The organism is Dorea sp. 210702-DFI.3.125 (genome assembly GCF_020560945.1).
Taxonomy (GTDB): Bacteria; Bacillota; Clostridia; order Lachnospirales; family Lachnospiraceae; genus Dorea; species Dorea formicigenerans.
The window spans coordinates 1-57671 of record NZ_JAJCNF010000021.1; the positions used below are offsets into that span (position 1 = coordinate 1).

General features: G+C 40.0%; 54 protein-coding genes and 1 pseudogene (1 of these 55 running past the window's edge). 9 read left to right on the forward strand and 46 right to left on the reverse strand.

The genetic code is table 11. The annotated features are described in order from the left end of the window. Positions 1 to 329 precede the first annotated feature (329 nt). The 15 genes from LI164_RS10470 to LI164_RS10540 all read right to left on the reverse strand — a co-directional run bounded on the left by LI164_RS10470 (position 330) and on the right by LI164_RS10540 (position 14914). Positions 330 to 1571 carry a tyrosine-type recombinase/integrase gene (locus LI164_RS10470; protein ID WP_022146408.1) on the reverse strand — a complete coding sequence of 414 codons (1242 nt, stop codon included), beginning with the start codon at positions 1569 to 1571 and terminating at the stop codon, positions 330 to 332. Between the two features lie 11 nt (positions 1572 to 1582). Further along, positions 1583 to 1837, reverse strand: coding sequence for an excisionase (locus LI164_RS10475; RefSeq protein ID WP_227087105.1), 255 nt, complete (start codon positions 1835 to 1837; stop codon positions 1583 to 1585). An 11-nt stretch (positions 1838 to 1848) separates the two neighbouring features. Next, positions 1849 to 2067 (reverse strand): excisionase, encoded by a 219-nt coding sequence (locus LI164_RS10480; RefSeq protein WP_022146406.1) that lies wholly within the window; start codon positions 2065 to 2067, stop codon positions 1849 to 1851. A gap of 12 nt (positions 2068 to 2079) precedes the next feature. After that, a complete protein-coding gene (locus tag LI164_RS10485) occupies positions 2080 to 2298 on the reverse strand; it encodes an excisionase (RefSeq protein WP_022146405.1) in 219 nt (72 codons plus the stop codon). 93 nt (positions 2299 to 2391) lie between these two features. Further along, positions 2392 to 2613 (reverse strand): excisionase, encoded by a 222-nt coding sequence (locus tag LI164_RS10490; protein ID WP_173880322.1) that lies wholly within the window; start codon positions 2611 to 2613, stop codon positions 2392 to 2394. Continuing rightward, a complete protein-coding gene (locus LI164_RS10495; protein ID WP_066559579.1) occupies positions 2606 to 3166 on the reverse strand; it encodes a type II toxin-antitoxin system PemK/MazF family toxin in 561 nt (186 codons plus the stop codon). Before LI164_RS10495 ends, LI164_RS10490 begins: the two co-directional genes overlap by 8 nt. Positions 3167 to 3271: 105 nt before the next feature. Further along, positions 3272 to 3859, reverse strand: coding sequence for a sigma-70 family RNA polymerase sigma factor (locus LI164_RS10500; RefSeq protein ID WP_227087106.1), 588 nt, complete (start codon positions 3857 to 3859; stop codon positions 3272 to 3274). A gap of 314 nt (positions 3860 to 4173) precedes the next feature. Next, entirely contained in the window at positions 4174 to 4419 is a 246-nt protein-coding gene (locus LI164_RS10505) for a hypothetical protein (protein WP_002587852.1), read from the reverse strand. Beyond that, positions 4416 to 5141, reverse strand: coding sequence for an ImmA/IrrE family metallo-endopeptidase (locus tag LI164_RS10510; protein WP_227087107.1), 726 nt, complete (start codon positions 5139 to 5141; stop codon positions 4416 to 4418). The genes LI164_RS10505 and LI164_RS10510 overlap by 4 nt, the downstream gene beginning before the upstream one ends. A gap of 130 nt (positions 5142 to 5271) precedes the next feature. Beyond that, positions 5272 to 5871 carry a transcriptional repressor LexA gene (gene lexA, locus LI164_RS10515; protein ID WP_024853352.1) on the reverse strand — a complete coding sequence of 200 codons (600 nt, stop codon included), beginning with the start codon at positions 5869 to 5871 and terminating at the stop codon, positions 5272 to 5274. Between the two features lie 340 nt (positions 5872 to 6211). Next, a complete protein-coding gene (locus LI164_RS10520; protein ID WP_227087108.1) occupies positions 6212 to 7348 on the reverse strand; it encodes a Fic family protein in 1137 nt (378 codons plus the stop codon). A 79-nt stretch (positions 7349 to 7427) separates the two neighbouring features. Beyond that, entirely contained in the window at positions 7428 to 8411 is a 984-nt protein-coding gene (locus tag LI164_RS10525; RefSeq protein ID WP_227087109.1) for a YafY family protein, read from the reverse strand. Between the two features lie 20 nt (positions 8412 to 8431). Continuing rightward, entirely contained in the window at positions 8432 to 10168 is a 1737-nt protein-coding gene (locus LI164_RS10530; protein WP_227087110.1) for a DUF262 domain-containing protein, read from the reverse strand. Between the two features lie 63 nt (positions 10169 to 10231). After that, complete coding sequence (locus tag LI164_RS10535) at positions 10232 to 13372, reverse strand: type I restriction endonuclease subunit R (protein WP_227087111.1); 3141 nt, start codon at positions 13370 to 13372, stop codon at positions 10232 to 10234. 30 nt (positions 13373 to 13402) lie between these two features. Beyond that, positions 13403 to 14914, reverse strand: a complete 1512-nt coding sequence (locus tag LI164_RS10540) for a DUF3800 domain-containing protein (RefSeq protein ID WP_227087112.1) — start codon at positions 14912 to 14914, stop codon at positions 13403 to 13405. 66 nt (positions 14915 to 14980) lie between these two features. Between LI164_RS10540 and LI164_RS10545 the strand changes: the two genes are divergently transcribed. Next, positions 14981 to 15577: a restriction endonuclease subunit S gene (locus LI164_RS10545; RefSeq protein ID WP_227087113.1), complete on the forward strand. Its 597-nt coding sequence runs from the start codon at positions 14981 to 14983 to the stop codon at positions 15575 to 15577. Here the strand turns inward: LI164_RS10545 and LI164_RS10550 are convergent. From LI164_RS10550 to LI164_RS10575, 6 genes are all read right to left on the reverse strand, one after another. Then, a complete protein-coding gene (locus tag LI164_RS10550; RefSeq protein ID WP_227087114.1) occupies positions 15566 to 16081 on the reverse strand; it encodes a restriction endonuclease subunit S in 516 nt (171 codons plus the stop codon). The genes LI164_RS10545 and LI164_RS10550 overlap by 12 nt on opposite strands. Positions 16082 to 16092: 11 nt before the next feature. Continuing rightward, positions 16093 to 17076, reverse strand: a complete 984-nt coding sequence (gene xerA / locus LI164_RS10555; protein WP_227087115.1) for a site-specific tyrosine recombinase/integron integrase — start codon at positions 17074 to 17076, stop codon at positions 16093 to 16095. Between the two features lie 106 nt (positions 17077 to 17182). Further along, entirely contained in the window at positions 17183 to 18310 is a 1128-nt protein-coding gene (locus tag LI164_RS10560; RefSeq protein ID WP_227087116.1) for a restriction endonuclease subunit S, read from the reverse strand. After that, positions 18294 to 19865, reverse strand: a complete 1572-nt coding sequence (locus tag LI164_RS10565; protein WP_066517880.1) for a class I SAM-dependent DNA methyltransferase — start codon at positions 19863 to 19865, stop codon at positions 18294 to 18296. Before LI164_RS10565 ends, LI164_RS10560 begins: the two co-directional genes overlap by 17 nt. Positions 19866 to 19884: 19 nt before the next feature. Next, a complete protein-coding gene (locus LI164_RS10570) occupies positions 19885 to 20094 on the reverse strand; it encodes a helix-turn-helix transcriptional regulator (RefSeq protein ID WP_002587820.1) in 210 nt (69 codons plus the stop codon). A gap of 186 nt (positions 20095 to 20280) precedes the next feature. Then, entirely contained in the window at positions 20281 to 20496 is a 216-nt protein-coding gene (locus tag LI164_RS10575; RefSeq protein ID WP_227087117.1) for a hypothetical protein, read from the reverse strand. 520 nt (positions 20497 to 21016) lie between these two features. On the opposite strand from LI164_RS10575, the gene LI164_RS10580 reads away from it, so the two are divergent. The 7 genes and pseudogenes from LI164_RS10580 (at position 21017) to LI164_RS10615 (ending at position 28065) form a co-directional block, all read left to right on the forward strand. Beyond that, on the forward strand, positions 21017 to 21772 hold the full coding sequence (locus LI164_RS10580) for a hypothetical protein (RefSeq protein WP_040015611.1): 756 nt from the start codon (positions 21017 to 21019) through the stop codon (positions 21770 to 21772). A gap of 642 nt (positions 21773 to 22414) precedes the next feature. Continuing rightward, positions 22415 to 23383, forward strand: coding sequence for a hypothetical protein (locus LI164_RS10585; RefSeq protein ID WP_055065838.1), 969 nt, complete (start codon positions 22415 to 22417; stop codon positions 23381 to 23383). A 165-nt stretch (positions 23384 to 23548) separates the two neighbouring features. Further along, positions 23549 to 23881, forward strand: a pseudogene (locus LI164_RS16505) (Cro/Cl family transcriptional regulator); the annotation flags it as partial. Beyond that, positions 23864 to 24700: a replication initiation factor domain-containing protein gene (locus LI164_RS15940; protein ID WP_369123548.1), complete on the forward strand. Its 837-nt coding sequence runs from the start codon at positions 23864 to 23866 to the stop codon at positions 24698 to 24700. The pseudogene LI164_RS16505 and the gene LI164_RS15940, both read left to right, overlap by 18 nt. 107 nt (positions 24701 to 24807) lie before the next feature. Next, positions 24808 to 25332 carry a DUF5104 domain-containing protein gene (locus LI164_RS10605; RefSeq protein ID WP_055065934.1) on the forward strand — a complete coding sequence of 175 codons (525 nt, stop codon included), beginning with the start codon at positions 24808 to 24810 and terminating at the stop codon, positions 25330 to 25332. 1266 nt (positions 25333 to 26598) lie between these two features. Next, positions 26599 to 26799: an excisionase gene (locus LI164_RS10610; protein WP_055065933.1), complete on the forward strand. Its 201-nt coding sequence runs from the start codon at positions 26599 to 26601 to the stop codon at positions 26797 to 26799. A 78-nt stretch (positions 26800 to 26877) separates the two neighbouring features. Next, positions 26878 to 28065 (forward strand): site-specific integrase, encoded by a 1188-nt coding sequence (locus tag LI164_RS10615; RefSeq protein WP_117865373.1) that lies wholly within the window; start codon positions 26878 to 26880, stop codon positions 28063 to 28065. A gap of 212 nt (positions 28066 to 28277) precedes the next feature. Here the strand turns inward: LI164_RS10615 and LI164_RS10620 are convergent, their stop codons facing one another. Further along, a complete protein-coding gene (locus LI164_RS10620; protein WP_055215124.1) occupies positions 28278 to 28613 on the reverse strand; it encodes a helix-turn-helix domain-containing protein in 336 nt (111 codons plus the stop codon). Positions 28614 to 28838: 225 nt separating this feature from the next. Here LI164_RS10620 and LI164_RS10625 point away from each other — a divergent pair, with 225 nt between their 5' ends. Beyond that, on the forward strand, positions 28839 to 29291 hold the full coding sequence (locus LI164_RS10625) for a hypothetical protein (RefSeq protein ID WP_008118497.1): 453 nt from the start codon (positions 28839 to 28841) through the stop codon (positions 29289 to 29291). A 64-nt stretch (positions 29292 to 29355) separates the two neighbouring features. On the opposite strand, the gene LI164_RS10630 is transcribed toward LI164_RS10625, so the two are convergent. From LI164_RS10630 to LI164_RS10745, 24 genes are all read right to left on the reverse strand, one after another. Continuing rightward, entirely contained in the window at positions 29356 to 31059 is a 1704-nt protein-coding gene (locus tag LI164_RS10630; RefSeq protein WP_147556571.1) for a lysozyme family protein, read from the reverse strand. 39 nt (positions 31060 to 31098) lie between these two features. Beyond that, positions 31099 to 31866: a class B sortase gene (gene srtB, locus LI164_RS10635; RefSeq protein ID WP_055291071.1), complete on the reverse strand. Its 768-nt coding sequence runs from the start codon at positions 31864 to 31866 to the stop codon at positions 31099 to 31101. A 6-nt stretch (positions 31867 to 31872) separates the two neighbouring features. Further along, positions 31873 to 32274: a DUF6075 family protein gene (locus LI164_RS10640; protein WP_002594682.1), complete on the reverse strand. Its 402-nt coding sequence runs from the start codon at positions 32272 to 32274 to the stop codon at positions 31873 to 31875. Between the two features lie 13 nt (positions 32275 to 32287). Further along, on the reverse strand, positions 32288 to 34618 hold the full coding sequence (locus tag LI164_RS10645) for a VirB4-like conjugal transfer ATPase, CD1110 family (RefSeq protein ID WP_055062744.1): 2331 nt from the start codon (positions 34616 to 34618) through the stop codon (positions 32288 to 32290). After that, positions 34611 to 34976: a PrgI family protein gene (locus LI164_RS10650; protein ID WP_023920514.1), complete on the reverse strand. Its 366-nt coding sequence runs from the start codon at positions 34974 to 34976 to the stop codon at positions 34611 to 34613. The genes LI164_RS10645 and LI164_RS10650 overlap by 8 nt, the downstream gene beginning before the upstream one ends. Before the next feature lie 135 nt (positions 34977 to 35111). Then, positions 35112 to 35948 (reverse strand): hypothetical protein, encoded by an 837-nt coding sequence (locus LI164_RS10655; RefSeq protein ID WP_002594677.1) that lies wholly within the window; start codon positions 35946 to 35948, stop codon positions 35112 to 35114. A gap of 73 nt (positions 35949 to 36021) precedes the next feature. After that, the gene (locus LI164_RS10660) at positions 36022 to 36384 is read right to left on the reverse strand and encodes a glutamyl-tRNA amidotransferase (RefSeq protein ID WP_195956032.1); all 363 of its coding nucleotides are present in this window, start codon (positions 36382 to 36384) and stop codon (positions 36022 to 36024) included. A 19-nt stretch (positions 36385 to 36403) separates the two neighbouring features. Further along, on the reverse strand, positions 36404 to 38212 hold the full coding sequence (locus tag LI164_RS10665) for a VirD4-like conjugal transfer protein, CD1115 family (protein ID WP_227081529.1): 1809 nt from the start codon (positions 38210 to 38212) through the stop codon (positions 36404 to 36406). Further along, positions 38199 to 38402, reverse strand: a complete 204-nt coding sequence (locus LI164_RS10670) for a hypothetical protein (RefSeq protein WP_008789327.1) — start codon at positions 38400 to 38402, stop codon at positions 38199 to 38201. Before LI164_RS10670 ends, LI164_RS10665 begins: the two co-directional genes overlap by 14 nt. A gap of 12 nt (positions 38403 to 38414) precedes the next feature. Then, positions 38415 to 39299, reverse strand: coding sequence for a hypothetical protein (locus LI164_RS10675; protein WP_008789326.1), 885 nt, complete (start codon positions 39297 to 39299; stop codon positions 38415 to 38417). A gap of 6 nt (positions 39300 to 39305) precedes the next feature. Then, the gene (locus LI164_RS10680; protein ID WP_227070173.1) at positions 39306 to 40100 is read right to left on the reverse strand and encodes a PcfB family protein; all 795 of its coding nucleotides are present in this window, start codon (positions 40098 to 40100) and stop codon (positions 39306 to 39308) included. Continuing rightward, entirely contained in the window at positions 40084 to 41469 is a 1386-nt protein-coding gene (locus LI164_RS10685) for a relaxase/mobilization nuclease domain-containing protein (RefSeq protein WP_227081527.1), read from the reverse strand. The genes LI164_RS10680 and LI164_RS10685 overlap by 17 nt, the downstream gene beginning before the upstream one ends. Then, positions 41460 to 41801, reverse strand: coding sequence for a plasmid mobilization relaxosome protein MobC (gene mobC / locus LI164_RS10690; protein WP_002594670.1), 342 nt, complete (start codon positions 41799 to 41801; stop codon positions 41460 to 41462). The genes LI164_RS10685 and mobC overlap by 10 nt, the downstream gene beginning before the upstream one ends. Then, complete coding sequence (locus LI164_RS10695) at positions 41764 to 41922, reverse strand: DUF3789 domain-containing protein (RefSeq protein ID WP_087203228.1); 159 nt, start codon at positions 41920 to 41922, stop codon at positions 41764 to 41766. The genes mobC and LI164_RS10695 overlap by 38 nt, the downstream gene beginning before the upstream one ends. 135 nt (positions 41923 to 42057) lie before the next feature. Next, positions 42058 to 42477: a DUF3846 domain-containing protein gene (locus tag LI164_RS10700; protein ID WP_195371600.1), complete on the reverse strand. Its 420-nt coding sequence runs from the start codon at positions 42475 to 42477 to the stop codon at positions 42058 to 42060. Beyond that, positions 42474 to 43436 (reverse strand): DUF3991 and toprim domain-containing protein, encoded by a 963-nt coding sequence (locus tag LI164_RS10705; protein ID WP_227081526.1) that lies wholly within the window; start codon positions 43434 to 43436, stop codon positions 42474 to 42476. Before LI164_RS10705 ends, LI164_RS10700 begins: the two co-directional genes overlap by 4 nt. Before the next feature lie 20 nt (positions 43437 to 43456). Continuing rightward, the gene (locus LI164_RS10710) at positions 43457 to 49534 is read right to left on the reverse strand and encodes an N-6 DNA methylase (protein ID WP_227081525.1); all 6078 of its coding nucleotides are present in this window, start codon (positions 49532 to 49534) and stop codon (positions 43457 to 43459) included. After that, positions 49462 to 49860, reverse strand: a complete 399-nt coding sequence (locus LI164_RS16345) for a TnpV protein (RefSeq protein WP_306666099.1) — start codon at positions 49858 to 49860, stop codon at positions 49462 to 49464. The genes LI164_RS10710 and LI164_RS16345 overlap by 73 nt, the downstream gene beginning before the upstream one ends. Positions 49861 to 50659: 799 nt before the next feature. Beyond that, entirely contained in the window at positions 50660 to 50959 is a 300-nt protein-coding gene (locus tag LI164_RS10720; RefSeq protein WP_015512771.1) for a hypothetical protein, read from the reverse strand. Beyond that, positions 50940 to 51200 carry a hypothetical protein gene (locus tag LI164_RS10725; protein ID WP_023920501.1) on the reverse strand — a complete coding sequence of 87 codons (261 nt, stop codon included), beginning with the start codon at positions 51198 to 51200 and terminating at the stop codon, positions 50940 to 50942. The genes LI164_RS10720 and LI164_RS10725 overlap by 20 nt, the downstream gene beginning before the upstream one ends. 12 nt (positions 51201 to 51212) lie before the next feature. Beyond that, a complete protein-coding gene (locus LI164_RS10730) occupies positions 51213 to 51509 on the reverse strand; it encodes a hypothetical protein (RefSeq protein ID WP_055062735.1) in 297 nt (98 codons plus the stop codon). Positions 51510 to 51670: 161 nt separating this feature from the next. After that, positions 51671 to 55921: a SpaA isopeptide-forming pilin-related protein gene (locus LI164_RS10735; RefSeq protein ID WP_227081524.1), complete on the reverse strand. Its 4251-nt coding sequence runs from the start codon at positions 55919 to 55921 to the stop codon at positions 51671 to 51673. Between the two features lie 284 nt (positions 55922 to 56205). Beyond that, a complete protein-coding gene (locus LI164_RS10740; protein WP_055290558.1) occupies positions 56206 to 57141 on the reverse strand; it encodes a ParB/RepB/Spo0J family partition protein in 936 nt (311 codons plus the stop codon). Further along, on the reverse strand, positions 57098 to 57671 hold the 3' portion of the coding sequence (locus tag LI164_RS10745) for a ParA family protein (RefSeq protein WP_054754259.1). Its footprint extends 251 nt past the window's final position; the window shows 574 of its 825 coding nt (coding positions 252-825); its start codon lies beyond the right edge, outside the window; its stop codon occupies positions 57098 to 57100. Before LI164_RS10745 ends, LI164_RS10740 begins: the two co-directional genes overlap by 44 nt.

A 57671-nucleotide genomic window follows, 5' to 3' on the forward strand; every position in this document is an offset into this window, starting at 1 on the left:
CTGTATTATTTACATCATTTTTCTTATTTACACCATCTAAGGACTTCATTGTCGGGACTTCCTCCGACGCAGTTCTGAAACCACTCATATCCCTGAGCAACTCCCTACTTTGCTGTTTACAACCAGATAAAAAGCCTTGTTTACCTTTAAAATTAATTGCTTTCCGCATAAGTAGTTGTATTATTTGATGTATTTGATGTAAATCCCGATTGAGAGAATGGATTCTTCAATCGGATTGCTTACTAAATTATAATCTTTATTATTGAATAAGTCAATCAGACCAAAAAAAGCAGCGTACCAATTTTCATTTTAAAGTACGCCACTTTTTCCTACGCTATTGAATTATTAAAATATTTATCCAGTCCATCAAACTCGGTTCTTTTTAGTTCCTTTGTTACATCAGTATAGATATTTAAGGTTGTTGTTATATCCTTATGTCCGAGTGTATCCTGAATAACTTTTATATTTACACCTGCTTCACACATTCTCGTTGTAAATGTATGTCTGAGCGAATGACAACTAAAATGCGGTAAAAGCACTTCTGGATTTTCTGTTTTCAAAAACTGCTCATCGTTGCAATCACGGATTATGCGTCGGATTGCCTTATTCAAAGTCGATTGATGTTGTGGCTGTCCGAAGCGATTGAGAAATATAAAATCTGTATATCCATCTATGGTTGCTTCGCAGTGAACCCCTAGCAGTTCTTGTCTTTCTTTTTCCATAACAAATGCTTCTTTAACAAAATCGAGCATCGGAACTTGTCTATTTCCAGCTTCTGTCTTTGGAGTATTCACATTGAAATAGCAGCCCTTTTTTCCTTCAGAAGTTCTGTGGTCATAATAAACCAACGTGTGATTAACATCTATAATCCCATCTTCCAAATCAATATCACACCATCTGAGTCCGGTAACTTCTCCAACTCTTAACCCCGTTCCTAGCATTACTGCAAACACCGGATACCAATACACTGCTGTATTAGAGTTCTTCAGATAATCCATAAACAATTCCTGCTCAGGTCGAGTAAGTCCCCTGCGTTTCTCTGTCTTGAAGCAATGAGCTTTTTTCAATTCTCTTAAAACATTATTTGTCGGATTGTTTCTGATATAGTTATCATCAACCGCCATATCAAATATCTGATGAAGAATGTTGTGGACACCATCAACCGTTGCTGGCTTCAATCCTCGCTCATCAACCAGATAATTATAAAATCTCTTAATATCTGATTTCAAAAATGTTGAAACTCTCTTAGAACCGATTTGCCGACGTACAAAGGTTTCATAAATATATTTGTAATTCTCAAAAGTGTTGTTTTTCAATCCTCTCTTCAGGTCTTTCCACAACTCATATAAATCATCGAGTGTAACATATCGTGCTTCCGCTTTTATGCCATCACTTTTGTCTTTCTCAATCGCTTCCTCTTTAATCCTGAGTGCTTCAAGCGTTTTTGAATAGACATATCTTCTTTTATGGTTTTCATCAGTCCAACTGTACTGATAACTTCCATCACTTCTTTGAAGTTCTCCCGTGCGAAGAACTGTCCTTGTTTTATCTTTTCGTTTTGGTCTTGCCACGGCTGTTCCTCCTATATTTCATTCCTGCTATTTAAAAAATCCACAAATTTGTCGATGATGACATACACCTGATAACCGTCTGTCGTCATAAAATTGCAGTCTTTCCTTTTCATCAGCTCTCGTATTTTTCCCCTTCCGATACCTGTATAAGCGGCTGTTTCATTTACCGACAAACATTTCTTTTTCCAAAATGGCTGCTCTTTTTTCTTTTCTATAAGGCTTTCCCGATAAGCAATCATTTCTTTATCTGCAAAATCCACATTCATCGTTCCACCTCCTAAATCTCATACATTTTTTCAATGTACTCATCAAACAATTCTCTCTTTATCATTCGGCGTTTTCCCACCCATAACACAAATGGACAGTCAGCAAACCTTGTCATTTCACGAAGTTTTTCTCTGCCAATGCCAGTATAGGCAGTAGCTTCATCAATGGTCAGATACGGCTTATGCCATATCGGTACTTCTAATCTTTCTTTTTTTACTGGATTACTCACAATAATACCTCCTCATATCGAATACTGTTTTTTTATAAATTCAACAAATTCTTCTCTCTTGATAAGTCGCTTTGAGCCATTCCATAAAACGAACGGACATCTTTCATTATCAGTAAGCTGTCTGATTTTCCTGCTTCCAACACCTGTATAAGCAGCGGCTTCATCAATTGTAAGCATTACTTTTTCCCAAAGTGGGACATTATAGATTGTTTCATCTTTTTCGTTGTTCATATGCTGTAACCTCCTTTGCGTGGTTACAGCATACTCAAAAATCTATACTGAGCCAACGATGCGAATTTGTTCATCGCAAATTTGACTTTTCCATTAAATTGAATACTGATTTGCAATATATTCCTCAAAAATTTTTCGCTTTATCATTCGGCGGCTTCCTATCCAAAGTACAAACGGGCAATCTTGCTTTTCCGTCATTTCATAAAGTTTTCCTGTTCCAATATTGGAATATATAGATGCTTCTTCAATCGACAAATTAGGCTTATGCCAAAGCGGTACATTATAACTCTGCTTCTTTACGCTGCTATTAGACATTCTTGCACCTCTTTTCTTTCTTTGATGAATATCTGTCGGTAACAACATAATCCCAACCATCCCCATCACACTTATCACATCTGTCTTTTCGCTTTGCAAATGGGTCGAGTCGCCTTACGATATAGTCCGGATTGTGAATGTAATCATTCAGGCACTTCGGACATAGGCAGCGAATATTTTCTTTTCCCTCCGGCTTGTAAACCCAAAGTCCAAAAGTCTTTTTCAAAGTTGCGTTTATCTGCCTGAAAAGTTTATCATCATCTACCGTACCTATGTATTCACGCAAATCCTCTCTATTGACTGTCCGTATCTGCTCCAGAAGAACCATTGACGGTTTCTTCAGTCCAAACTCCTCGCCGAGAATAATGTGCGATGGCAAATATCTTTTCTTGATTACACTTGTAACCGCTGCAACAATAATCGTCGGAGCATTCTGGTTATAATCGTCCGCCTGAACGACAAGCACCGGACGCTCTCCGCTTTGTACTGAACCACTGTTATCTCCAAAGTCATAGTAGAATAAATCCCCACGACAAATCATTTTTTCTTTCATACACATAACCTCACAAGAATCTAATTTTTAAAGTGTCATTCGTATCCGGAATGAAATAACCCCTTCACTCATTTGGACAAAGGGGTCTGAAATGCACACCCAAAATCAGAGATTTTCATAAAATTTGATAAAGTTTTTCTTTGCCGCAGCAATGGACTTATCCACGGAGCTGTAATATACGCCCTCCTGCTTTGCAATTGCTCTGGAACTCAGACCGCAGCACACATTCTTCATAAGGCGTTCCCTTTGAAGTGGCTGCAACATTGAAAGTGCTATCCTTGCTTTCCTGATTTCACACTGACGCAATTCTTCTCTTTCCAGTTCAAGCCTTTCTTCCTCTGCTCTTTCAAACGGGTCGTCAAACATAATGGCAAGTTCTTTATGGAACTGTGAGGACATTTCATCGTCATATCCATAGCAGTCAAGTGTGCGACTGCTTCTCTTTGCATACTTGTCCTCATTTCGGTTCGCATCGTCAATTACCTCTCCCTGAGCAATGGAAAGATGTACAAACGGAGAATATCTTTCTATAACAAGGGGATACTTCTCCCAAAGCTCTTTTACAGATAATTCCGTAATAATTGCCCATTTCTCATCTCCGGTATAACCGTTATATTCGTATTTAAGGTTTATCAGTTTACAATCCTTTGCAAATAATTCTTCTTGTTCTGCTAATGTAAGTTTGTTTGTCATTTTCGTAATCTCCTTTGAATTTTGAAAAATTGATAAGTTTCAAAATTCGGAGATTACGGGTACTCAGCTATCTGGCACTGCCATGCGTTATAAAACATAAAAGTCCTTTCCCAAGTAAGGGAAAAGACCTAATACTGCACGAAGCATAATCGAATAAAACAGCAACAAAAAAAGCACCGTCGAATCTGGACAGCAAAGAATACTTCTATTCTTCACTTATCCGGCTTCGTACGGTGCTTGGTAGTTTAGCAAATAAATTGCTTATCTCCGCTTACTCGATTAGAAATCGTTACGATATTTACTTGTAATCTTCATCACCTGCAATTCCTGCCATATCCGTTCCTGCGGATTCTGCGGAAGTAAGCGAGATTTAAGATATGGACATTCTTGCATTTCTGACACTTCACACTCAAATGTCCGGTTGCGTCTGAAAAAACTCTCTGTATCCTGAACCCACAAGTCGGGCAGAGAATATCTCGCTCTTTCAGACTTTCTGCTTCTACTCTTGACAGAAGCAATCTCTTTTGTATTTCAGGTGCTACCTGAGTCTGTAACCTCATTGTGAAACACCTCCCAGATTTAGCTCATTGGAAATGTACTCAAGGATATTGTGATACTCAAATAGTCCCATATCTCTCAATCTGATAACCAAGGCTGTATAAGATACTCCGATATAAGCTGCCATTCTACGGATAACTGCTTTATCCTTTGAAGTAATGGTATTATCGCCATAAACTTTTATCGGATTTGACTGATTATATTTCGCCAAGGCATTTTCAATAATTCTTCTCGGCATAAGAAGCGAAGCTCCCATTGTATCTGCCTGCCATTCAACAGACGCAAACATCTGAGCCAGTTCCTCTTTGGAATAACTACGCTCACTGTCATACTCTGCATGAAAGCGTCCTTCACTCGGCATTGCATACATCTTACTCAAGATATGATGTGACGCTTCGTGTGCCATTGTAAACCTGCGACGTCCCTGCTCCTTTTCAGCAAGAAGAAATTTATCAAGTACGATGGTATCTTTCGGGAAAACAAAGGGAATAATTTTTCCGTCCTGATGTACCAGCAGTGGTGTTGCTCCATCTGCCAGAAAGCCAATCCTGCCTGCATCATCTTCTGCGAAAGAAGCGTATTCAATTCGTAACATAAGAAATTCTGTAATGAAATGTTCTATGTCGATAGATTGAATCACTCGATTGCTAAACTTATTAGTATAAGCTGTTATCAAGCCTTCGCTGATTTCTTCCAACTCGGCTCTTGACATATAAATACTCAAGTTGTGTCCACCTCCGACTCCACCTTGTCCGGCGGTGCAACTCCTCCGGCAAAGTTCTGTTGTATTTCCGCACTATCCAAATTGATTAGATAGCGAATTCCTTCAAGTGTTCTCATTCGTCTGTCCTCTGTTATAGTTCTTTGATGATGTGACAAGCCACACCCTGAATGCAGCACTCATCTACAATGATGTCTTTCATCTTCTTGTTTTCCGGATGGAGAATGATTTTCTTATTCTCATCATCTCGGAAGTAGCGTTTCAATGTATTCTGATTATCCACAAGGGCAACTACTATATCGCCCTCTTTGGCTTCTACCTGCTTTTTAACAACCACAAGGTCGCCGTCATCAATCCCTGCTTCAATCATAGACTGACCGCTTGCTCTTAATATGAAGAAATCTCCTTTGCCGAAAATAGCAGTAGGAAGTGATACATATTCTTCAATATTTTCTTCCTCATACTGAGGACTGCCACAAGGAATAGAACCTACAATCGGTGTCTGTGTCTGTTCGCCACTGTACTTACGGGTCACATTGGTACGAATCTCCTGCCCGTCGTACTCAATCATATTCTTCTCAGCCATCTCTACTAAGTATTTGTATGCTGTACCTCTGGCAATGCCAACAGCTTCAGCAATCTTTGTAGTCGATGGGGATTGTCTGTTTTGCAGGTAATAATCCTCGATATACTTTTTTATCTCACTCATAAGTTCAGGACTCTTGCTTCTCATACCTGCACCTCGCTTTCTTTTCTATCGGAAGCAGTTTGCTTTCGATAGTTTTATTATACCTGATACGAAAAATTTTTCAAGTAGGTTTTTCGCAAAAGAAAAGAGGTGTCGCAATTTGCTAACACCTCAGTATCTTTCAATATTTCCATTGAAAATTACAGCCTATAAAGGCTTTTTTATTCTATGAACTTTTATCCTACAATTTGTGCAGACCGTCTGCACAATTTCTATTCTGTTCCTTTTCTCTCTTTTCTTCTGCTGAAAATAAAACATCGGATTGTCTACACGCTGTGTCGACAATTTCAAGAAAAATCTTATAAAACTTCAGATAAGATATACACTACTTCTTGAATTTATATTTTCCTTTTCCGTGACCGGATACTGGCTCAATAATATCTGCCTGCACCAAATTGGAAAGAAGTTTTGAAGCACCTGAACCTTTCAGCTCAAGAAGTTCCATAACTGCACTTCTTCCAAACACCTCATCGAAACCAAACTTTTCAAAAAGTCTATGGATATGAATCGTCGTTTTTACCGAGAAATCACTACCTTTTTCGGAAAGTACACTTTCAATATCCACTTTTTCATCTTGAATGTCCACTTTTTCATTCTCAATATCCACTTTTGTATCCCCAATGTCCACTTTTTCTTCGTTCAAAAGTCCACTTATATGAAGATTTCGATTATGAAGCTCATTTTTCTCGTTCAAAAGCAGATTCCTGAGAAATGCTTCCAGATACTCTGTTGTTTCGTGAATACCTTTTTGCAAGTTCGTATAGTTTGCACGGACAAGTGCATTTCTGAAATACCACGCATTTTCTGCAAAAATATCATTGGTTGCAGAAAACCCAAGCGTCCTTAAATATTTGATGAAGAACACTGCCGTTGTTCTCGTATTGCCTTCCCCGAAAATATGGATTTGCCATAACCTTGAAACAAATACCGCAAGATGATGGATAATCTCATCCATTGAAAGTCCTTTGTAGCTAAAATCTTTCTCCTGCGAAAAATCGTATTCAAGTGTAGCTCTCAGTTCGGACGCACTACCGTACATAACGGTTGCTCCATCAAGCACCCATTCTTTCTTTGTAATGTTGTAATCTCGAATCTTTCCGGCGTGTTTATAAATCCCCTGAAAGAGTTTGCGGTGGATAGAGATATACTCATTCGGAGAAAATGAGAACGCTGTTTCAGAAAGAATTTCAGCAATACGGGAAGAAACCTTATCAGCTTCTTCAGTACGCTCGTCATCAGACAAATGGACAGGTCTTTCCTCATAGTAGCTGTCGATAAGGCTCTGTGCTTCCTTCATCGTGATTTTGCCTTCAATATTCTGAATGGCAGTATCAATCAAATATTTAGATGGTTTGAGTCCGTCCACCGCCTGAAGTCCGATTGCTGTACTCCAAGCATACCCCTTATGAGCTTTATCCGGTTCAGACTCCCTCAAATATTCCTTAAACGGGTCTTTTTCCATATCTACTACCTCGCTTCATAGTCTTATAATTCAATCTTACCTAATTTGTGCAGACCGTCTGCACAAATTCAAATCTGCACTATTCACTTTCCTGCATCCCCTCATCGGCTTGTGCAATCATCTGTCTATACTGTTCCTTCACACTTTCCGGTGCAAGTATCTGTACCTTACCATTGAAACCAAACACCCAACCGAAAAAAGTAGGACTGGCTGATACTTCTGTCTGTACTCTGAAAGAAGTCATATCATACGCAAGAGTTGTCACATCTTCTCCAAAACGGTCAACCATTGTTTTCATCAGACTGTTATCACACCGTAAATCCACAAGAACTTTCTCTCCTGAGAACATAAAGAATACTTTCTTTGTGTAATTCTCAATATCAAAATCATCGGGCATAGGAATAATGTCCTTATCCAGTATCTCGGGTTTTGAAGCAATACGGTCTACTCTGAAATTGATAACCTTACTTTTCTTCTCGGAATATCCGAGAACATAATAATAGTCCCCACACCAGAGAAGTTTATACGGACTCAGCTTATAAATTTCGCCCTTATTCTTCAGAACTTTTTTCTTTAATCCGGTATAATCATAATACTGGAAAGAAATCTGCTTGCCTGCATTGATGGCATCGTTTATAGCGTCAATGATGTAATATATCTGCTCATTATCCGGCTTAATTCGATTGACCACATAGTTATTACGCTTCAGCTTTGCCACCTGCCCCGGACTGGTCATCGTATGTATCTTTTCAATCAGAATTTCGCTTTTCTTCTTTGTAATAAACTTCGATGACTCCACTGCATCTATCAGCAGTTTCAGTTCCGGCAATTCAAACTTACGACTTGCTACAAAGTATTTGCTCTGGGTAGAATGGATAGTAACAATATCCATTCCAAACTCCTGAAGTGCAGCAATATCTTTCGTAACCGTTGTTCTATGTGCAGATATTCCGTATTCATCATTCAATATATTGATTAACTGTGTTGTGGAAAGAGGATTTTCTTCATCGGTTCTTTCCAGTAAAATCTTTTGTAGGTATAAAATTCTTGGCTTTGTTTCCATAGCCCGACCTTTCTAAAATACTATTTAATCAAACTGTTTTTCTGCAAGTAATTGATAAAGCAATCAATCATCTTTTTATATCGGTCAATAATATCTTTCTCGGTAAAATCAGCCGATGTAGCCGTTAGGTCAAGAAGTTCAACAACACCTGTTCCCTCTTTCACCTGACCTTTACTGTTTGTAAATCCCTCATAATACTTCTTCTTATCCGTAAAACGATAATCAGAAGCACGAATGTTGATTCTTTTCTCAAGTAATGCTTTATTGCCCAATGACTCTACATTTCGAGTATCTGTTAATGAATTTTCTTTCTCGTTCCTATTCCGAGCATAAATATGTTCAATCTCAAAAGTAGTTTCAAGTGAAAGTAGTGGCTGTTTATCATTCTGATATGCCCACCAAGCTATCATTGCTTTTGTAATTGGACGTGCATTATTGAAGCTGAAATTATCAAACATACTTCTTATGGTATCCGCATCGAATTTGTATTTTGAAAATTCAACAGGTTTGTCATTTACGATATTTACCATCTCAGCATACACTGGAGTTCTAAGGGCATTTACACCCGGATTTGTAATAGCATACGTCCATATAAATCCAGTTATCTTTTGCAAGAATGTATAGAACTTCTCATCATCAAGCAAATCTTCATCATCTTTATTTTGCATAAAATATACGGATACAAAATATGTCCACATTCCGTTTGGAGCATAGTTCAATACAAAAAATTGCTTCAAAACTCTATTTGAAAATCTATCGGTATCTTGGTTGGAAACATCTTCCCAAAATTCAGCCAATACAATCAATTCGGTTAATGTATTAGTGTCTTTCAAAAGGGCATACGAGTTTTTCTCATAAAACTTTCTTAAAGCTTCTGTTGTAGAAGATACAATTCCCATTTTTGCACGAACAAAATACATATATCTTGTAAACAATTCGTCCATCGGTGTCCCAGAAATCGGGTGGAATATTCTCTCGCAAAGTTCTTCGAGCTTTTTCCATTGAGCAATAAATTCTTCTTTTTTACCCAATTTAGAAAAATGCTTATAAAACTGTGCCTTAAAAATATCCGCATCAGACAGCGGCTTTCCTCTATCATTAAGCGTTGAAAAAATACGCAACGCTGTATCCTGCGACTCAGCTTCAATCGGAAGGAGAATACAGTTATTCATAATACGGGTAGGTAAATAAGCAAAGTAAGTAGGATATTTGGACAAAAATTCATCAATATTATTCTGGAAGAATCTGAAGTTGCAAGCGTATTTGCTTTTCATTTCTTTATTGACAATTCCTGTTCTTAATATTTCAAGAAATTCTTCTTTATCATTATCAGTAGCAACCTCAGAATCTATCTTGAGCTGTGACATATCAGGCTCGCCAAATTCATCAGTTTTCCATAAACACTTTTCAATATTCTGCTTTGTTGATATAGAAGCCTTGTCCTGCATATGACCGAACTTAGAATAGAACGCTCTTAAAAGCAGCATAAGAGTTGTCAATCTCTGCTGTCCATCAATAACCTCTAATTTATCCTCATTTCTAAAAGTTACAATCGGACCGAGAAAATACTCGCTATTACTATCAAATTCTGTCTTCCCTTCATCAGGAATAGCAAAAGAAAATATATCGTCCCAAAGCGTCCTGCATTCAGCTTCGCCCCACGCATAAGGTCTTTGATAATCCGGTATTAAAAAGTCCGATTTTTTACTCTGAAATAAATCTTTTATTGTTTTCTGGTCAACATTTAATTTTGACATAACTCAATTCCTTCCTCTTCTAATTCTATCATCTGAAAACTTTTTCCTACTCCAATCAGTTCTTTAATTCGCATATTTCTTAAAATTCTCTGCCTGTTCAAGAACTTCCTTGTAAACATCATCAATGGTTACTGGCGGATAGCCGAACTCATCAAGCAGCAATATTAAATCCACTTGCAGATTTGCCTTAATATCATCACGGGCAGACCAATCGGTATAGCGTGACTTATCGTCAACAATCAGCTTTATCCTCTTGGATAATTCAATCATTTTATCGTCCGGATATTCAAACTCAAATTTCTTGGAAACTGCTTTCAAAATATCATAGAAAGCCTTTTCTTCATAATCTATACCCATATTCTTGAAGGAGTTCTTTTCTATTTTCAGTTCAGACAACAACTGTGCAAGCTGCTCTGCAACATCATCAAGGACTTCGTTGGCATATGCTTCATCACGACGTCGGTTATTATACTCATCAACAACTTTCTTGAGTCTGTCTGCAAATTCCACACCCATAATCTTATTGACTTTCTTAAACTCGTCAATCGCCTGAGAAAGAAGTCTTTGAAGTATCTTGATTTTCGTATTCGGCAACTGAATAGCATTTATTTTATCCATATATTCATCGCTGAAAATATCAACCGATATATGCTTTCCGGTTTCAAATAATTCCTCAATGCCATCAGACTGAATTGCACCCTCAAGCATTTTGCGGACACGAGCGTTCATCTGCTCAATATCCGGTGCGTCGCCCTTTGTCAACTTGAAAAGGATAGAACGGACAGCACAATAAAAATGAATATAATCCTTATCTTCATCAGAGAATTTCTCACTTGAACTACAGAGGTTAAATGCCTGTTTCATTCTCTTGACTGCTGCCATAAATCTTCTTTCCAGTTCTTCAGATAACTGCACATACTCAACTGCACGGTTCAGACAGGCAAGCTGTTCAGTAGGAGAACCGTTAAAGAAATCACTACTGTTAAAGTTATGGAACATCTGACCAAGGACTTCTAACTGGTCTTTTACAATCGTGATAGACTGCTCCACACCTTCAAATTCTTCGCTCTCAAAATTCGTATATTTCTTGAGGGCGGTATTCATATTTTTCTTAATACCTATGTAATCAACAATCAAACCTTTATCTTTGCCCTCGCATACACGATTTACACGGGAAATCGTCTGAATAAGGGTATGTTGCTGAATAGGCTTATCAATGTAAATCGTATCAAGCTCCGGCACATCAAAACCAGTCAGCCACATATCTACAACAATGGCAATCTTAAAGTTTGATTTCGGATTCTTGAACTGACGGTCAAATTCTTTCCTATCCTCTTTTGTACCAAGCATATCAAAGAGGTCTTTTTCATCATCTTTATTACGAGTCATAACCAATTTGATTTTTTCCATTGGCTTCAACTCTTTTTTATCTTTTTCACTCAGAACAACACCGTCATCACAAATTTTCTTTTCTGTCCATTCCGGTCTGAGTTCCTTTACTATCTTATAGAAATCGTATGCTATATTTCGGTTGGAACATACAAACATTGCTTTTCCTGCTACGGTTGCACCTTCTGCCACACGGGTTTCATAATGCTTGATAAAGTCCTCCGCAACAGCACGAAGTCTGTCAGGGTCGCCAATAATAACTTCCATTTTGGCAACTGCTTTCTGACTTTCTTCTACTTGATGTTCATTTGCCCCCTCAAGTTCACACTGAGCATAATATTCTTCAATCTGTCTTACCTTGTCCTGATTGAGCATAACTTTAGCTGCACGACCATCGTAAACAAGATTAACTGTAATACCGTCCTTAACAGCTTCCGTCATTGTATATGCGTCTACAACACCGCCAAAGACTTCGATTGTTCCATCAACCGGAGTTCCGGTAAATCCAACATAAGTCGCATTTGGTAAAGAATCGTGCAGATACTTGGCAAAGCCATAGGTTTTCTGAACACCTGACTCTGTAATCTTAACCTTTTGGTCGAGATTGATTTGGCTTCTGTGTGCTTCATCAGAAATACAAATAACGTTCGTTCTGTCTGTAAGAAGCTGCAAATCCTCTGTAAATTTCTGAATGGTAGTCAGATAAACACCGCCACTCTCTCGTCCCTGAAGCTCCTCACGAAGTTTCTCACGAGACTCAATGCTTACAACAGTTTCATCTCCGATATATTTCTTTGAACCGACAAACTGCTTGGAAAGCTGGTCGTCAAGGTCTGTTCTGTCTGTAATAATGAGAATAGTCGGGGAAGAAAAGTATTTGCTTTTCATCAGCATACGGGTAAGGAAAAGCATTGTATAACTCTTGCCGCAGCCTGTCGCTCCAAAGTATGTACCACCTTTACCATCTCCTTCAGGGCGAAGATGAGCCTTGATATTCTCATACAACTTATTTGCCGCAAAGAACTGTGGATAACGGCACACTATCTTCAAATCCTTATCTGAGTTATCCGGAAAATAAATAAAATCTTTGATAACTTCAAGCAAACGGTCTTTTCGGAAAAGTCCCTTTACCATTGTTACAAGAGAATTGATACCGTCCAGTTCTTTATCGTCTGAGTTTATCTTTCTCCACGCATAGAAGAAATCATACGGGCTGAAGAAAGAACCGTATTTATTATTTGCTCCGTCACTGATAACAACAAACGCATTGTATTTAAAAATCTCCGGAATATCTCTACGGTAACGGATTGTAAGCTGCTTATATGCGTCCATTATGGTCGTATTCTCTTGTACCGCACTCTTAAATTCAAGAACAACAACAGGAATACCATTTACAAACACTATGCCATCAGGAATACGCAACTGATTATTTACGCCTTCAATTTCAAACTGATTAACCACTTTAAAAATATTGTTTTCAGGAGTGTCGAAATCAATAAGTTCAATGTAGAGGTCTTTCTGCGTTCTATCCTCACGATTAAGAATAAAACCATCGCAGAGCAACTTAAATACAGCCTTGTTTGCTTCATAAATCGTACCGGAAATATTACGCAGCATTAGAATGACACTATCCACCTCACTCGGTGTGATACCGTCTTTCGCATAGCGATTATAGAGGTATTGCTTTAGGTCGTTCGTAAGCAGAACCTCTGTCCTTTCTCTGTGTATTTGGTCGCCACTGACATAGGTGTACCCCTCGTCTTTGAACAACTCCATTATTGACATTTCCAATGCGTGTTCATTAAAATTTGCCATTGCGTTCACTCCTTTTATACGCTCTGTGTTTTATAAAATATCAGCAAAATACCTTTTCTTCTCTTTAGTAAATACAACTTGTGACGGGAATAAATTTTCTCCCATATTTGCCATTCCAATAGCCGTATATGCCCAATCACTCAATTCTTCCGGCAAGCGATAACAAACCGGATTGTTCTCATTTGAAATCGTAATCAACGGAATGCCCGATTTATTCATTCCAACAGATAAAACCATTTCCGTTTGACTGCCTTCGGCAATTTGAAGAATAGGCTGCTTCGTAATATCATAATAAACTTTTGCTCCACGGTTATTTAGAAAATAATCCTTATCATTTTCATCAATAAAGTCTATCGGTAATTTACTTTGTCTGCGGTTAAAATAATCGGATAACTGCCGACAAACATATCCATTAAAGTATTCGCTTTGCATTTCAAGCTTTTCGTTGATAATCTGTTCTGTATTCTCAAAATGAGCCATATAGCCAAGCAGTCCTATAAAACATACCAAGTCATCAGAATAAATTCCCGCATACGACTTATACCAAGCATTATCCCATTCACAAATTATCTTGTATAACTTTTTATATAAGTTCAGTTGAGCTTCATTAAGCTGAAACCATTTTGTATCTAACAGTTTTTTCTCCGGTCCCTCTGCAATGGAATGATAGTGCAATTCATCACACAAGGCTTTTAGCAGCTTTGAAATGATACCCGCCATCATATCAGCCATACGCAAGCCGCAACTGTCTTTTGAATTTTCCTCTGTTACATTAGACAGTCCCACTTCACACGTAGCCTGCATTGTTCTACTGGCTTCGTTCTGTTCTCCCTCTTTATCTAAAACTAAGGCATAATTCTTAATTTGTTCTTCCTGCAAGTATTTCGTAAAACCACTAAACGGCATACGATAATCCCATTGCAGTTCCGGAATAGCTGAAATATCGTCCAAAATATACAGTATATTTTCAAAAGCTTCATTCTCCTGCTCTTTCAGACTCATATTTGAACGGTTACATTCAATTCGTTCTCTAAAAAATCTTTTCAATTCCTCTACAAATTCTTCCGGATTATCATAAATACTTTTGATAACATTCTGCGGACGATATGCAACAAGAGCCTTTGTAATGGAATACTTAACCGCATCTGCATCTATAATGAAGTTGTTCTGATAACCTATAAAAAGCTGCAAAACTAAATATTCTATCTTACTTGCAACAGAAAAATACAACTTGGTACTTTCATCAAAAATAGATAAAAAGTCCATTATAAACTGTGTGTTGGCTTTATCGAGCGAAGCAAATCCACATTCAAACTTCCTTTGCTTCAAGGTTGTACTTTTTAATTCTCCGTTTCTATCCTTACGGTCAGCATATTTATTTTCAAAGTCCTCATATTTCTTGAAAACTTCTCTTTCCTTTTCTTTCGCCCAACCAACTACAACCGTAACAAAATTATCGTAATAATTTGGAGCAGTTACGGTATTATAGTTGATTTTTCTACTGTGTTCTGACTCATCATAATAAAATTTATATGTATCCATAACTGTTCCATCTCCTTTCGGTTAAATGATAATTTAGCGGCAACCTTAGACGCTTTATTCTCTGAGTTGTATGGGCAGCTAAATGATGACGATAGTGTTTCATTAGATACCGTTTGTTCTTTAGCTTCAAGTAAGCGTGTATTTGCCGATGATTATTCTGATATGGGCGTTCCTTTTTATAGAGGTAAGGAAATAACCTTGAAACAAGCAGGACAGCCAATTATAGAGCCTTTATATATTGAAAAAGAACATTTTACTTCTTTGAAGGAGAAATATGGTATCCCGATGAAAGGCGATATTCTTATTACCGCTGTCGGAACAATCGGTAACAGTTACCTTGTTCGAGATGAGGAATTCTATTTCAAAGATGGAAATATCATTTGGCTAAAAGATTTCAAGGAAAATCTAAACTACTATGTTTACGACTTTATGCAAACAAAGATTTTCAAGCAAATGCTTGATGGTATTTGTATTGGCTCAACTCAAACTGCTTTAACCATTGTGGCTTTATCAAATCTTCAAATTAAGATACCTGATAGCCGCCTTTTGAATGAATACACGAAACAAAGTATGGTAGTGAGAACTCAAATTGAACTGAATACGGATGAAATTTCACATCTGTATGAGCTTCAAGCTATTTTGCTTGCAGAATTAAGCCGCTAAATTATCATTTATCCTCTGCTTCAATGCAATTCTGTCTGTAACAATCTTATATGCATTCACAATCTTTTGCTGTTTTTCGATAGGCGGTACTGGCAATTTCATTTTTGCAAATTCTTCCCACGGCATACTACCACGCACACCGCCAACTGCAATAAAAGCAGCTTCTCTATCAAATTCTGGTCTTTTGAACCACATTTCCAAATACTCCGGCAAAATAATATTCTTATCTTTTACTCTAAAAATAGGATATGCAGGTGACATTATTGCTTCTTCATATTCCTCTAATCTTGCAATCGGTATTTTCCCGTCACGACTGACCTGCATTAAACTTACCGCAAAGTCATTTCTACGGATAATCTTATACTTTGAAAGGTCTGTTCCATTTGTATTCGCAACAGATTTAATGAAACATTTATCAATACTTACACCTATCAGTTCTGAAATTGTGCCATCACTATTTCTTTCATCTACCTTTGTTACAAGTTCCTCAATGGTTTTATACATATTTTTCCGCCTTATCCTATATATTTTCTATGAGCAATTTTCACATTGCTCTGCTTAACCATTGCATACTGCAATGTCGTATCTATTCTTCTATGCCCTAAGAGTTGCTGAAGCTGCTCAATGGGCATTCCTTTATCTATTGCCATTGTCGCAAGAGTACGCCTAAACTTATGTGGATGTACCTTATTCAGTCCCAAACATTTTCCGAGTTGTCGCAATCGAACCTCTATGCCACCGATTTTCATTCGATTATGTGGTGCTTGCAGAGACACAAAAAGTGCCGGATTACTGTCCTTTCTGCTTTGCAGATAGTTTTGCAAATGTATTTTTGTCCTTGCGTCAAAATAAACTATTCGTTCCTTATCGCCTTTACCAAAAACAACACATTCTCTTTCATTAAAATCTATATCTTCACGGTTCAGCAGTACCATTTCCCCTACACGCATACCCGTTGAAGCAAGCATATCAATCATTGCCAAGTCCCGAAGTTCTGTGCAGCTATCTCTCATCAACTCAAGAGCTTCATCTGAGTAAGTTTCTTTGATATTCGTTCCGGTCTTGACCTTATGTATTCGTCTAACCGGACTTTTCAAAATATAATCCTCATCCTCAAGCCAAGAAAAGAAACTTGAAAGTATTCGCCTTATATTGTCTATCGTAACTTTACTTGATTTTCTTGTAGCTTGATATTCTGTCAAATAACAGCGAATATCGTCCGTCGTTATATATTTAATTTCCTTTCCAATACCATCAAACATTGCTTGTATTGTGGCATTGTAGTAATTTAAGGTTTTCTCAGAGCATCCTTCAATACGCTTTGCCGATAAGAAAGACTCTACCAAATTCTGCTCTGAAATTTCCTTGTTCACTTCTTTCTTTGTTACCTCATACTCAAAGAGCGTATGCTGTAATACCTCTTGCAAGTGTTCCATCTGTGCATTATTCAAATACGGTAACATTCCTTGAATAACATCTGTGATTAGGTTCTGTTTCATAGTCAATTCTCCTTTTGTATTTTTAAGAGAACGACTACCAGTGGCAGTCCCTTGTTTTAACTCCCGCCACTGATGGGAGTTCTATTGTAAATGATAATTTAGCGGCTTAAATCGTCAATTTAGACAATAAGGTTCTTTGTAAACCTACAAGTACATCTATTTCTTTAGCATTGTTGCTTATCATACTGAAAATAGAATGACCTTTTACACCAAATTCTCGTAAAGAATTGTCATCAGGAATTATAACCTGAAAGCCGTTTAACAAATCTTTACCTACATTTGGAAATGTAGAACCTGTTGCAGCTGAAAGAATTTCTTGAAGGCTGTTATCTATCATAGCCTTTACAAACCAATTTAAGGTGCAATCGCTTTTATGATGAATTGCTGCTAATCCTCGCCCAATAGCATATGATTGATTAGCCCAATTCATACGTCCGGTTGTTGAGCCACGAACACAAAACAATAAATCGCCCTCAACACAATGTTTTTTACCATTTGTTGTCCATTGCATGGGAGATGGCGAATAAAAGCCAAACTCTGTTGGTCCGTTTAACAAAGGTTCTCCTACTCCGTTATTATTACAATCATCGCCTTGGGGTGACTGTCCCATTGTTATGGCTGCAATATCTGAAAAAGGTGCAACTCTCCAACCAAAAGGTAATTCGTCAGAAGATGTTATAGTAAAAAACTCTTTATATAAAGCAGATAAAGTTGCTTCTAAATTATCATTTATCTTCTGCTTTAAAGCAATTCTCTCCGTAATTGCCTTATAACTGTTCACTATTTCAAGCTGTTTTTCAATAGGTGGGATAGGCAATTCCAGTCTGCAAATATCGTCCCAAGTAATCCCACCACGAACACTTCCGTCAGTATGTAACCAACAAATACGGTCAAATTCCGGTCTGCGAAACCACATCATCAAATAATCTTCGTTGAGAAGTGAATCGTCAATCACTTCAAACATAAAATATGCCGGAGATACAAGTGCAGGTGTATCTTCATCATACAAAGCGACAGGCAAACGCTCATCACGACCGACGTGCATTGGATTACACGCAAACTTTCCTTTTGTTATCAGTTTATATTTACTCAAATCCGTACCAATGACATTTGCAACCGACGGCATAAAGAACTTGTCTATGTTAATTCCCAAAACTCTGTCTGTTATGCTTTCTCTGTTCCGAGTATCAATCAGCCGGATATGGTTTCCTAAAATATCATAATTCGATTTCATATCCCAACTCCTTAAATACAGCAAGCAAATCTGATTTGGATTTTTCCTCTTGAACAAGAAGTTCTTTGAGTTCTCCCTGCAATGACTTCATTTTTGTGTCAAAGTCGATGTTCTCATCACGGTTGACAAACTCAATATATCTGCTCGGTACAAGAGTAAATCCTTTTTCCTTTACTTCATCAAAAGAAGCAGAATAGCAAAACTCCGGCACATTCTCATAAGTTTCCTCATAGCCTTCCTGCTGCCAGTTATGATATACACTTGTAACTTTGGCTCTATCTTCCTCTGTCAATTCAATGTACTTCTTCTCATAAGGACTGCCCATCTGTCGTAAATCCATAAAGAGTATTTCATCTTCTCGGTCACGATAGCGTTTGAGCTTTCCGTTCTGTTCCACAACACGAGCCTTTTTATTCTTATTGAGTACCCAAAGGGTAACGCTGATGTCAGTGGTATAGAAAAGGTTTCTCGGAAGAATAATAATCGCTTCTACCAAGTGATTTTCTATAAGCTGCTGTCTGATTTTCAACTCTGTACCATCATCAGATAATGCACCATTGGCAAGCAGGAAACCTGCCACACCGTTTTGAGAGAGTTTGGAAACAATATTCAGTATCCAACCATAGTTTGCGTTGCTTGTTGGCGGAACTTCATATCCGTTCCAACGAGGGTCGTCTACAAGCTCATTTTCGGCTCTCCACTGCTTCTGATTGAAAGGTGGGTTTGCCATAATGAAATCTGCTTTAAGGTCTTTGTGCTGGTCGTTGGTAAATGTATTGGCTGCCATCTCTCCAAGATTTGCAGAAATACCACGGATAGCCAAATTCATTTTTGCCAGTTTGAAAGTGGTATTTGTATATTCCTGACCGTAAATAGACACTTTCTTTTTATTACCGCTATGTGCTTCTACGAACTTGATGGACTGCACAAACATACCGCCCGAACCGCAACAAGGGTCATAAAGTATTCCATCGTAAGGCTCAAGCATTTCGGCAATCAGGTTTACAATACACTTTGGTGTGTAGAACTCTCCTTTACCTTTTCCTTCTGCAAGAGCGAACTTACTAAGAAAATACTCATATACACGACCTATAATGTCGTTCTCTTTATCATCAGTGTTGATACGATTGATTTCATCAAGCAAAGAAGCCAACTTTGCCGTATCAATATGTAAGCGGGAGTAATAGTTATCCGGCAAAGCACCTTTCAGTGCCGGGTTGTTCTTCTCAATCGTATAAAGTGCTGTATCTATCTTCAGGGCAATATCATCCTGCTTTGCATTTTCAATAATGTACTTCCAACGGCTTTCTTCAGGAAGATAGAATACATTTTCCTGAGTATAAAACGGCTTCATATCCGCATACTTTTCGCCGTGTGTAGCAATAATCTTATTACGGCATTCCTCAAACTTGTCACTGGCAAATTTAAGGAAGAATAAACTCAGAACAACGTGCTTATACTCCGCAGGCTCAACAGAACCTCTCAGTTTATCAGCACTTTTCCAAAGTGCTTCTTCCATTGATATTTCTTTCTTTGGTTTAGCAGCCCTTGCCATCTATAATTACCTCCGTGTTTTAATCTTCGTCTAAAATAACTTCGCATATATCTCCGATGTCACAATGAAACACCTGACATATCCTCATCAGTACTTCAAGAGATACTGGCTCATTCTTATTTATCTTCGTTGCAGCGTATGATGTAATTTCGGCTGCACGCATTAAATCCTGTCTTTTCATTTGATTGTCAATCATAAGTTTTTGAAGTTTGTTATAGCATATCTTCATCAGTAACACCTCTTCATCTTATAATTCTTCTTCGTTACAGTTAACCATTTAACATTATATATTAAATTTTCAGGCATTTCAAGATTTCGAACAGAAATGTAACCTTTCAGACACTAAGGTGTCGCTTTTTACAAACACCTAATACGACTCTTTTAAAGAATAATAAAAAAGAGATGCCGAAGCACCTCAATTATACATTCTATTATTAACATTCAATGCAATCATTGCTATGACCTTTTCTATCGGCGGCTCTTTTCCGTCCGGTGCAACTGCTTTCCAAAAAGCGATTGCTTCCGGTTCATCACTTTTCATTGCTTCCCGAATGGCAAACTGCATTTCCTCTTTTACTGCTTTTTCGGTTGTTCCATTTTCTTTCGCTATTTTTCTGAAAATGTCGTTCACTTCTACTTCCTCCTATGTCTATTAGTATGTGTCTATCACTGATAGTTGTTGTTATAGCATATTCTCTCTGTCGAAGTCCCGAAAAATTTGTCGATAGCAGAAATTTTTTATACTGAAAAAGAGTAAAAATCGAATTATCCGCATAAACACAGGGATTTTAAGCAATATGAAACAAAAAATAAAAGAATTTTACCACTAATTTACTACGAATGAAAGAACCTTGATACGACAGAGAAAACAGCATAAATAAAGGCAAAATTGGCATTTCATACAGAATATGAGATGTCTTTTTTGTTGCTGTAATACAGTATAACTATTCTTTTTCTGCTTGATTATTAATCATTTTTTAGGACATGAATTGTCAAGAGCTTGTTGCGTAGCAATGTTTACACTCTTGATAATTTATGGAATAAAAAATATTCTGACAGATACTAGAAAAGTGATGACTACTCAATTTTCTAATGATATAATATGATAAATAATAATAGATAAACTTGAAGTGATTAAGGAAGTGTATGCCATGAAAAAATTTTTGAAAATAATGTTAATCATAATTGGAGCGATTTCTTTGATTTTTGTAGCTCTGATAGGGATTGGGTTATTTGTTGATGTTGAATATGATGACCATATTGAAAATGGTCGTTATACTTATGTTCCGGAAGAAGAAAATAAAGATAATGAATACGTGGAATTTACGATAAATGATTATGATAAAAATAATGCCAAGCTTGTATATTATGACACGATTGAAGAAGCTATTCAACTTTCCACTTTGAATGCTGAAAATGAGGAACTTTCGGTTCCTGCTGATTTTCTTAATCATGTTGATGAAACCTTGCATATATGGCAAGGCAAAAAATATGATACGATTTTCTATCGGGCTGGAAATGATAACGATGATATTCAAGGCTTAGTAATGGCTCGTTGTAAAAAGCAGATACAGAATGGGCATACACAATACGCATTTATAAATGCTACACCGGTTACAACGAAACGAGATAGAATTTTGTTAGATGATATTACAGAGCTTATTCACTCTTCTTTGAAATTAAGTGATTTCCAACAAGACTTAAACCCCGATTATCCAAGCAAGCGTTTTGTTTACGGCTATGCACATGATAAAGAAATCTATTCATTGGAAGTAGAAGGACAAAAACCGGACGGTGTAATTGAAATCAATGTATATGACAGAGTCATGTATCTATGGTATTACAATGACTTACAAAGTAACAAAAGAGGTGACTGTTTAAGCTATTCGGTAGATGTACCTAAATAAAATGACATTTTTACATAATACTATATTATTAGTTAGGCAGACGGAGTGATCCAGACACGGTGGCAGGAAAATCTTTCAGATTTTTCTGCCATGTCTTGCAAGTGGCTGGTTTACTTCGTCTGTGAGCGAGCCTGTGGCGAGCGAAGATTAAGCCCCCGTTATCTAACAAGGGGGGCACAAAAAACAAAAGACACTATACACTAACAGGCGGAAAACGCTGTATTTACAAGGCAAAACCGCATTTTATAAGATGTGATATAAAAAGTATCTATTTCACAAAAGAAAAACAATAAATTTAAACATTATAATATTTTAATTTTTGTGGTAATGATATGCAAACTTTTTAGGAGGGAAGATATGGATTGTAAAATGACTGATATTATTGCTATTATTTCAAGTATCATTGCTATTGGTTATTCAATTTATTCCATAATTACTAAAAGTTATATTCGTCAATACAACCTTGAAAAATTTGAACATTTTTCTTTAAATCAGAAGAAAGTTTGTATTGTTTTCAATTTTATTATGACACTTATAATTGGGATAAGTGGGGTGTATATATTGCTATTATACTTATTCTAATGGGATTGAAAGCATTTATGTAGCAAATAGCAAAATTTTATAAGTGAAACGAGGTACTCTATGGAAAAAAAGGAACTTATCAAACTATATTTACAAAATGTGGATAAAATGTTTGGATATGCCAACATGAACGCATATATTGATGAGCGATTAAAGAAGTATACGAAATACTGTCAAAGTAAAAAGCCAGAAGAACAGATTATTATATGGCTGAAATTATTGCATGAAAATTTCGGAAAAAAGATTGTTTATTTAGGAAGTTACTTAGCATTACAAGAAAAGGATATGAGCTATTTAAATAATGCGTTCAATTCGGCAGTAACATGGGGACAACTCACAATAACAAACAGCGGTTGCGACCATTCCATTCACGCTTGGAATATTTTACCACATATATTCTGTGCAAACCGCTTTCGTGACATTGAAAAAATATTTCCAAAAGAAAACGGACTTAGTAAGAATGGGTTAAAGTCTGCATGCAGTATCACAAATTTAGTGATGTATCTGTATTATCAAGAACCTATGTGGAAACAATATGTGATTGATGAAAGTAAAGAATTTCTTCAAAATAAACATACAGCAGAAGAAAAAGCTGTGATAAACGGTTTCCTTGCACTAATAGAAAAAAATTGGGAAAAATTCTCATTGGAATTGGCTAATCTCTGTAAAGCACATAGAAAATCAAAAGATTATGGAGAAAATCCATTTACAAGAAAAATTTCCTTTTTTGCATTTGGATTGTATAACTTTGCAAGATACTTGTATAGAGAAGAAGTTAAAAATATTACACTTCCTCAAAATGAATTTTTATTTGAGGATTTTAGAATTTATCAAGAAAGCACTAGTTGTCAAATAGGACAACCGTTTTGCATTTTTGAAGAACCGTTATTATTGTTGAATGATTTTGAAAAAATTGATTTACCGATTATGTATTTAACAGCAGGTAAAAAAAGAGTTTTGGATATTGAAAATTATAGGCAAGAAGTGGTAAAGAAAATACAAGCACTTCATAGCAATCAGAGCAGTTAGTCTTAGGATTGACTGCTTTTTCTATACGGATTTTTAATGATAGGCAATTATCAGTAAATGGTAGTTGCCTTTTTTGATTGGAGGAATTAAAGAATGAATGATAAAAACTTTATTGAAGAATTAAGACAAAAGCGTGAGGAATACGGAGTAACACAAACAAGGCTTGCTGTTGCTTGTGGTATCAGCCGTGAATATTACAACCGCATTGAAAAAGGGAAACAGCCATTGAATGACGAATTAAAAGGAGTCATAGAAAAACAGATTGAGCGTTTCAATCCACAAGAACCACTATTCCTGTTGATTGATTACTTCCGTGTTCGCTTTCCTACTACGGACGCATTGGCGATTATCCGTGATGTATTACAACTAAAACCCGATTATATGCTTTATGAAGATTATGGAAAATACGGATATGAAAGCAAATATGTTTTAGGCGACATCAATGTCATGTGTTCCATGCAAGAGCATTTAGGTGTTTTATTGGAACTGAAAGGCAGAGGCTGTCGTCAAATGGAAAGTTATCTATTGGCACAGGAACGCTCATGGTATGACTTCATGCTTGATTGTTTAACGGCAGGTGGTAAGATGAAACGGCTTGACTTGGCAATCAATGATAAAGCAGGAATATTGGATATTCCAAAGTTAAAGGAAAAATACAAGGCTGGCGAATGTATCTCCTACTTTCGTATGCAGAAAGATTACAGCGGTACGGAAAAATGTGGTAGCGATTTACCAAAGAATACAGGAGAAACCTTATATCTCGGTTCAACAAGCAGTGAATTATATATGTGTGCTTATCAGAAAAATTATGAGCAGTATGTCAAGAATAGCATAGAAGTTGAAGATACGGAGATTAAGAACCGCTTTGAAATACGCATGAAGAATGAACGAGCCTATTATGCGGTTGTAGATTTACTGACTTATCGGGACGCTGAACGCACTGCTTTTTCTATCATCAATCATTATGTCCGCTTTGTTGACAGAGAGGACGACAAGCCAAAAAATCAATGGAAAACAAATGATGATTGGGCATGGTTTGTAGGGGAAAACAGAGAACCGATACGCTTAACTACAAAGCCAGAACCTTATACTTTACAAAAAGCGTTGCATTGGTTACAAAGACAGGTTGCACCAACCATAAAAATGGTACAGGCATTAGACAGAGAAAATCATACAACGATACTAAAAGATATGATTGAACAGGCAGAACTTAAAGACAAGCATAAACACTTATTACAATTAGAAAAATCAACCATAGAAGAACGAATAGATACCGCTATTCCACAAGAGAATGACGATGTTTTAGAAAAGCAATAATTTATTTTATGGAGAAAGTTAAAGACAAGTTTAAAGCTAAATGCTACAATGTAAATATAGGTTATATAGATATAAAATATTTAAGTATTAAATGAGGTATAAATAATATGAAACAAATAATATTTATTTTTTGTATGATATTGATGTTAAGTTTCTGTGGGTGTACGAATGTTGGCTCAAATAGAAATGAGTATATGTCTAATTGGTTTAAATCGGAACAAGAAATATCAGATAATATGATGAAACAAATTATAGATTTATACAATGAAGGCAATGTAAAAGAATTTGAAAAATTGTTTTCACAAAACAGTAAAAAAGACATAGAGGATATAAATAAACAAATTTCTTCTTTCTTCGAATTTATTGATGGAGATATACAAGAATATTCTGGTGATTGTGCATCATCTAGTGAAAATAATAATGGAAATAAACGAATTGAATTAGACGGAATGTATCATATATCAACTTCTAAAAATGAATATTATTTGAATTTTTATATGGTCTATAAAGCTGATGATGTTCCCTCAGATATAGGACTATCCAAAATTGAAATTGCGACTGAACAAACTGTAAACAGGGAAAACTTTATGTGGGATACATCAGAAAACGGAATATTTGTCGTGCGGGAATAAACATAGAATGATATGTTTGAAAGATAAACCAAAACAAAGTTGTGACACATACTTCCTCCTACTTTTTGTTTTTTAGCCATTTAGTTTAATCTGTTTTAATGAGTTATAAATAGAGATACCGTTATTTAAAAGAAAGAATAACGGTATTTTTTAATGCAATGGAAATTTTCAGATTTAGTCAACAAAGAGCTTTTTTCATTCCCTATGTTTATTAAAAGAAGAAAAACAAATTTTTTACAGAAATCTGCAACAAAACAGCTACTTGCGTACAGATATGGTGCGAGAAAAGGAAATCTAACTATTTTTGAAATGGGGTCATAAAATTTTTACTCGGTGTACAGACACGAAGATTAAAAAGAAATTGAAATTATTTTGAAAAATCTGCAACAAAACAAGGTTTCTATTCCTTATATGGAGTGAAGTTGAGGAAATCTAAACTTTTTTTGAAAATAGGTCATTAAATTTTGGCTTGCTGTCCCTATATGAAGTGAAAGACGAAAAAAGTTTTGAAAAAAATGTCGGAAAATCGAGTTAAGCGGACAGTATTATGCAGAAAGAGGAAATCACACTTTATTTCTTGATTTGTATTCAAACAGGCATTAGCTGTTGAGTGTTGATGCGGAAAGAGAAAATTATTTTATCCTCAACTTAACAATTTAAGGTTTCCGTTCCCTATATGGCGTAGAAAGAAAAAAGTTTAAGAAATGTGATACAAATAACGCTATTCTGTCCTGATATGGAGTGAAGAAAATATTTCATTCTATTGTTGGCAGTAACAGTATGGTTTGGGTAGTTAGGGTGTGAAAAGAAAAATAATCTTTTTTCATCACCAGCTTAACAAATGGACGTTTGCTATACAGATAGTAGTGAAAAAAGAAAAAATGTTTGAATTTTGGTTACATTTCCTCTCTTTTCCAACGCGGTATATAGGAGAGATGATTTTCTTCTTTCGTGTTCTTTGACAACTGAATAAAGCAGTCTGATACATTAGACAGACAGCGAGCCGTTGGAGCTGATACGCCATGACCTTTTCCCTTTAAAGCGAGCGGAAACTGTCAGCGTCCATGTAAAAGATTTATCCTCTTTTATCGCCATGACCTGTCCTGTCTGATAATGATACTCCCGTACAGCCACAGCTTGAGCGTTCAGAGCGTCGCACGCAATGGGTACGGCTACATAAGAACTATGCAGAGGTGGAACTCCTGTGGGCTATGATAAAAGCCGTCAGACTGTTTAAAAATCAAAAAAGAAAGGAGGTGCAGTTTTATGTATGATTTAAATACACCATTATGGGAACGCTACCTTATGACGATTGAGGAAGCGTCCAGTTATTTCCGTATCGGAGAGAACAAACTCCGCCGTATTGCAAGTGAATATAAAGACGAGTGTGTTGTGATGAACGGAAACCGTATGCTGATTAAGAAAAAGAAATTTGAACATATGATTGATAAATTGGAAGAAATCTAATGCAAAAGAGCTTTGTGCATGATATGATACTTATATGTCGTAACAAGGCTCTTTCAGTTTTGAAAGGAGTTTTGAAAGATGTCAGAAAAAAGACGGGATAACAAAGGTCGCATTTTAAGGACTGGAGAGAGCCAAAGGGCAGACGGCAGATATATGTATAAATATGTTAATCGTGCAGGCGAAACAAAGGTTGTGTATTCATGGAAACTGGTGGCTACGGACAGAGTACCGAAAGGAAAGCGTGATGATTTATCTCTTAGGGAAAAGGAACGGGAGATACAGCGTGATTTAGAGGACGGAATAGACACCAAAGGAAAGAAAATGACATTGTGTGAACTATATGCCAAAAAGACGGCACAGAGAATCAATGTCAAGAAGAATACACTAGCAGGGCGAAAATATCTCATGGACGCATTGAAACAGGACAAGCTGGGTTCACGAAGCATAGACAGCATTAAACCGTCAGACGCAAAAGAATGGGCGGTCAGAATGAAAGAAAAGGGCTACGGCTTCAAAACCATTAGTAACTATAAGCGTTCCTTAAAGGCTTCTTTCTATATGGCAATCGAGGACGATTATGTAAGGAAGAACCCTTTTGATTTTCAGTTAAGCGAGGTTATTGATGATGACAGCGAAAGCAGACAGGCATTGAGTGAGGAACAGGAAGAAAAACTGCTGTCCTTTCTCCAGTATGATACGGTGTATCAGAAATATTATGATGATGTGCTGATACTGTTAAAAACAGGCTTACGAATATCTGAATTGTGTGGACTTACTGTACAGGACTTAGATTTTGAAAATCATACACTCAATATCAACCACCAGTTATTACGCAATCAAGAGGGATATTATATAGAAACGCCAAAAACAAAGTGTGGCATACGAAAAGTTCCTATGAGCGAAGAAGCAGGAAAAGCATTTCAAAGAGTGTTGAAACGCAAAAAAACTGGAAAAGGGATTGTAATTGACGGTTACCGCAATTTCCTGTTTCTTAATCAGAAAGGTATGCCTATGACAGCTTGTTACTATACTTCTACATTGAGAAATATAGTAAAGAAATACAATAAGTACCATGATGAACCCTTACCGAAGATAACCCCGCATATATTAAGACATACGTTTTGTACACGATTAGCACAGAAAAACATGAACCCAAAGAACCTGCAATACATTATGGGACATTCCAGCATAATGATAACGCTGAACCTGTACGCCCATGCTTCACAGACAGGAGCAAACATGGAAATGCGAAGTCTGATAGCCTAGTAATTTACTACGAAATTTACTACGATAAAAAGACAAGATATGCAGATTTATGAGTGGTTATAAGAAGTATCTGCCAAAAAGAAAACACCGATAAAGCCTGTAAAATAGGGATATATCGGTGTTATAAGAACTTATGAAAAGATAATTAGAAATTTATTTTATGTTTAATGATAAAAAAAGAAAGCTCGTCGATTAGGACGAACTTCTGTGTTTTATGGAAGTATTTGCTTTGACTGCTTCACAAGTGTATCTATGACTTCATAAATTCTGTTTCTATCTTCAGGAACAAGTTTTTCAAGCTTCTCATTCAGCATTGAGTTCTTGACTGTATATCCCGTTTCCAGAACATCTGTAAGAACCATATCCGATGATACACCTAAAGCATTTACTATCTTTATGAAAGTTTCGAGTGACGGAATTTTCTCTCCACGCTCAACCATACCAATATAATTTGTTGTCAAATCTGTTTTCTCAGCCAAATCTTCTTGGCGTAATTTCCTCGCAAGTCGGAACTTTCTTATATTCTTGCCGATTGTATCGAGCTTCATCACATCACCTCCCTTAGTGTGTTTCCATAACTAATAGTATAGGTTAAGTCGATTTCAAATCACACGCACCCAAAGGAAGTCAAACCAACTATTAGTGATGATTCCCAACTATTTTTATGTTATACTATAAAAGTAGTAATTCACGATTGTTAATGGCGAAAGACAAATCACAACCCAAGAGCCAAGTTAAACAATCTCCATAGAATAAACTTAGGGGTAAAAGGAATGGACGAACAAAAGATAATATTCAGTAATCGGTTTGAAAAAGAGAAATTTGAGGATTACAAAACAGATTTGGGAACTGGCAACACAATCACTCCTGACTTTACGGAAGCTGATGATTTTTTAAAATTTATACAGAAGAACCGCAGAAGTGTTCCAAGTAAAGAGCGAATTGCTGACAAGGATAAATTTATCAAAACCGTTTACGAACTATCCAATAGCTTTGAAATTGACGCTGACCTGATAGAATTTGCCGAGGGATATATCGCCAACATCTATGTAGATTATGCCTGCTACACTGGATATATCAAGAAGCTGTTAGCAATTCTTTTTATCCTTGCCGATGATATTTCCTTTTTAGACGGCAGTAAAGAAAATGCCGATATGCTTTTTAGCTTCACTTATCACACACACCATATTTTCCTGAATAACAGAGAAACAACTGATTTCTCATAATGTACCCGATGGCTACTCAACTGAGCAGCCATCTTTTCAATTTTCCAGACACCGTCTGGAATTTTTAATATGCCGGAATACCGTATCCATAGATATTGCTGCTTCCGACTGCGTACTGTCTTTGCTTGCAGGCGTCGCCTGAGTTGCCCTCTACGGTATAAACTGTGCCATTCTCACACTTCTCTACGATACCAACGTGGTCTGTTGTACCGTCACCTTCCCAATCAAAGAAGATAATATCTCCTACCTTTGGTTCATAAGTGCGGTCTTGCCATTTTCCATTTGACTTAAACCAGTTTGCACCATCCACGCAACCTGCAAATTTCGGAACAAGTCCGCTTTCAATATACCCGCATTGGTCAGCACACCAAGATACGAAGCAGGCACACCATTCCACTCGACTATTAAAGCCGTACCAGCTCCAGTAAGGTTGTCCGCCCTGATTGCCTAACTGTGTCAAGGCAACCTCAACAATCGCCTGATTACCTCCGGCAGTAAAGGCTCGCCCATACGGATAGTATCTCAGAACGTGAGCCGGATATTGGGTATCTCCATAACTGTCCCAACCAAGCCTTTGTGCCTGCTGAGTGGAAAACTCCACTGCATTGGCATAAGAATAACCGCCGTAATTCGTTTTTGCCCAAGAAATATACCCATTACCGAAGTTGTAGCCTTGCAAGGCAAGTTTGATATGCTCCATATCTATCGGACTTTCCACTTCTGCCGAAGTAAGAGCCGCTTTCAATTCCTGAACTCCACACTGGATAGAATATTCAGGGTCTTTAATTCCATTAGGTTCGTGCGGATACCTTGTATTGAAACTTCCCTCTGCTGCCTGCATAGGGTCAAGTCCTCTGCCGCCGCTTTCCTGCATCATAACCGCCTTGATAAGTTCTACATACTCAGGAATGCCGTACTCTTTGGCATACTTCTGTATGATGGGTTCATAGGCTTCTACCTCTGCACTTACCGGAGTATAGGAATTACTGTCACTTCCTCCTCCAAACATTGCTACGGCAGCACCAAACAGCACGACAATCATAATAATCAGAACCGCTATCCAACCGCCTGCGGCGATTGCTGCTACAAGTGCTTTTGTCCCTGCAATAATCGCTTTGACTGTCGCAACAGTAGCTTTCGCTGTGGCTTTAACGGTATCTGCTGTGGCTTTCGCCGCTTTCTTTGCCGTCTGAGCCGCTTTCTGTGTTGCTTTGGCTGTTGTTTTTGCTGTTTTCTGTGCTATAATGGCAGCTTCTTTGGTGGTCTTAATAGAAGTCTTTGCCGTTTGTTCTGCGGTCTTGACCGACCTCTGAACAGTATTGGTTGCACCTTTCGATACGGTCTTGACTGTCGTATTTCCTGCCGACCTTGCAGACTGTTTAATTGTTTTCTCCGTACGCTCCAGAGTTCGGATGCTCTGTTTTCCGACAGGATTGACCGATTGTTTCTGAAGCTGTTTCTCTGCACGCTTGGTCTTGAAATTCTCAATTCCCGTTTTGGCTTTCTGATAATTCTGCCTTGTTTCACGCACACCCCATCTGCCGACTTTATCCGCACGGTATGCAGTTTCGTGAACAGCCCTATCCGTTGCCGCTTCGATTTTATCGGAAGCATATTCCTCTGCGGAATTTTCCGAAGCATTGGTGGAATGTTCTGCCTTATCTTTCGTCATCACATAGGCTTTCTTCATTCGCTCCGTGGCAACTGCTGCCTTATTTATGGTCTTGATTGTACCTTTGCTTGTATCTCTTGTTTTTATATCAGCCATCGGTTTCCTCCTTTCTCGAAAAATAATAGAGAGTGGGGTTTAATCCACTCTCTTAGCGACAACAACAAGCCTGCCATTGTTTCTTGAATATTCACAAGTAGAAAGAGAAATCAGCTTGTCGCCATATTCTGCCGATACTCCGGTATCATACAAAGAAAGTTCCTTGCACTTAGCAACATACGCATCAAACTCTGCCGCATTTTCTGCGTCCGTAAACTCATAATACTTAAAGCTATCGGAGCTGTCTGTATAAACGACTGTCTTAAAGACTGCAATCACTTCATACTGGTGTCTGTCCGTCAGTGTATCAAAGGTAATCGTCTTATGACCTTCCCAAAAGCTCTTGTTTCTGTACTTCATCAGTCCCGTAAACATCGAGCCGTCATTCATATGGTGTCCGTATATAATGATGTTGTCTGAAGGTTTCTGCACATCACAATTTTCCTGCACATATGGACAGCCATAAGCGGAATAGGTCTTATCAAACTTGTGCTTCAGGTAGAAGTTCGGCTCATTTACAGACTGCACGACCGGATAGTTGATATTGGTATCCTCAACCTTTATCCAACCCACCATATCCTCATTCTGCCGATAGAGTTCAAGATATTCCGCAAGATAGTCCTTATCTTCCGAAAACGTCACGCCCTCATTTTCCTTTGGCGGCTCGTCCTCCACAATCTCCGCAAGGTTATCATAGACTTCATTCTGCTTGGCAGAGTCAATGTGATTACGGATAATAAAGAAGGTGCTTACAGACAACACTACCGTAAACACCATCGCAATAATAATATAGATTTTTCTGCTCATTTTCTCTTACCTTTCCATATCATTTCTCTTAGGTGGAGTCAAATCTCTGCAATACTCCGGATACCTCAACTTGATACCCTCCATAAAATATGGAGCATATCCGCAACAGAACAGTTCCTCCGGTGTATAGAGATTTTCCCTGCCTTCTTCCGTAAATCCATTCCAGAGATTAAAGGCAAGGTGGCAGACCTTGACTGTGCCACTTGTCTGCCAACCGCCGTGCATACCTTCCGGTATGATGCAATCCCTCTTAAAATCAAACATCTTTCCGATGTTCATTCTTGTTTCTTCTGAAATACCCATCACATAGAAAAATGCTCTGTGATAGCAGTCGTTGACTTTGCACTTATCCAGATTTTCCAATACAAAATCTCTGTGTGCAGCATTGCGAAATTGAATCTTAGACATTGTAAATCCCTCCTTATGCTTCGCCTGGTTTGGTTGTCATCAGTTTATAAAGTTTCGTGTTCTTAGGGAATTTGTTTGCAAACGGTACAAGCGAACTTCCCACCTTGATAAGTCCGTGTCCTGCTTCCACATTCGTGATATAGGACATCTGGAGGTCAGAAATATTCAGAAGTTTTGCAAGCTCAAGCCTGTCTGTGGAAGCCTGATTCAGCATAATGATGAACTCTGAGTTTGCAAGCATTGTTCTCGCTGTGTGGCTCTGCAAAAGGTCATCGACATTCTGAGTGATTCCACTTGCGTATGCACCGTATTTTCTCACACGCTTCCACAAGGTAAAGAGGAAGTTTGCAGAGTATTCGTGCTGGAACAGAAGATAAATCTCATCAATGAAGATAAAGGTGTTCTTACCCTTTGCACGGTTCTGTGTGATACGGTTCAGGATAGAGTCAAGGACAACAAGCATACCAATCGGCATAAGCTGTTTACCCAAATCAAGAATGTCATAGCAGATAAGGCGATTATTGGTATCCACATTCGTCTGCTTTGCAAAGGTATTCAGAGAACCGTGTGTGAAAAGTTCAATGGCAAGTGCCAGTTCCTTTGCTTCCGGTTCGTCCTGCTGCAAAAGTTCTGCCCTGAAATCCTGCAAGGTCGGTATATGTCCCTGATAGTCATTCTGCTGATAACTGCGATACACGCTTGCCGTGCAACGGTCAATGATAGACTTCTGCTTCGCTCCGAGATTTGTTCCTCCGATAAGCTGTTCACAAAGGGACATAATAAACTCGGATTTCAAAATGACAGGGTTTGCACCGTCGCCGTAATCCTTATTCATATCCATTGCATTGATGTGATTGTCGGAAGTAGCAGAAATATTGATTACTTCTCCGCCCATCGCATTGACAAGCTGTGAATACTCTCGTTCAGGGTCGATGATGATAATATCCGCATCTGAAGAAAGCACCTGATTGATGATTTCTCCCTTTGCCGCAAATGACTTACCGCCACCAGATACACCGAGAATAAAGGAGTTACCATTCAAAAGTTGCTTACGGTCTGCGATAATCATATTTTTGCTGATAACATTCTGACCGTAATAGATACCGTTCTCGTGGAAAATATCCTGCACCCTGAATGGGATAAATACCGAAAGGCTCTCTGTTGTAAGTGTTCTGAACGCATCAATCTTTCTTGTTCCAAACGGCATTACCGTGTTGAGTCCATCTACTTGCTGAAATCTCAGTGTTGCAAACTGGCAAAGATGTTTTCTTGCCGTGGTAAGCAATGCTTCCGTATCATTCTCAAGCTGTTCCTTACTGTCTGCTGTAATAACCATCGTGATAACAGCGAACATCATTCTCTGGTCACGGGTCGTAAGGTCATCGAGGAACTCTTTCATTTCTTTCTTCTGCTGCTCCATATCATACGGAACAGTTGCAGAGAAGTTATTATTGGCATTCTGCCTACGCTGCCAGTTTGTAATATTGGTTTCCACCCCAAGCAGACGGTTCTCTGCTTCCTTTACTGCTTCATCAGTCGGAACGGGAACAATATCAATGGACATCATCAGATTTCTGTTCATATCCGTAAGTTCCGCCACCATACTGTCTTTGATATAGGACGCATATTCACGAAGAAAAAGGACTCTTCCATAACGGTTTCCCATCTTGAAATAGTCCTTTTCAAATTCCATTGTGTCAGGGCAGATATAATCCTTAAAATCGTGTCCCTTTTTTCTTGTTTCCTTAATATCAAAGTGGAAAGAGCTTTCCTCTCCCACACGATAAAAGTCGTGGAAAATACGAAGTCTCTCGTCTGTTTCCAGTTCCACGCACTTACTTCCAAGTCTGCCGAAGTGAGCAATCAAATCTGCACCGACACGGGCAAAATAAGTTCTTGCGTCCTCTACACTCTTTTTATTGATGGAAATGGTAATATACTTATCCTGAACAATGGAGTTTGCACCCGTTGCCTTATCAAGAAGCATTTTGTTATATTCCTCTCGATACTCGTCCAGATTATCTCCGGTTGTCGGAATAAGGATTGTCTGTTCAAAATCCAGTCTGTTGAGCCGACGGTTATTGATTGTGATTTTTGTCGTTGCACCACTGTCAAGAGAGTTCAGAAGTTCGGAATATTCAAGGAACATCGCTTCCTTATCCTCACGGCTCGCCACTGCATAGTTAATATCCGTAAAGCGGTAGGTCTTTGAATATTTATCCTTTCCCACTTTGAAAATGCCATCATCAAAGATAGCTGCCACGGGAATCACGTCCTGCACCCCTTTCGGTACAACAAATTTTTCTTTATCCTGCTTAAACAAATTTGTAAGAGTCTTAATCATTTGACTTCAATACCTCCTTCTGCTTCTGTTCAATGCTTGGCTTCATCAGTTCGTAATAAACATTGGTGGAGTGAAATACCAGCTTCTTCGGCATTAAAAACTCCGATTTTATCCACGCATAGATTGCTTTCTCTGCGGTCATACCGTTGTACTTCACAAAGCCAAGTGCCGCAAACGGAGCAGCACCCAAAATGCACACCCACGATACGGTTTCCGTGCCAACATACGGTCTGAGCAAGAAATACAGTCCTACCGCAACGCCACAAGCGAGAACAGAAAAAATGAACTGTCTGAGCGACAGCCCAAAAAACATTGACTCTGTATAATTTCTGATTTCTCGGTTAATTTTTACTTCCATATCTGTTTCCTTTCCTGCGGTTTCGGTCTTTCTCCCTCACGCATTTATCATTCAGGCAAAAGACTTTGCCTTTTCGTTTACCGCCATAGTAAACGCATTTCTTACAATCTCTTTGGTTCATCTCAAAATCTCTCCTTAAAGTCCCATCATCTCTCGGATAATACGGTCAGACATTTTTACTGCACCGACAAGAACAAGCATATTAAATACCAATTCCCCGATATATGCCCACACCTGCGTAACTGCTGCTGCATCAGGATTCACTACTGGTGGCGATGAAGCAAATACGGAGAAAATAATACAAGCAAGTACAATGACTGCTCCCTCAAGCAGAACTGCACAATAGCTCTTGATAAAACTCTTGCCGACATTCTGTGTCGGTTCTCCTGCAAATGTGGAAAGCGGTATCGGTGCAAGTGCTGTGTACATATACAACTTGAAAAATCTTCCGTACACCGTCATTATCAGAATGAACGACAGCACCGTGATAAATAATCCTCCGATAAGCGTTACCGCCCACAAGGGAATACTCTCGAAAAATCCGCAGTCCTCTATGGTCGTTACCATCTCTGCGGGCAAGGTCGTCTGTTCCGGAGTTCCAAATCCGGCAGCATTCATAATGGTTGAAATTGTCCCTTGCACGATATTAAATAGTGCAAGCATAAGCTCCATTCCGTATGTGATAACACCTTTCGCCAATGCAAAACGGACAAAGAGTTTTAAAGCGTGTTCCGGTTTCTTCACATCTGTAAAACTTCCGCAGGTCTTTACCATACCTATCACAAAAAACAATACAAGTAAGGCAAGCCCGATAGCCTGAACCGCACCATTGATGTCAACGATAACCTTCCAGATATTCCCGCCCTTAAAGTTCTGCGGTGTAGTTGTGATGAGTGTCCATATTTCCGACAGTTTTTCATTCCAAGTTTCAAGGGCATTTTCAAGATTTTGAACTACCCAGTTATCACTCATTCAAAGCACCTCCTTACAATTAAGGGGTGTACCTTAACTTGGCACACCCCTCGATAACTGTGTAACTCTTATCTTAGCCTGTGATAAGAGTAAGGATTTCTTTCGCAAAAGTGATAATGACACCGCCCGCAAGAGTCAGGAATCCATTGGCTCTCTGAGAAGGGTCGTGAGATTTGAGCGAAAGACCGACCTGCACGATACCAAAGCCAAGCAAAATCATACCGATGGCACGGATAAGTCCGAAGATAAAGTCAGACAGATTGTTGACTACGGTAAGCGGGTCATTCGCTGCAAATGCAGTCGTTGTCATTCCAAGTGCCAACGCACCGACAATGACCATTGTGCAATAAGCACGGAAGCCTTTCCTAATCTTTCCGGTCATAGGCAGTTTCTTTGTTTCCTGAGTGTCAGTTGCTTTTTTCTTAAAAATAGTCATAGTTGAATACCTCCAAAATTTAATTTGTTTGATTGTTTATGAACAGAGCTTCCATCTCCTCATCGGAAAGAAGTTCCCAGTTCGTTTCTTCCATTTCCTTTTCAGGAAGTGTTGCAGGGTCAATGTCCCAAATAGCAATCGAAGCAATATCTTTTGTGACTTCTCCGTGCTTATAAGGACTTGCCTTTCCGTCTGTGGTAAGTGCCACATTCGGGTGTTTCATAATGTCATATTTGAAATCCATAATGGGTCTTTCCCCACGGATAAATAAAATAGCGTACTGATTATCGAGCATACGCACCTCATCAGGGGTAAGTAACTCTCTGCCGCTAATCTGATAGTTGGTGGAATAATTACCGCTTCTTCCGGTACTCTTTCCGAACGTGTTGGTATCAATGGTTTCCTTGCCCAACAGCTCCGACACATATTTATGGGTTGACTGCTCATTTCCACCGAGGTAAAGAAATTCATCGCAGTTACCCACAATGCTCTCCCACTGTTTTTCAAACAAGGCTTTAAGCTGTGCCAAGTTCTGCAAGATGATACTTACCGATACCCCACGGGAACGCATAACCGACAGTATCTTGTCGAAGTCGTCCGGCAGTGAAACATTGGCAAATTCGTCCATCATAAAATGAACGGGCATAGGCAGACAGCCGCCGTGGATATGGTCGGCTGCATAAAACAACTTTTGAAAGAGCTGTGTGTAAAGAATGGATACCAAAAAGTTGAAACTGGAGTCGTTATCCGGTATCAGTGCAAACAGTGCCACCTTTTTCTCTCCGAGTGACTGCAAATCCAGTTCATCGGCAGAAGTAAGAGCAGCAAGACTCTCCAAGTTAAACTTTTCAAGCCTTGCTGCAAGGGTTATCTGTATGGATTTTAATGTTTTGGAAGAACCAGAATGGTAAGAGTGGTAATACTTCAAAGCAATGTGGTCAGGATTATCTATCATCAAATCTGAAAACAGATTATCAAGCGGAGAAGGACTTGGGTCGTCCTCGTCCTCAATCGCCCCGGCTCTGAGCATTTCCATTACCATTGCAAAATTCTGTTCTTCCGGTGGTGCTTCATAATGCAGATAAAATACAAGTGCAAGCAGAAGCATTGACGCTGCCGTATCCCAAAACGGGTCATTGCTCTGTGAACCTTTTGGAGTGGTACTCTTGAAAAGATTTGTTACGAGCTTCTGCACATCATTATCGTTCTGCAAATATACAAACGGATTGTAACAATGGCTTTTCTCCATTGAAATCAAATCAAGCACACGCACTTCGTAACCTTTCTTCTCAAGAAGATGTCCCGTATCTCGCAGGATTTCCCCTTTCGGGTCTAATATCACATAGCTGTTTCTGGCAGCGTTCATAATATTAGGCTTTGCGTAAAACCTTGTCTTACCTGCACCGGAGCCACCGCACACAAGCGTATTCAGATTTCGTCTGTGCTTCTTGGCATTAAGTCCAATGCACACATTCTGAGTCATCAGCTTATTTTCTGACAGCGGCTTTTGTCGGTACTTTTTATCAATTGCTCTGACATTGCCCCATTTAGCAGAACCGTGTTCCTCTCGTCTGCGGTAATTCTTTCTTGTCGAGAAATAAATCCCGATACCCATTCCATAGCATAAAAGCAAAATGAGGACAGTTTTCAGGCTGTCCCCACATAATTTTATGGAAAATGGATTATCAAAGAGTGTCGCAAGATTGGCTGCTATCTCCGGCAGTCCTCCGCTTATGGAAGGTGCAATCAGAAGTGCCAGCCATATGACCGGAACGATACCGACAATAGATAAAATAATGGCAGTCTGCCTGTCATTATCTCGCTTCATCTGAGCGTTTCCTTTCAATTACTTTGAACTTTTTCAATGGGGCATTTCCGACTTTTACAAGCAGGTCGTCTACTGCATCTGCGGACTTGCCTTCCTCCATCAACTTTGTTTTCTCATCGTTTAAGGAGCGAATGACAACACCGTGTTCGTAATCGTCCAAAGCAATGTGGTAGAGTTTTTCTTTTTCCATATCTGCCCTCCATTATCTCTCATAGTCCTTTGAACGCTCCTGCTTCTTGCGGAACATTTCATCAGAGATATGACTGTGAATTTCTGCCATTGCATTTCGAGTCTTGGAAAGCTCCGCACGGATTTCTTTCGGCTCTTTGGAAGCCAGTCCCTCCGGAATGCGGTTAATTGCAAAATTCTGTGTATCTACGCCATACTTCTTGCAAAGCATATATCCGATACACACTGCCTGAAAGCCCATATCCCTGCGGCTGTAACTTTCGCTGTTAATGGAAAGCTGTGCGTGTCCAAGTTCCTGAGCGACACACTGAGCAACTGCTACGCTGTCGCCCACATTACGCTTCACATACAAGGTCTGCTTTTCATTATTATAGAAAGCTGCCATATTCGGATACGGAAGTTCATCGGTTGACGCAACCTCCACCGGAGATACATCAAGCATTGTCGTGATAAGTGCTTTCGGGTCACGGTTTGCTGATACTGCCGGAGCTTTTCTTCCATTTGTCTGCGTAACATCAAATACCTTTTTGACATTGTAGGAAATACCCGGAGAGCCATCTGCTCTTGTATATTCCACTGGTTCAAGAATAGAAATACTCTTTGCCCCTTTGGTAATCTTCACATTGTCCTTACCCCAATCATCAAAATCTTTAAGCTGTGTTGCCTGCGGATACTGACTGTAAATAAGGAGAGCATTTGCTGCGGAATATCTGTCCATTCGACTCTGCGTATCAAGAAAGCTCTTGAACTTCTCAGGGTCACTCACAATCTCACGGGCAGCGTCATCAATCATCTGATAGACCTTTTCTTTTTCTGCTCGCTTCTTTTCCGCATACTCCTCTTTGGATAATCTTGGCTGATTACCGCCAGCCTTTGCGGGTTTGAAATCATTTGTCATAGTGAATTACCTCTCTTTTGCTTTGGGTTTCTTCTTCGGCTGACGGTGTACCGTCTGACCGTTTTTCTGCTGCGGCTTCTTGCCGTCTTTCTTAATCTCCGGTTCTTTACGCTCTGCTTCTTTTTGCTGTTTTGCCTGTGCCTTGTAACGGTCAAGTTTCTCTTTGACCGATGGTTTTTCCACTGGCTTTGCAACACCCTTATCAGATTGCGTTTCTACCGGCTCTGAGTTTTGCCTTGACAGAGGGCTTTTGTCTGTTTTGGCGACTGAGGGGTTTGCGTTTGCTCGCTCCTCTTTCTGCATTGGATTTCTGACCGCTTCTTCCATAATGATTTCACTCTTGGATTTAGTCGGCTTTTCTTTTTCAACCGCTTCACGGTCTGCGATAGCTTTCTCTGCTTCACTGACAATCGAAGCCTTATCCACTTTGCCAAGTTCAAATCTTTCAACGATACGCTGAATTTTAGAAGCGTCCTCTGCTCTTGCGATAATATCTACCGGAGCATTCTCTCCCTTTGTGTTCTTATCTCTGAGGACACAATAAAGAACGCCATAGCGTTTTGCCTGTTCGGTAAACTTCTTCAAATCCTTTTGCGGAATGGAAAAGACTTTCAGCTCCTTGCCTGACTTAATCATATTGGTAAGCCTTGCTTTGCCCTTTGTCTTTTGTTCCTGCTTCAGAACCGATACCAAAAGCAATGCGATATTCTTCGCCGCCGAACCGCTTAATCTTGCAGCAACTTCAAATCCTTCAAGCGAAAGCCTAACGACCTGCTCTGCTGCGTCACCACCGTTGTTCATAGCGTGATTTCTCCTTTCTCTGCTGTTTTTCTTCCTCTGTTTCGATATGCTCAAGGTTTTCTTCCATAACCTTTGACCTCTCCGCAATATCCTCGCAGAGTTTTACTTCCCGTCGGAGTTTTTTCAATTCTCCGTTGATAGAAGCGATTTCATCTTTTGCCGCCTGAAGCTGACCATCATCAATATTTGTTCTTATCTTTTTTCGGAGATGTGTTCTTCCGGCAACAAGATTTTCCATCTGCTCCTCTAAGGAAGTTTTATATAAAAAAAGCTGTTCGTCCGTGGAAATATTTTCTCGTCCGAGCAGCCTTACTTCATCAGTAATCTTATCGAGCTTCATTAAATCATCTTTCAAGAGATAATGAAGCCTTGCGTTATTCTGTTTCTTATACTTGGGCAGATAACCGAGTCTGTAACAGTAATACAGATACAGCCCATAAAGTCCGCCTTTCTTTTTCAGCTTCTGCCCTCTGGTCTGCATACGGTACTGTCTTGGCTTATAAGTCGCCCTCTGGAACGGCTCAATCTCTGCCCATCTGTTACGATTTTCTTTGATACGCTCTACAATCCGGTCATTGGTATAATCTGCTCCGAGATTTTTCAGTCGTATCGGCTTATCGTATCCCTTTGGAATGACCGTCCAGTATTTTCGGCTTGGACTCAGGTTATAGGCATATCCCATTTCCTTGAGAGCAAACTGAAATTCTTTCAGGGTCTTGCTGTGGTCGATAGCATAGTCAATGGCTTCTTTTGCAACCGAGTAGCGTGTCGGCATACCTGCCTTTTCCTTCATCGTCAGATACTCCGACTGCTTACTGCGGTTCGGATTCGGGTCATAGTAAAGTCCGTACTTCTCACAAATCCTGTCTGCAACCTTTCGGAATTTGAACCACGCTTTTTCCTCGCCCCACAAATGTTTGCCATCGACAAAAGAAATAGAGTTGATGACAAAATGGCAGTGCAGGTGCTTTGTGTTCAGGTGGGTTGTCACAACGACCTGAAATCTTTTGCCCCACACTTCATTTGCAAACTCCATTCCGATTTTCTGTGCCATCTCAGGAGATATATCCGTTTCCTTGAAGCTCAAATATCCGTGATAGGCTTGGATACCGTCTGTCTTTTGGTACTGTTCCTTAACCGTTATGAACTGGTCACGGGCAATCGCCACATTACAGTTGATACCCTCAACATAGAACTCTCGCTCTGTTTTTTCTTCGTCCTTTGCATAAGCAATGACATCTGCAAGAGCCTGATACTGTTCCTGTGAAAACTCCCTTTTGATTTTGGCAGAAGTCTTTTCGGGATTGGTCGCATAGTCAATGACCTGACCGAGCCTTTCTGTTACCGACCACAACTTTGTTACTGCCATTTCATTTCGCTCTGATTTGGACGAAGATATGTCCTTTCAATCTCTGACTGGAACTTATTCCACTTCGCAGCTTCATTCTTCAGCATAGGTGCGTCAATGAAACCAAGCGTATTAGCTTTAGCTGCAAGCTGATTGATGTTATTACCGATAGAGGAAAGTTCCCTCATCACATCATAGAAGCGGTCATCGGGTTTCTCTTTCGGCTCGTAACCTCTGATAAGCAAACGGATAAGTCCTGCTTCGGAAAGACAAGCCTTCTTTGCCTTTGCTGCCAAATCCTGTGCTTCCTTGCGGTTAAAGCGTACAATCTTCTGAATGTTTCTCTTTCTCATAATCGGTATCTTCCTTTCTCTTTACTCTGCAATCTTTGTTAATCTGGAATAAGCACATCATCGTAACGCCAAGACAACTGCCGAGCAGTGTCCCAGCGGCGATAAGTAATAACTCTCTCAAATCAAGTTCTCCTTTCTCACGGGGTATTAGGGGCAACCCCTAACGAGCCTTTTACCGTTTGGGAAACTATGTTTATCCAAATGGTCTGCTCGCTAAGATTAAACATCTCCTCTGGGTTGCCCCGTTCTCAGGCTACTATCTCTCATAATCCTTTGATTTCGGCTTAAAAGGTTCAGCCACGATATTGCCGCCCACTTCCTTAGAAAAGCGTTCAGGATACTTGAACTGTTCCTTATACTTCTTCATCATATCGTCCGGCAAGCTCTGAAAGCTCTCACTCTCAGGCGGTGCATAACAGATAAAGAACTTGCCGCAGATAATATCTACCATCTCTTTCTTATCATTGTCCTGCACATAAACTGCACGGTTAAGCGGAAGTCCTCTCATCTTTCCTTCCTCATTACAGATGATTGCAACGTCATCGTCATAGGGCATATATTCCTCAATATCCCCGCCGACAACCTCCTGCATTGCTTCCAGACTGTCGTCGATTATAATTTCCTTCGGGTACTTTTCCGGTTCTACCAAGAGAACTTTAATCTTAGAATCATTCATCGTTCTTCATTCCTTTCGTGTATTTTTTTATTGTAAATTCCCATCCGCATACAAAGAAAATCGTTGAAGTCCTTACCTGCTTTTGGTGGCTCATCAACGATTTCATACTTATCCGGCAGAATAGTTTTTAAGGTCTGTGCTGCCTTTCTGCCCGCTATATCATTGTCAAAATGGATACGGATTTTCCTGACAGATGGGTTACTGCCAAGATACTTTTCCAGTGCAATCGGCACTTTACTGTCCTCAATTTTCTTTGCCGGAGAATACACCCCGGACAGCGAAACAAAGCTCATTTCTTTCCAGTCCTGCCCGTTCAGTTTTGCAAGCGTGGCATAGGATAACAAGTCAATGGCACACTCAAAGAGGTGTACTTCCTCCAAGTTTTCCTTACCAAGCCGAAAAGAATAATCTTTTTTACTGCCACTGCAATCGCCCATAATCCTACGCTTATTCGTGGAACGGTAGGCTGCATATTTGGGTTCTTTCTTCTCGTCATAGCCTACAAACACAACATTGTGATACGGCAGGCTCTCAAAGATAAGGTCATTAGAGATACAGTAATTGATGATTTCAAAATCTATTCCTCTCCCGAAAAGATACTCTGTAATCACTATATTGGAAGCACATTTTTCAGGGAGAAGAAGCGGTTTATTTTCCTCTTTTGGCTGTGGTTTTTCATAGTCCGGAGCCTGAATCGCTGTGTGTCCGATAATGGTTTCCACCGCTTCAAGGAAGCTGTAACCTTTGACCTTAATCAGATAATCCAAAGCACTCCTGCCACCGATACCTCTCGACCACCATATCCATTTCCCGTTTGAAATCTTCAAACTGTCGTGGGTTCTGGTGCAATAGGTGTTACCTGAAAACTTAACCAGCTCATACGGTTCATAATTTTTCAGGTAGGTTAATAAGTCCATCTGCTTCGCCTGAATGATTAACTCAGGTGCGATAAATGGCATATCGACCACCGCCTTCCTGTTTATCTCTCATACGATTTCTCCTTTCTGCCGCCGACTGGCTCGCCCTCATCAGGCTCTCCGCCGACAATCTCATTTTCCTTTTTATCCATATTGAGCAGGATATTCAGCTCATCAAGTCGGGCAGTTTTTGCCCTCAATTCTTCCTCCTTTGCAAACGGCTTTTCGATTTCCTGCTTCGCTGTTTCAAACTGCTTCTCCGTATTTTCAAGGCTGTTTTTCGTATCAGCAAGTGCTTCCTCAAAGCGTTCTATGCCGTTATCTATTCTCACGATATTACCATGAGCATCATCGCCAAGCGGTACATCTCTGCTCGTTTCGCCTTTCAGTTTCACAACATAATTACGCTGCACCGTATCAAAATACAGCTCCATTTGAAAGCCACGGTACTCGCCAAGTGGTATCGCATCAGGACTGTTCATTGACTTGCAGGCATTGATGATTGCCTGACCTGCTTCGGCTTTTTCGGAATAAGAAACACCCAATACCATCATTCCAAGCGGCTGCTCGTCTGTCGGTTTCGGGTGTGATTTTGCTGTTTCAACATCTTTTGTAAGTCCCTCTACACGGGATTTTAAGTAAGCAATCTGTTGTGGATAGAACTTGATGACCTTATCCTCCAGTCCGTATTTCTCCGATAAGAAATTGGATTTTAACATCTTCAGCTTCTGCACCTGAATGTCTAAGTCCATCTTTTCTTTGATATACGGATTGCCTGTTGCAAGCATTTTTATCTCCGCATAGGACAGTGCAGTTTCATCAATATCCTCTGCTGACCTGACCGGAGATTTGCTCGTCATAATCTGACTTGCGAACTTCTGCTTACCTTCCACGAGCTGATAGAGGTATGCATCAAAGGTCTGCTCTGTTACATAGCGGTAAATATCTACCTGCGGATTTTCATTGCCCTGACGGACAATTCTACCGGAACGCTGCTCCAAATCTGAAGGTCGCCACGGACAATCCACATCGTGAAGTGCGATAAGTTTATCCTGCACATTCGTTCCTGCTCCCATCTTCTGAGTAGAGCCAAGAAGCACCCTGACTTCTCCCTTGCGGGTCTTTTGGAACAGTTCCTTTTTCTTCATATCCGTGTCGGCTTCGTGTATAAATTTTACTTCACTTTCAGGAATACCTCTCTCAATCAACTTCTTCCTGATGTCGTTATAGACGGAAAATGTGCCATCATTCTTCGGCGTGGAAAGGTCACAAAACACAAGCTGTGCTGATTTCTTGTCGGCATTTTCTTTCCATATCCGATAGATGTTATCGACGCAGGCATTGATTTTACTGCCCTCAAAATCAGGCAGCATATCGTTTAGCATACGCTGGTCAAGAGCCAGTTTTCTTCCGTCATTCGTGATTTTCAGCATATTATCTACGCTTGAATCCACACCGCCGCCACGCACCTGCTCGGCTCTCTCTGCAAGGGAAGCAACCATTTCTTTCTGCATTTCTGACGGCTTTACTGCAATGTTATGGTACTTTGCTTCCGGTACTGGCAGGTTCAACATATCCGCTGTCTTAATGTCCGCTATCTCCTTGAACATCGCCATTAGTTCAGGCAAGTTATAGAATTTTGCGAACCTTGTCTTTGCTCTGTATCCTGTTCCTTCCGGTGTAAGTTCCACTGCCGTAATGGTTTCTCCGAAAGTGGAAGCCCAGGCATCAAAGTGCTGCAACCCATTTTTCACAAGCGTGCTGTACTGCAAATATCGCTGTATCGTATAAAGTTCCACCATACTGTTTGAGATAGGTGTACCCGTTGCGAACACGGTTCCTCGCCCTCCGGTAATCTCGTCAAGGTAACGGCACTTCATAAAGAGGTCGGAAGATTTCTGTGCTTCCGTCTGTGCGATACCGCCCACATTACGCATTTTTGTATAAAGATAAAGGTTCTTGTAATAATGGCTTTCATCAACAAAAAGCCTGTCTACACCAAGTTCCTCAAAGGTTACAACATCATCTTTTTTCGTCTGGTCATTGAGTTTATCAAGTTTCTGCTTGATAGATTTCTTTGACTTTTCAAGCTGCTTTATGGAGAAGTTTTCCCCTCGGTTTCGCTTAAGTTCCGCAATTCCTCCGGTTATCTCCTCAAGCTGCTGTTCTAAGATTGCCCTCTGTCTTTCAATGGACATCGGGATTTTCTCAAACTGTGAATGTCCGATGATAACTGCGTCATAATCTCCGGTTGCAATCCTGCCGCAGAACTTTTTACGGTTCTTGGTTTCAAAATCTTTCTTTGTTGCGACAAGGATATTCGCCGCCGGATAGAGCTGCAAATACTCAGCCGCCCATTGTTCGGTCAAGTGATTTGGTACAACAAACAGTGACTTGTTACAAAGCCCAAGCCTTTTCGACTCCTGTGCTGCCGCCACCATTTCAAAAGTTTTTCCTGCTCCGACTGCGTGTGCAAGAAGCGTATTTCCTCCGTAAAGGATATGAGCAACCGCATTTTTCTGATGTTCCCTGAGTTCAATTTCAGGGTTCATACCATTGAAAATGATATGACTTCCATCATACTCACGAGGTCTGACGCTATTGAATTTCTCATTGTAGGATTTGCAAAGCCTTTCCCTTCGTTCAGGGTCAGACCATATCCAGTCCTGAAATTCCTGCTTAATCATTTCCTGCTTCGACTGAGCAATCGCTGTTTCCTTTTTATTCAGGACAGCTTTTTTCTTTCCCTCATCATCTTCGATATAATCAAAGATACGCACATCTTTTAAGTTCAGCGTTTCCTCGATAATCTTATAGGCATTGATGCGGGAAGTTCCGTAAGTGTTATATGCCCTTACATTTCCTTTGTCATAGGATTTGCCCTCAATATTCCACTCACTCGTAAATGGAGAGAAGTGAACTTTGATATTCCACTGTGCGTAGCGTGGTGTTTCAAGCAAATGAAAGATAAACTCCTGCACATCGTCCGGTGGCAGCCAAGTTGCACCAAGTCGCACGGAAATTTCACTTGCAGTCAGGTCTTTCGGCTGCACCTTTTGAAGTGCTTCCACATTGACCTTATAATCTTCCGGATAGAGTTCTGCCGAGTTCTTTGCAATTCTCAGCTTCTCCCTGACATTACCCGAAAGGTATTCATCAGCCATCAGATACTTCGGTTCGTAAGAATTTCCATACTCATAAAGCGGGTTTAGGAAGATAACACCCTTTAAGTCCTCAAAGATTTCATTCTCCGATTTACCGGAAAGCTCCATCATATAGTCCATATCAATCGTGGCTTTTTCTCCAAGAGATACCGCCAACGCTTCGCTTGCCGTATCAACAGAAGTAACCGGAGTATGCGGCTTAATTGTCCTCTTAGAAAACATATCAGCCTTACGTTCCAGTTCTCCGTCCTCTCCGATTATCTCCAATGCAGAAAGCAAAGAGAATGAACTGTCCTGCGAAAAAGCAGAGGTATTTGCACGGCTGTTAATGAGTCCGTACTTACCTGAAAAGGTATCATAAAGTCTGTTTAATCTCTCCTGCTCCGCTTTTATTTCGCTGTCAGGGTAATCTTCTGTCTGCAATTCAATCAGCGTTCTGACGGAATTTCTAATGGCAATCATACCCTTAATTCGGTTCTCTGCGGTTGCCGACACCTCCACCGGAGTCATACGGGAATTTTCTCGATAGTAGATTTTATCGTCCACCACCGTATAGGAAAAGTTTCTCACTGTTGGGTCTGCCGGAATAGAATTATCTTCCTCCTCCAGTTCTTCCTCGGCTTCATATTCCGTGATTTCTCCGTGAATATTTGCTACCGCTTCATCAAGCTGTGCTGCAAGGTCTGCATTTTCATACGGCACACAAGTTGCTTCCATACCAAAACGCCCCGATACCATTTTCATTTCTCCAAGTATCATTTCGGGGTGCTGCACAAAATAAGAGTTCATCTTAATTCCGTTCTCATCGGTATCAAGATGAACCCAATCCGGCTCAATATCTATCAGTCTGTCACGCTTTTGCAGGATAAGAATATCCGAAACGACTTCCGTTCCTGCATTACCCTTAAAGGTATTATTCGGCAATCGGATTGCTCCAAGAAGCTCTGCTCTCTGTGCAATATACTTTCGTACTGCTAAAGTTTCCTTATCCATTGTGCCTTTGCTCGTTACAAGAGCCATCACACCGCCGGGTCTTAACTTATCAAGGGACTTGGCAAAAAAGTAATCGTGTATCAGGAACTTATGCTTGTCATACCTTTTATCCGATACCTTAAAATCTCCAAAAGGTACATTTCCAACCACTCCATCAAAGAAGCTGTCCGGCAGATTGGTTTCTTCAAATCCTTGTGCCGCAATGGTTGTTTTCTGATAAAGCTGCTGTGCAATCCCTGCGGAAATCGTATCAAGTTCCACACCGTAAATCTTACTGTCCTGCATTGTGTCCGGCAGCATACCGATGAAATTACCGATACCGCAGGACGGCTCTAACAAGTTGCCTTCCTTAAAACCCATCTGCTCCATTGCCTTATAAATGGCTGTGATAACTTCGGGCGGCGTGTAGAACGCAGTCAATGTGCTTTCTCTTGCCGAAGCATATTCTTCCGGTGTTAATACCGAAGAAAGTTCCAGATACTCCGTTGCCCACGCTGAATTATTTTCATCAAAAGCTTCTGAAAGTCCACCCCAACCGACATACTTTGATAAGATAATTTGTTCTTCAGGAGTGGCAAATCTGTTTTCTTCCTGACACTTTTTAAGAAGCTGTATCGCCATAATATTTCTGCGGAAGCGTTCCTTTTTACCTACCGTTTCAACCTCATTTTCTCTGAGATTAAAGGTATGACGGTCTGCCATAGGCACATCAGGGTGCAGGTCAAAGCCCTTGACCTTTTTCTTCTGCTCCCAAGCAGGAACTACCGGCTCAGGCTCTTTTTCATTTCTTTCTTCGGCAGGTTCTTCCTTCACAATCAAATGCTCATTCATCGGGTTCTCACGCACTTTTCTGTCAAACTCTGTGCGTGAAAATTCCTTATTGAGCAGTGGCATATCATAGTCATAGAGCATTACTCTCTCATCATCAACAGATAAGATTTCATACTCAGAAGCACCGATATACACCTTATCGCCAAGATGATATTCATACTGCATATCTTGCGGCTGTTCTGCTTCTTCAGGTTCTTTTTCGGTTGGTTCAACCTCCTGCTCCGGTGGTGCATTAGAGAGTATCTCACGATTTCTTTTCGTTTCCTCGATTTTGGCTCTGCGTTCCTCTTGGCTTTCAAGCCACTGAGGATAGTGTTCTTTTTCCTTTGGATTTAAGTATCTGTCCGTTCGGATAAGTTCCCCGATACGCTTCTCCACCTGCGACCACGAAAGTGTGATATGTGGATTTTCTTTACCGATGCCTTTCGTAATCGTAATACCTTTTCCATCGTGGCTCTCATCAATGCCTGCCCCGATTATGACGGGATAAGAACCGCCCCAACCGTATTCATTTTTCAAGAAGTCGGCATTTTCTTTTGCAGAAAGGCTTTTTTCAAACTGCTCATAAATACGCATTTTACCCTCAGAAAATCCGCTTCCGTTCGCAAGAACAGCGTCGATAATCTCCTGAGAAAAAGTAAAGGCAGAGGTTTTCTTTTCCTCTGCCCGACCGTCTAATATGAATGTCATCTGACCGTCCATTGACGGTAATGGTTTTATGCTGTCACTTAATTCTCCCAATAATCGCATAGCTTCAAAATGTCGGGCAATAACAGCCCAATCATAATAGCTCTGTGCGGTTCTGCTGTCGTATTTGCCCTCCCACAAATGCAGAACGTTTTCAAAGGTCTTGTACCCTACTGTCCTGCCGTCCTCTAAAGTAAGTTCGGTATAATCATTATTGAAAATACTCTTTATATACTCTGTGCGGTCTTTGTTATCAGGATTACGTTCATAATAATCTTTGATTTCTTCCAGACTTGCTGACAAATGTGGTGTCGTTCTGAGAATTTCATTGATTACTTCATCACGTCCAAAGAACGGAAGGCTTTTATCCTCGTGCGTTCTGTCGTAATACTCTAAGCGAATATCACTTCCGCTTTCACGATTTCCTGTGCCGAATTGCGAAGGGAGTTCATCAGACGAACCCATTTCATCATATCCTCCGCTTTCATCTGTTCGGTCACTCCCTCTTTCTGTGCCATCTGGCTCAGAATTGTTTCCTCCATCTTGCTGGCTCTCTGTTCCACTTCCGCCAAGTGCTGTGTCAGTTCGCCCCTCGTCAGGAGATTGTAGTAAAGGACTCTGTGATGTTCCTTCAGAAACTCTCTCCTCATCTGAGCGTATCTGCCCAGCGTCACTTCCGGCTGCTGTGGAAGTTTCAGGTTCGGAAGGCTGTAATCGCCCACCATCGTGTAGGTCAGTTCGTTCATTGTCCAAACTCCTTTCGTCGTTATTTTCAACCTTATTGTATTCATTTCTGTCCTGACCGACAATTATGCGATTTTGACGGTTGAGTGCAGTAATTGTTTTAGATATTTCCGTCAATCCCATTTCTGCAATATCACTGGTAGCAAATCCAAGTGCATTGAGTGTTTCCTGCGTATTGAAGTTGGTAACATCTCTGAAATCATCAAGTTCAAAATAACCGTCCGTATCAACGCCGAGCCTTGACATCATCATATATGCCACACTGTTTGTCACGACATTTTTATAAATGAAAGCCACAATATCCTCTTCCACTTCCTCAAAGGAACTGCCCTCGGTTGCATAGTAAAGGTCTTGCAGATAATCAGGGATATTATCCTCTGCCGCATTTCTTGCTGCTCCCATAATTGCTTCGGCAAGACTGCTCTTATTCTCAATCTCTCCGAAAGTGCTTTCCAATGTTTCAATCACATCAGCTTCGTATTCCTGACGCATATCCCAAATCGGGACTGTTCTTGAATATCTGCTTTCGTGAGTATCTGAAATATCAAAGTAATGTGTCAGTCTTTGCCGTGAACGGTTTTCATCAGCAAAAACAGCAATACCTCTTGCACCTCGGTTGACCCATCTGCCAAAAATTTTGTTCCACTGCTCTATCTCAAGAACCGCTGTTGCATCAGGTCGCTGTGCATATACAAGTAGCTGTTCGTCATAACGTAACTTATAATTTCGGCAAGCCGAAGCCAAGAATGCCTGCCAGTTCTGAGGATTTGACACAACCGTTTTGCAGGTGCGGTTGTAAAGCTCAGAAATAAGGTCATATTTTCGTGCCATTACTCTTGCACCTCCTTATCGCTGTTTTTCTCTGTTTCTGGTCTTGTTTTTTGACGGTTCGGATTGATTGACAGGTTCAACTTTACTTCCACTAAGCTCCATTTTTTCAGCAAACTCGCATATATGATAGCAGCAATTTCCGACATACAAATGGTAGTCATCAATATACTTGCACACTCTGTCTGCTGTGTGTCCATCACGAAAAGTAATCCTGATTTTCCCTCCATCGGGAATATAGAATTTCAAATTGTAATGACTGTCTATAAATCGAATTTGCTTTTCCTGCGGCTCTGCTCTATTCTCCTGTTGCTTCATTTTCCTTACCTCTCATTTTTGTTGCTTCATCAGAACCGCCGCCCAAATACGAAAAGAGTTTACCGGACTTTGTATTCTTCTGAAGCTCCATAATCACACCCATATCAGGAATCGTGATATTCGGGATTTTCAGGATTGCTTCCATATCAAGCTGCTGCAACTTTTTCTCCGTATCACAACCGGAGTCAAAGAGTTTATTCAGCACCTTGACCTTATTCTGAAAAGTTGCTTTGTCTTTCACGAAAATACCTCCTTAGCTAATGTTGATTACAATAGAAATACTGCCGCTCTGTTCTTCTTTCTGCGGATTACGTGAATACTCAGGAAAAAGGGACTGTACTCTCTGCCTTGCCCTGCGTATGGTTTCAAAACAAGGAAGTCCGTATGCTCGGTAATTAAATACAATATCCTCAAGCGGAAGATTTCCGGCAGGTATATATCCGTACCGATTGTAATAATGCAGAATAAGAAGCATATCATCATACCTCGACATCGGGCATTCCTTTAAGATTTCAAGCACTCGGCTCTCCACCGTTTTCTGTTGTTTCATAATGTTCCTCCAAAAATTAAAGGGACAGAGTTTTTTACGCTCTGCCCCGACTGATTAATGTTCGCTTGTTACTTACTTCTTACGGTTTTTAACCTGAAGAAAGATAAAGCCGCCGACAATAACGGCGACTAATGCGATAGCGATAATTGTCTTTGCTTCCATTACTCGTTACCCTCCTTTTTCTTCTTTTTGTATGCAACAACAGAAGTTACGGCGATACCGACAGCAGAAAGTCCGGCAAGGACATACCAAAGTTTCATATTGGTATCATCTCCTGTTTTCGGAGTATCCCTCAACTCATTGTGCATTTTTACAACGGCTGTTTCATCAAGTTTGATAGTAACATTCTGGTCGGCAGGTGTGATATATGCGGCAGAGGCATTGTTTGCCACTTCGGATACGGTATATTCGCCAATACGAAGTCCCTCAATCACAATTTCGCCGTTCTTATCTGTTTCAAATGTCATATCATAACCGTTTGCTCCGGTTACTCTGAACGCAAAACCTTTAACCTTACCATCTGAAGATGTCTTGACGATTTTCAGTGTTCCACGCATAGCTTCATTGATAAATCCAACACCAGCCTTATTCTCAACGGAATAAGTTGTTTCGTCTTTCTCAATGAAAACAGAGTATTCTCCCTTATCAAGCAGGAAGCCCTCTGGTGCTTTTGTTTCACGGACAATATATTTTCCGTAAAGCAGCTCTTTCATCTCATAAATTCCGGTTTCGGTTTCTTCAAGATTTCCGATAAGTTCATCGCCATCATCAATCTTTCCGTTCTCATTGGTGTCCTTATATACCTCAAAGGTTGCACCCGTAAGTTTGTTATCTGGATATTCAGCGTCCACCTTCGTGAGTCTGATATTGCCGTGAACATACTCATTGACAATCTCAATTTCAACTACCTGCTCGGCTTTGCTGATATTGACCTCATACGCCTTTTCATCAAGAACAAATCCCTTTGGCTGCTCGATTTCTCTTACAATCCATTTGCCATAAGGAACTTTTGCAAAAGAAAAACTACCGTCTTTTGCAGAGGTAGTCGTCATAAGTGCAGTATCCTTTGTAAATTCTGTTTCTTCGGCTTTGAAGATACCGATAACAGCACCCTCAAGTGCTTCTCCGTTCTCGTCAATCTTCTTACCTGATACAGAACCATAGATAAGTTCATTCTTGATTTCTTTTCCATCATTCACTTTGATTTCAACTGTTGCGGTATCCTGACCTGCATATTCAAACATAACCGGATATTTCGTATCAGAGAGAACATAATGCTCATCGGTTGCAATCTCCTTGACATAGTATTTGCCAAACGGAAGGTCTGACTTCATAACAGCAGTTCCATTTTCATTTACGCTGACAATCTCAATCAGTCCATCAGCCGGAATAACTGTACCGCTTGCAGATACAATATCTTCTGCGGCATAAAGACCAAAGCTGATGTTTTTGATTTCTCCGTTGTCGCCAATACCAAATGTCTTATCCTTTTCAATGGCTTTTACAAGGCTTACCTGCACTTTCTGTCTTTCGTTATAGAATGATGTGGAAGTTTCGGTAACAGAGATATTCTGACCTGCATAAGTAAGCTCAACCGTATGGGTTTCGCCACTGACTACCATTCCGTAAGGTGCTGTAATTTCCTTGACCTCGTATTTTCCGAGATAAAGTTCTTTGCTCTTCACAAATCCATCGGAGCTTGTTGTGATAGTATCTACCACTTCGCCCTTTGAACAGCGGAGCGTACCGTCCGGTGTGCTAATATCTTCCGCAGCACGGACTTCATAAACTGCTCCCTCAAGTCCTGTCACTTCATAAACAGGCTGATAAATAACATCACTGTCCTCAGAACCACTTACATTGACACCACTAAATACTTCTCCGGTTTTTTCAACCGTGATAGTACCTTTCTGTGCCATATTCGGCTTATTGACTTTCACAACAGTTACGCCGCCTTCCTCTGTGGAATTTTCTTCGGTAATATCAAAATATACCGGAGTATCATCAAGTACATATCCGTATGGAGCTTGTACCTCTACGATAGAATACCCCTTGCCGTAATCCAGTTTCTCAGGTGTGACAAGAGAACCATTTGCATCGGTATAGAACACATCAATCGTGGTCGGTGTCGGATAAGTAAAGGTCATTTTGACCTGATTACCCTGCGGGTCGTAAATCTTAAATCCTGCTCCTGCATACGGAATACTCTTTCCGCTTTCTGCGTCCACCTTAACTACATTGACAAAGCTCTCGAAGTTACGGTTATTGATGAGATAACGATAAGTCTGTGCGTTCTGTGAAATGAACACATCAAAATCATCCATCATCTCTCTGCCTTCCCAACCAGAAGTCTGGTGTACGGTATAAATACCATACGGCATATCTTTTGTCTGACCGAAGCCATTTTCATCGCAAACAATGGTATCTCTCTCGTCTTTATTGGCTGCGTCATAGCTTCCGGCAGATTTCAAATAAATCTCAAAGGAAGCACCCTTTTCAGGTGTTTCAATCTTTGTTTCTCCGTCATCGGTATGTTTGATGATAGCCACATTGCCTTTGATTACCTGCTCGGTTACATCATTGGAAGTAAGGTTGTGTTCCACCTCATAAAGTTTCGGGTCTGCACCTACTTCATGGATAGTCTTATCAAGCAAATATCCCTCTGACGGTGTGATTTCTCGGATTGTCCAGTCGGTATCACAAACATATTCTTTGGTAGTGAACTGACCGTTTTCATCAGTAACATACTTATCTACAAGCGTTTCTCCCTTATAGATACCGTAAATTGCTCCCGAAAGTTTGGCATTGCCCTGTGCTTCGCCTTTCTCAGCGTCGCTCTTTGTTACTGTTACAGTAAACTTCTTCAAAATATTATTGAAGTTTCTTGTGGTTACTTCTTTCCACTTCACTGGTGCAATCTGATTTTTCGGCACAACATAACGGATAGCCGTGTCTACTTCCTCAAGGGTATATGGTTCAGAACCACTGATAAGCACATCTTTGAAAGTTGCCACACCGTTTTGATCTGTAACTGCATACTGGTCAACAGCAGCACCGGAAAGAGAAGTACCGAAAAGATGGAACTTCATACCTTCAACAAGATTATCTTCTGAGGACTTCACTACCTGAAGGTCGCCACGCTTCAATTTGTTATTAAAATTGACCTTTGCAACCTGTCCTGCTACAACAGTAACTCTATGTGTTTCCTGCGGCTCGTACTTATCGTATGCCTGCTCGGTTACAGTATAGATACCCGGCATAAGGTTATCAATCTGGAACTTACCGCCATTAGCTGTTGTAACCGTCTGATTGATACCGTTTCCGGTAATCGTGAAGTTAATACCGTCAACCCTGCCGTCCTCACTGGTCTTTACAATCTGACAAGAACCATAGCTGACTTTCATCTTCACATAACCGTTGATACTGTCGCTTACTTCCTGAGCATAGCTGACAACATCCTGCACACTGGAATTCTGACCGTGTTTGCCCTCTGACCATACAACCACACCTCTGCGGACTGCATTTTTCTTGGTTGCGGTAATGGTAAATTCCTTACTCGGTGCTGTATCCATAGAAACCGTAAGTTTGTTACCATTCACTGAAAAGCTCACTCCACTGATGCTTGCCTTGAAATTATATTTGGACAGCACATTGTTTGAGTCTGTCAGGGTAGTTGTGTACTTACTTCCATTCCACTCAAGTTCTATTGTCTTTGCCGAACCGGATGATTTATTACAAAAGCTTGGTATGGTCGCATGGTTCTGTACACTCTGCACCATACTGTTGTAATAACTGAAAATCTTATTGCGGAGCGGATGCCTTGCATTGATGACATCTTTCACATTGCTGCAACCACTGGCTGATACATGATTGAAGTTCACATCACGCTCTCCGATAACAGTTTCCCAGATAAGAAGCTGTGTGGCATAAGCCTGTGCAATGCTGTTTGCTGCTGCTTCATTCTGTGACCTCCAAGATGTCGAGATTGTCCCACGATAGCCATACTGTAAAATACGACCAACGAAAAGACGGATTTCATCTCCGGAAATAACCCCATTGGATGCAAGGTTATTAAAATAATTTTCGTCATACTTATTCATTGTCTGACCGACCTTGAGCGAAATTCCCGGCTCAATACAATAAGCAACATTGCCTGAGTATGAGCCAATAGCCTTAAGATTGGTAAAATTGGAACGTCCGGTATGCCAACCATTTTTCAAGGTCAAATTGCTGTGTCCCCATACCCCATCGTAATTAGCATCGCCATCACGAGGGAAATCGACCATATAAACATCGGCTTTTTCTCCCGAAGCAGCATATGCTGTTGTCGAGCCAATGCCTGCAAAAGTGGTCACACACATAAGGGTCGCCAAGAAAAGCGACGTGACTCTTTTGAATTTTGACTTTATCATTGCGTTTCCTCCTGTAAAAATTGAAAACACACCGTATCGCTACGATGTGCCTTTGTGGATTTTCTCTTACGACAGAATTTACCTGCCGAAAAACAAATGCGGATTTTTCGTTAATTTTTCATTTTACCATACACCTCCAGTCCGTTCATACTGTGCGATTGCCCCTTAGAGATAGACATATACTTTGAGATAGTTATATTCAAGTGAGATAATATATATCATTTTCGGTAGGTAGAAGTATAACTAAGGGGTTAGAGTGTGAGAAAGGGGAACTGTAAAACAGGCTATCTGCTGTCACGCTCTGCACGGTTACGCAAAAACTTGTTGTAATGCTCCAATGCCTTGCAGACAAAATCCTCCGTCTGACTGACGGGAATGTTTTTCGGGATAAGCTGTCTTACTCTGTCGCCCCTCAACACGATTTTTTCCTTTTGGTTCGGCTTTTCCTCAGACATAACAGCGTGGATTGCTTCTGTTGTAAGGTTGCCCTCGTTGAATAACTTTCGCATACGGATTGTCTGGTCGTGTGACGGGGTTGCGTCATTCAGGTCGATTTCGTCAACCACATCACGCTGGCAATCTTCGTCAAGATAGGAAAGTTCTACGGCAGGACGCATTTTAATACGCCCCTCGTCAACAAATTCAAGCAGTTCAGGAACAAGGTTTGTCAGACGAATATAACGCTGTATTTGTGTTTGACTTTCTCCACTTTGTGCAGCAAGTTCTTCCCTTGAATAATTTTGTCCCACTGGGACTAAATTATTTTTTGTAGGTCTGCCTGCTTGTCTTTTCATTGCTTCCAAACGCATTTTATAGGCAAAGGCTTTTTCACTCGGCAATATCTCTGACCTCTGGAAATTACTTTCAACCATTAAAATGGTCGCTTCATCTCTGTTCAGGTCTACAATCTCACTTCTCAGTGTTTCAAATCCTGCCAGTTCACAAGCTCGCTTTCGTCTGTGTCCTGAAACAAGTTCGTATCTGCCGTCCTCTTTCTGCCTTACCGTTGCCGGAGTAATCACTCCTCTTTCCTTGACACTCTCCACAAGCTGCATCATATCTTCATCGTCCCTGACCTTAAACGGGTGGTCGGGGAAATCATCAATTAGCTCCAATGGAATATCTCGGATTTTTGAAAGCTGTTCTTCATCTCTCTGTGCCTGCGTGGTAAATAAATCATCGAGCTTCGTGAGAGTGAAGTCGCTCTTTCTTCCTGCCATCGGCTAACACCTCCTTTGTAAATTCAGCGTATGCCTTAGACACTGTGCTGTTTGGCTCATAAGCATAAATACTCTTGCCTTTGGAAGAAGTTTCAGCGGCTTTTACGGCAATCGGGATTTGTGTTCGATACATTCTTATCTGATTACCAAAGTTTGCCCTGAGTGCTTCCACCGTACTCTTTGCAAGGTTTGTTCGGCTATCCACCAAAGTAAGAAGCATACCGTCTATCTTAATATCCGGATTGATATACTTCTTTACTTTTGAAATGGTCTGCACAAGCTGTGTCATACCCTTTGCAGGCAAATACTGAGCCTGAACCGGAATAATAACACTGTCTGCCGCCGATAAAGCATTGAGAGTAACCATACCAAGTGAAGGCATACAGTCTATAATTACATAATCATATCTGTTCTTCACTTGACTCAGATAATTCTTGAGTGTAGTTTCTCTGCTCATTGCGTTCACAAGGTTAAATTCCATTGCTGAAAGCTCAAGGTTTGCCGGAACAAGGTCAACACCTTCTTCGTGG

Coding starts and splice junctions, on each gene's coding strand:
- LI164_RS10505 (WP_002587852.1), bottom strand. CDS start 4,419: ATGAGGTTACAGACTCAGGTAGCACCTGAAATACAAAAGAGATTGCTT.
- LI164_RS10495 (WP_066559579.1), bottom strand. CDS start 3,166: ATGAAAGAAAAAATGATTTGTCGTGGGGATTTATTCTACTATGACTTT.
- srtB (WP_055291071.1), bottom strand. CDS start 31,866: ATGAGCAGAAAAATCTATATTATTATTGCGATGGTGTTTACGGTAGTG.
- LI164_RS10630 (WP_147556571.1), bottom strand. CDS start 31,059: ATGGCTGATATAAAAACAAGAGATACAAGCAAAGGTACAATCAAGACC.
- LI164_RS10625 (WP_008118497.1), top strand. CDS start 28,839: ATGGACGAACAAAAGATAATATTCAGTAATCGGTTTGAAAAAGAGAAA.
- LI164_RS10720 (WP_015512771.1), bottom strand. CDS start 50,959: ATGAAGCAACAGGAGAATAGAGCAGAGCCGCAGGAAAAGCAAATTCGA.
- LI164_RS10685 (WP_227081527.1), bottom strand. CDS start 41,469: ATGGCAGTAACAAAGTTGTGGTCGGTAACAGAAAGGCTCGGTCAGGTC.
- LI164_RS10540 (WP_227087112.1), bottom strand. CDS start 14,914: ATGGATACATATAAATTTTATTATGATGAGTCAGAACACAGTAGAAAA.
- LI164_RS16345 (WP_306666099.1), bottom strand. CDS start 49,860: ATGAATACAATAAGGTTGAAAATAACGACGAAAGGAGTTTGGACAATG.
- lexA (WP_024853352.1), bottom strand. CDS start 5,871: ATGAGAAGCAAGAGTCCTGAACTTATGAGTGAGATAAAAAAGTATATC.
- LI164_RS10670 (WP_008789327.1), bottom strand. CDS start 38,402: ATGGAAAAAGAAAAACTCTACCACATTGCTTTGGACGATTACGAACAC.
- LI164_RS10710 (WP_227081525.1), bottom strand. CDS start 49,534: ATGGGTTCGTCTGATGAACTCCCTTCGCAATTCGGCACAGGAAATCGT.
- LI164_RS10500 (WP_227087106.1), bottom strand. CDS start 3,859: ATGACAAACAAACTTACATTAGCAGAACAAGAAGAATTATTTGCAAAG.
- LI164_RS10645 (WP_055062744.1), bottom strand. CDS start 34,618: ATGATTAAGACTCTTACAAATTTGTTTAAGCAGGATAAAGAAAAATTT.
- LI164_RS10680 (WP_227070173.1), bottom strand. CDS start 40,100: ATGAACAACGGTGGTGACGCAGCAGAGCAGGTCGTTAGGCTTTCGCTT.
- LI164_RS10475 (WP_227087105.1), bottom strand. CDS start 1,837: ATGAATGTGGATTTTGCAGATAAAGAAATGATTGCTTATCGGGAAAGC.
- LI164_RS10665 (WP_227081529.1), bottom strand. CDS start 38,212: ATGAAGCGAGATAATGACAGGCAGACTGCCATTATTTTATCTATTGTC.
- LI164_RS10565 (WP_066517880.1), bottom strand. CDS start 19,865: ATGGCAAGGGCTGCTAAACCAAAGAAAGAAATATCAATGGAAGAAGCA.
- LI164_RS10610 (WP_055065933.1), top strand. CDS start 26,599: ATGTATGATTTAAATACACCATTATGGGAACGCTACCTTATGACGATT.
- LI164_RS10570 (WP_002587820.1), bottom strand. CDS start 20,094: ATGAAGATATGCTATAACAAACTTCAAAAACTTATGATTGACAATCAA.
- LI164_RS10660 (WP_195956032.1), bottom strand. CDS start 36,384: ATGACTATTTTTAAGAAAAAAGCAACTGACACTCAGGAAACAAAGAAA.
- LI164_RS10620 (WP_055215124.1), bottom strand. CDS start 28,613: ATGAAGCTCGATACAATCGGCAAGAATATAAGAAAGTTCCGACTTGCG.
- LI164_RS10740 (WP_055290558.1), bottom strand. CDS start 57,141: ATGGCAGGAAGAAAGAGCGACTTCACTCTCACGAAGCTCGATGATTTA.
- LI164_RS10580 (WP_040015611.1), top strand. CDS start 21,017: ATGAAAAAATTTTTGAAAATAATGTTAATCATAATTGGAGCGATTTCT.
- LI164_RS10735 (WP_227081524.1), bottom strand. CDS start 55,921: ATGATAAAGTCAAAATTCAAAAGAGTCACGTCGCTTTTCTTGGCGACC.
- LI164_RS10615 (WP_117865373.1), top strand. CDS start 26,878: ATGTCAGAAAAAAGACGGGATAACAAAGGTCGCATTTTAAGGACTGGA.
- LI164_RS10550 (WP_227087114.1), bottom strand. CDS start 16,081: ATGTATAAAACCATTGAGGAACTTGTAACAAAGGTAGATGAAAGAAAT.
- LI164_RS10525 (WP_227087109.1), bottom strand. CDS start 8,411: ATGGAAACAAAGCCAAGAATTTTATACCTACAAAAGATTTTACTGGAA.
- LI164_RS10730 (WP_055062735.1), bottom strand. CDS start 51,509: ATGAAACAACAGAAAACGGTGGAGAGCCGAGTGCTTGAAATCTTAAAG.
- LI164_RS10530 (WP_227087110.1), bottom strand. CDS start 10,168: ATGTCAAAATTAAATGTTGACCAGAAAACAATAAAAGATTTATTTCAG.
- LI164_RS10655 (WP_002594677.1), bottom strand. CDS start 35,948: ATGAGTGATAACTGGGTAGTTCAAAATCTTGAAAATGCCCTTGAAACT.
- LI164_RS10640 (WP_002594682.1), bottom strand. CDS start 32,274: ATGTCTAAGATTCAATTTCGCAATGCTGCACACAGAGATTTTGTATTG.
- mobC (WP_002594670.1), bottom strand. CDS start 41,801: ATGAGAAAGAGAAACATTCAGAAGATTGTACGCTTTAACCGCAAGGAA.
- LI164_RS10520 (WP_227087108.1), bottom strand. CDS start 7,348: ATGGAAAAAGACCCGTTTAAGGAATATTTGAGGGAGTCTGAACCGGAT.
- LI164_RS10585 (WP_055065838.1), top strand. CDS start 22,415: ATGGAAAAAAAGGAACTTATCAAACTATATTTACAAAATGTGGATAAA.
- LI164_RS10560 (WP_227087116.1), bottom strand. CDS start 18,310: ATGAAATCGAATTATGATATTTTAGGAAACCATATCCGGCTGATTGAT.
- LI164_RS10605 (WP_055065934.1), top strand. CDS start 24,808: ATGAAACAAATAATATTTATTTTTTGTATGATATTGATGTTAAGTTTC.
- LI164_RS10485 (WP_022146405.1), bottom strand. CDS start 2,298: ATGAACAACGAAAAAGATGAAACAATCTATAATGTCCCACTTTGGGAA.
- LI164_RS10535 (WP_227087111.1), bottom strand. CDS start 13,372: ATGGCAAATTTTAATGAACACGCATTGGAAATGTCAATAATGGAGTTG.
- LI164_RS10490 (WP_173880322.1), bottom strand. CDS start 2,613: ATGTCTAATAGCAGCGTAAAGAAGCAGAGTTATAATGTACCGCTTTGG.
- LI164_RS10700 (WP_195371600.1), bottom strand. CDS start 42,477: ATGAATGATTCTAAGATTAAAGTTCTCTTGGTAGAACCGGAAAAGTAC.
- xerA (WP_227087115.1), bottom strand. CDS start 17,076: ATGAAACAGAACCTAATCACAGATGTTATTCAAGGAATGTTACCGTAT.
- LI164_RS10705 (WP_227081526.1), bottom strand. CDS start 43,436: ATGCCATTTATCGCACCTGAGTTAATCATTCAGGCGAAGCAGATGGAC.
- LI164_RS10650 (WP_023920514.1), bottom strand. CDS start 34,976: ATGGAAGTAAAAATTAACCGAGAAATCAGAAATTATACAGAGTCAATG.
- LI164_RS10675 (WP_008789326.1), bottom strand. CDS start 39,299: ATGACAAATGATTTCAAACCCGCAAAGGCTGGCGGTAATCAGCCAAGA.